This is a genomic window from Streptomyces beijiangensis (assembly GCF_017315755.1).
Taxonomy (GTDB): Bacteria; Actinomycetota; Actinomycetes; order Streptomycetales; family Streptomycetaceae; genus Streptomyces; species Streptomyces beijiangensis.
The window spans coordinates 1-57,511 of the sequence record NZ_JAFLRJ010000096.1; the positions used below are offsets into that span (position 1 = coordinate 1).

Below are 57,511 nucleotides of genomic sequence, written 5' to 3' on the forward strand. Positions count from 1 at the left end.
CCCGCGGCCCCACACACAGCCGTCCGCGATCTCCCCGGCGAAGGGGTGGTGCGTCCAGTCCTGCGCATTGGCCGGTACGACGTCGGTGTGCCCGTGGATCAGCAGCGCGGGCCGCGACGGGTCCTCGCCCTCGATCCGGGCCACGGTCGAGGCCCGCCCGGGATGGGACTCGAAGATCTGCGGCTCCAGGCCGACCTCGGCGAGCTTCTCCGCCACGTACTCGGCGGCGGCCCGCGCTGCTGATCCACGGGCACACCGACGTCGTACCGGCCAATGCGCAGGACTGGACGCACCACCCCTTCGCCGGGGAGATCGCGGACGGCTGTGTGTGGGGCCGCGGGGCCGTCGACATGAAGGACATGGACGCGATGACCCTCGCGGTCGTACGCGACAGGATGCGCAGCGGCCGCAAGCCCCCGCGCGACATCGTGCTCGCCTTCCTCGCCGACGAGGAGGCCGGCGGCACGTACGGGGCCCGGCATCTCGTCGACAAGCACCCGGACCTCTTCGAGGGCGTGACGGAGGCCATCGGCGAGGTGGGCGGCTTCTCCTTCACCGTCAACGAGAACCTGCGGCTGTATCTCGTGGAGACGGCCCAGAAGGGCATGCACTGGATGCGGCTCACCGTGGACGGCACCGCCGGGCACGGGTCGATGACCAACAACGACAACGCCATCACCGAGCTGTGCGAGGCCGTCGGACGCCTCGGCAACCACAAGTGGCCGGTGCGCGTGACCAAGACCGTGCGGTCCTTCCTCGACGAGCTCTCCGACGCACTGGGCACCCCGCTCGACCCGGAGGACATGGAGGCCACGCTCGCCAAGCTCGGCGGGATCGCCAAGATGATCGGCGCGACGCTGAAGAACTCGGCCGCACCGACCATGCTCGGCGCCGGGTACAAGGTGAACGTCATCCCCGGGCAGGCCACCGCCCATGTCGACGGGCGCTTCCTGCCGGGTTACGAGGAGGAGTTCCTCACCGACCTCGACAAGATCCTCGGCCCGCGGGTCAGGCGCGAGGACGTCCACGGCGACAAGGCGCTGGAGACCAGCTTCGACGGGGACCTGGTGGACGCCATGCAGGTGGCGCTGAAGGCGGAGGACCCGATCGCGCGCGCCGTGCCGTACATGCTCTCCGGCGGCACCGACGCCAAGTCCTTCGACGACCTCGGGATCCGCTGCTTCGGCTTCGCACCGCTGAAGCTGCCGCCGGAGCTGGACTTCGCCGGAATGTTCCACGGGGTCGACGAGCGGGTGCCCGTCGACGGGCTGAAGTTCGGCGTCCGTGTTCTGGACCGATTCCTGGACAAGTGCTGAAACGACACGCCAGGTAATCGGCCGCCCGTACTAATTGACTGGAAAGAGTGAAAGGGATCGTACGCTCGTAGCCGCATGGGTTCCGCCTCGTTACAGGTGGTGCAGTCCGCGGCTGGGACTGCATTTGCCTACTAGGAGGAACCATGATCAAGAAGGTCGTCGCTGCTGCGGCTGTCACTGGTGGTCTCGTGCTCGCTGGTGCGGGTATGGCCGTCGCCGATTCGGGCGCTCAGGGTGCCGCTGTGCACTCTCCCGGCGTCCTTTCGGGCAACGTCATCCAGGTGCCCGTTCACATCCCGGTGAACGCGTGCGGCAACACGGTCTCCGTGATCGGGCTGCTGAACCCCACCTTCGGCAACACCTGTGTCAACAACTGACGTTGAGCCCGAGCCTGTGAGGCTCTGAGCACCGGCGGCCCCGGAGTGCGCGCCATGCACTCCGGGGCCGCAGGGCATTCCGCCCGCCGGCAATCAGGCCTGCGGGCTTTCCGGAAGGCAGAAGGCAGGGAACCCACCTATGCGCCAGGTCACGAAAAAGGGCCTGATCACGATGGCGGCCGCGAGCGGTGTACTCGCCATGAGCGGCGGCTATGCGCACGCCGACTCGACGGCGAACGGAAACGCCTCGAATTCCCCCGGCGTGCTGTCGGGGAATTCCGTCGAGGTCCCGGTACACATCCCGGTCAATGCGTGCGGCAACACTGCCAATGTTGTCGGGCTGCTCAATCCGGCGGCCGGCAACAGCTGCTCCAACACCTCCGCCGCCTCCGCGAAGGGCGGCGGATCCACCGCCCGGGGCACGACCGGCAATTCGCCCGGCGTCGGCTCGGGCAACAAGATCCAGGTGCCGGTCGACGTCCCCGTGAACGCCTGCGGGAACAGCGTCACCATCGGCGGGCTCGGCAATGCCGCCCAGGGCAACGACTGCTCGAACGGCTCGCGCGCCGTCCCCCCGCCCGGGGTCGACAACCCGCCGAACCCCGGTACGCCGGGGACGCCGCAGCACCCGGGTACCCCCGGCACGCCGAGCACGCGTGCGATCCCCCCGAACGCCCCGGTGGCGCAGACCATCACCATGCCGAAGGCCACCGAGCAGCTGGCGGAGACCGGTGCCGGCTCGATCGAGCTGGCGGTCCCGGCCGCTGCGGGTCTGCTTCTCGCGGGCGCGGTTCTCTACCGCAGGGCGCGTTCAGCCGCCTAGCGGGCCGCTCGCGCAACACGGAATGACGGATCGGGCCCCGCTTCGGCGGGGCCCGATCCGTCTTCACCAGGTGGCGCGTACCTGACGAATGATCCGCCGGCGCAGCCGCACTCTGCGGCTGCCGTCCCGGTGCAGACTCAGTCGGTCCAACTCCCAGTGTCCGTACTCGGCGTGGTCGGTCAGCAGGCGGGTCGCATCCTTGCGGGAGACCCCGCGCGGGACGTACACGTCGACAAATTCGTATTCCGGCATCGCATCTATTGTGCAAGGAGAGGCCCGGTACGGATAGCGTCTGTCCCATGTCTGATGCTGCGCAGCTCACCGCTGCCGAGGTACGCGCCGCCGCCGAGTCGGTCAAAGCCGCGCTGGACCGTCACCTCGAGGCGGTCGAAGCCCGCACGGGTGAGGACGACCCGGCTGTCTACGACGCGTTCAACGCGCTCGCCGCGGCCGCGGAGGCCTACGACGAGAAGCTCTACGACCGCTACGACGAGGTCACGCCTTTCGAGATTCCCGGAGCCGACGACGCGCTTCCGCCGTACGGAGGGCCCGAGGAGCCTCATGCGCTCAGCGTCCTGATCCGCCGCGACTACGCGGTTGCCGAGCCGCAGCGGCTGCTCGCCCAGGCGCAGCGGATCGCCGATCTCGACCCCGATGCGGACTCGACGGCCGGCGGGGTGGTCGGCAGCAGCGTCCATGCCGCGGTCGGTGTGCTCTTCGGCGAGTACGAACCGGATGAAATCGCCTCCCGCCACAAGGAGTTCGGCCTTGAGGAGGGCGATTCGACGCTGTGGGTGTCGGCGGCGGACGAGCTGACGGAGCCGGGGGAGTGGCTCAACACCCCCTTCGACCAGGCCGATCCGACCCAGGTGGTGTGCCGCTTCGACGTCAGCTCCGTCTTCGACGAGGACGAGCTCCTCGACGACGAGGACGAGGACGTGCTGGAGGGCGAAGGGGTCTGACCGTCCGACCCCGCACGACATGATGGAGGGCTGGTACCGGGGCACCCGGTACCAGCCCTCCATCAGTTACTCGGCCGTCGGCCGCAGCAGCGTACGCAGCCGGGTCGTGCGTTCCTGTGCCGGTACGCCGGCCACCGCGTGCGGCAGCGCCTGCTCCACCCCGTGCACCACCGAAAGATGCCGCTCGCCGCGGCTGAAGGCGGTGTAGACCCACGGACGGCTGAGCGCCTGGGCGGCATCCCCGGGCAGGACGACGACCACGGCGGGCCAGCGCATGCCGGCCGCCTGGTGCGCGGTGAGCGCCCAGCCGTGCCGCAGCGCCGTCTCCACCTGCTCCTTCGGTACGACCACGGACGTGCCCGCGCAGTCCAGGTGCAGCCCCTGTGCGTCGGCCGAGACCACCGTCCCCGGCAACGTCCTGCCGGGCGCTGTCACATACGCGACGCGGTCGCCCGGGTCGAAACCGGCGAACCGGCCGGGCCCCGGGTTCAGCCGCTCCTTGAGCGCCGCGTTCAGGGCGCGGGTGCCGGCCGAACCGCCGTGGCCGGGGGTGATGACCTGGGTGTCGGACGACGGTACGCCGATGACCCTCGGCACGGAGTCCGCGACCAGCTGGACCGTACGGTGCACGGCCTCGCCCGCGTCGCGCACCGGGACGATGACGACTTCCCTGCCGGGTGCGTCGACCTGGTTCAGCTCGCCGATGCCGATGCCGGAGACCAGCTCGCCGATGGGTCCCGCGTCGGGCGTGCGCGAGGCGATCTGCGGGCACGCACGGGACGCCAGGAGATCGGCGAACACCTGGCCCGCACCGGCCGAACCGAGCAGGCCGGGGTCGCCGCTGAGGGTCAGCCGGCTGCCGTCGGGGAGCGACTCGACCAGCATCGCCGCTGTCTCGACGTCGAGTTGGGGGGAGTCCACGACCGCGAGCAGGTCCAGGGCGAACGCGCCGTCCCCGTCCCTGCCAGGGCCCTCGGCGCCGGAGAGCAGACCGGAGACGGTGACCGCGGCCGAGGCGTCGTCGAAGGCCGCGGCCAGGCGCTGCCTGCCGTCGGCACTGTGGGCGGCGGCGTATGCGCGCAGCCCGAGCGCACGGGCCGCGGCGACCAGCGCGGTCACCTCGGCGCGGGAGGCCTCGCCGCCTGTGTGGGCGACCAGTCCGTTCGCGGCGACCGCCCGGATCAGCTCTACGGCCGAAGGCGATGCGGAACCGCCGGTGACGGACTCCCAGTCCGGCCCGTCCTGCGGGGCGGGAGCGTTCGCGAGCCGGGCGAGTCCGTCGGCGAGGCTCTCCTCGGCCATCGCGTACCGCTCCAGGCCGAGCAGGATCCGTACCGGCTGCTCGGGCTCCTCCTCGCCCTCCTCCACGGGAGCGGGGGCGGGAGCGTCGTCAAGGGGGTCCTGGAAGACCAGCACGGTGCCGTCCTCGATCGCGCTCTGCAGGGCCTCGTCCGGGTCGGGTACGGATCGCTCGGCGAGCGCCGCCCGTACCGCCGACGACTCCAGTGCGGTGTGCCCCTGCAGGGCGGCCCGGTCGAGGAGCCAGCCGACCAGCGCGGCGGCCCGCCGCTCGTCACCGGGAGTGCATTCCGCGCCGAGCAGGGCCCGCGCGAAGGTGTCCGCCTGCTCGGGGCGCACGCCGGGGACGGAGAGGAGCTTCCAGGGGTCTTCGCGCAGCGCATCCGCCGCCTGTTCGCCGAGCGCCTCGGCGGCCTGCGCGGCAAGCGCCTCGGGCGCGCCGCCCTCGGCGAGCAGGGCGCTGACGGCGGAGACCGTGGACGGCGCGGCGGCGGCCGGGGCCATCGGTTCCTGCGTCCGCACGGGTGCGGGTGCGGACGCGGGCGCCTCGGGTTCGGGGCGGCGGGGCGCGGGTGCGGTCTGCGGGACGAAGGCGGGCTTCTCGCCGCTCTCCACGGCCCGTACGGCCGCGAGCAGATCGGCGGCCGTCCCGCTGAGCTTGGTGCCCGCGGCGACCGGCTCGGCCCGCTCGGCCTTGCGCTGCTCGATCTTGGCCCGCAACTCGCGCTGTGCGGCCAACTCGGCCTGCGCCTCGGACACCGCCGGGGCCGCGGCTGCAGCCCCGTCACCGGTATCGGTGGCGCTCTCGGTCCCGTCGGCCTCGGTCTCGGCCTCGGTCTCGGCGTCGGCCTCGGTCTCCGGTTCGGGATCCGTGGTGGCTCCGGTGTCCGGTGCGGATTCTGCTTCGGGGGTGGTGCCCGGGTCCGGCGCGGTGTCCGTTCCGGAGGGCTCGGTGTCCGGGCCGGCCTCGGCCTCGGTGCTGGCCTCGGTGGCGAGGCGGTCCGTACTCACAGCTCGGTCCAGTCCTGGTCGGGATAGCGGTGTATGGGCGCCGACACATCGTCGAGAGCCCGGCAGATCTCATCCGGAAGACTAAGCGCCTCCACTGACAATGCGGCCGTGAGCTGCTGCGCGTTGCGCGCGCCGACGATCGGGGCGACCACTCCGGGCCGGTCCCTGACCCAGGCGAGCGCGACCTCCAGCGGCGTGGTGGCGAGCCCGTCGGCGGCTATGGCGACGGCGTCCACGATCCGGCTGGCGGTCTCGTCGAGGTACGGCTCGACGAACGGCGCCAGCTGCTCCGAGCCGCCGCGCGAGTCCACGGGCGTGGCGTTGCGGTACTTGCCGGTCAGCACCCCGCGCCCCAGCGGCGACGAGGGCAGCAGGCCGACCCCCAGATCCAGCGCGGCAGGAAGCACCTCGCGCTCCACGCCGCGCTGCAGCAGCGAGTACTCCATCTGCGTGCTGGCGAGTCTGGTCCGTACACCCGGCGCGGCCAGCTGCCAGGTCGCCGCCTTCGCCAGCTGCCAGCCGGAGTAGTTCGAGACCCCCGCGTAGCGCGCCCGGCCGCTGCTCACCGCGATGTCCAGCGCCTGCAGCGTCTCGTCCAGCGGGGTCTCGGGGTCGAAGGCGTGCACCTGCCAGACATCGACGTAGTCGGTGCCAAGACGCTCCAGTGAGGCGTCGAGCGCGGACAGCAGGTGCCCGCGCGAGCCGTTGAAGCGGCGGTCCGGGTCCGGCACGCTGCCCGCCTTGGTCGCGATGACCAGGTCGCGCCGCGGAACCAGCCGCTCCACCAACTGTCCGAGCAGATACTCCGCTTCGCCGTCGCCGTACACATCGGCCGTGTCGACGAGGGTGCCGCCCGCCTCCCAGAACACCTTCATCAGTTCGGCGGCGTCGTGTTCGTCGGTGCCGCGCCCCCAGGTGAGGGTGCCGAGCCCTATCCGGGATACGCGCAGGCCCGTACGGCCGAGATGCCTCTGCTCCATGGGCGCTGAGATTACTGGCCAGGACCGCACTCGTTGGAAGCCTGTGGACAACTCGCCCCTGACGGATCGCACTTCTGCGCGTTAGAGTCCCCGTGACAGGGACGTTACTGATCGGTAAGGAGAGCGGCCATGCGGCTCGGAATCAACCTCGGGTACTGGGGCGCCGGGATGGACGGCGACAACCTCGCCGTGGCGCAGGAGGCAGACCGCCTCGGCTACGACGTCTGCTGGGCCGCCGAGGCCTACGGCTCCGACGTCCCCACCGTCCTGGCCTGGGTAGCAGCCCAGACGGAGCGCATCGACATCGGCTCCGCGATCATGCAGATCCCGGCCCGCCAGCCCGCGATGACCGCGATGACGGCCGCCACCCTCGACTCGCTCACCAAGGGCCGCTTCCGGCTCGGCCTCGGTGTGTCGGGACCCCAGGTCTCCGAGGGCTGGTACGGCGTCAAGTTCGACAAGCCGCTCTCCAGGACGCGCGAGTACGTGGAGATCGTCCGCAAGGCCATGTCCCGCGAGCGGCTCAGCTACGAGGGTCAGCACTGGACCCTTCCGCTGCCGGAAGGACCGGGCAAGCCGATCAAGCTGACCGTCCACCCCGAGCGTGAGCACATCCCGCTCTACATCGCCGCGATCGGCCCCAAGAACCTTGAGCAGACCGGTGAGATCGCCGACGGCGCGCTGCTGATCTTCCCGTCCGCGGACCACCTCGAGGACACCGCGATCAAGCACATCCGCGCGGGCCGCGAGAAGGCCGGCAAGACCATGGAGGGCTTCGACGTCTGCCCGACGCTGCCGCTCGCGCTCGGCGACGACGTGCACGCGCTGGCCGACATGTTCCGTCCGTACACCGCGCTGTACGTGGGCGGCATGGGCAGCCGCAAGCAGAACTTCTACAACCAGCTCGCCCAGCGCATGGGGTACGAGAAGGAGGCCGCCGAGATCCAGGACAAGTACCTGACCGGCGACAAGACCGGCGCGGCCGCCGCCGTACCGCACCAGCTCATCGACTCGACCACGCTGCTCGGCACGGTGGACCGCATCGCCGAGCGGATGCAGGCGTACGCCGCGGCCGGGGTCACCACCCTGACGCTGGCTCCGGCCGGCTTCACCCTGGACGAGCGGGTGGCGGCGCTGCGGGCGGGCACCGAGGCGCTGGAGCGCGCGGGTCTCGCGTAACGCGAGAGACAAAGAAAAAGCTCTGCGGCCGTGGTGGGGGCTCGGGGGGTCTTCCCCGCCACGGCCGTCACGCAGCACAACGCCTCACGGGCGCGGGGGTTACGGCACTACAGCCATCCGCGCCGTTTGAACTGCCGGTAGAGGCCGAAGACGATCGTGGCCATCAGCAGGATCACCGCCGGGTACGACCACGTCCATGTCAGCTCCGGCATGTGGTCGAAGTTCATTCCGTAGATCCCCGCGACCATCGTCGGCACGGCCGCCATCGCCGCCCACGCCGAGATCTTCCGCATGTCGTCGTTCTGCCGCACACCCATCTGGGCCAGATGAGCGGAGAGGATGTCCGAGAGCAGCCGGTCGAGCCCGTCCACCTGCTCGTTGGCGCGGGTCAGATGGTCGCTGACGTCCCTGAAGAAGGGCTGCGCCCGCTCGTGCACGAACGGCACTCCCGCGCCCGAGAGCCGGTCCATGGGGGCGGCCAGCGGGCCGCTGGCGCGCCGGAATTCGAGCACCTGGCGCTTGAAGGTGTAGATCCGCGACGCGGTGTTCTTCGCATCGCCGCCGTTCGGGGCGAACACCTCCGCCTCCAGCTCCTCCAGGTCGGTCTGGAGCTCCGCCGCCACGTCGATGTAGTGGTCCACGACGGCGTCGCTCACCGCGTACAGCACGGCGGTCGGTCCGTGGACGAGCACCTTCGGGTCGTGCTCCAGACGCTTCCGTACGGCGGCCAGCGGTGCGCCCTCGCCGTGTCTGACCGTCACGACGAAGGAGTCGCCGACGAAGATCATCAGCTCCTCCGTCGTCACGGTGTCGCTCTCCGCCTCGTACACCACCGGCTTCAGCACCACGAAGAGTGAGTCGTCGTACACCTCCAGCTTGGGTCGCTGATGGGCGCTGAGCGCATCCTCGACAGCCAGCGGATGCAGCCCGAACTCGCTTGTGACCAGGGAGAACTCCTCCTCGGTCGGCTCGTGCATCCCGAGCCAGAGAAAGGAGTCCCCCTCCGCACGCGCCTTGTCGAGGGCTTCGGAGTAGTCCGTGGGCCCCTCGGTCCTGCGGCCGTTCCGGTAAATGGCGCTGTCGACAATCACGGCGCGCATTCTTCCCGCTCGGAGGCGTGTTCGCACCCGCGGCTAGGCTGACGCCCATGGCCACGCTGATCCTCGTCCGGCACGGACGCTCCACCGCCAACACCTCCGGGGTGCTCGCCGGACGCACCCCCGGCGTCCGACTCGACGAACGCGGACTCGCGCAGGCCGCAGGTCTGCCGGAGCGTCTCGCCGACGTGCCGCTGGCCGCCGTCGTCGCCAGCCCGCTGGAGCGCTGCCGGGAGACCGTGCAGCCGCTCCTGGACGCCAGGCCGGGCCTCGCCCTGCACACGGAAGAGCGGATCAGCGAGTGCGACTACGGCGACTGGTCGGGACGCAAACTCGCCGAGCTCTCCGAGGAGCCGCTGATGGGCGTGGTGCAGCAGCACCCGTCCGCGGCCACGTTCCCCGGCGGCGAGTCGATGCCGGCCATGCAGGCGCGCGCGGTGGCCGCCGTACGCGACTGGAACGCGCGGATCGAGGCCGAGCACGGCGAGGACGCGGTGTACGCCATGTGCTCGCACGGCGATGTCATCAAGTCGGTCGTCGCCGACGCCCTCGGCATGCATCTTGATCTCTTCCAGCGCATTCACGTCGACCCGTGTTCCCTCACCGCCATCCGCTACACCCGGCTGCGCCCTTTTCTCCTGCGCCTCGGCGACACCGGCGAGTTCGGTTCGCTGGCGCCGCGGGACAGTGGCACCGGCGCGGACGCCGCGGTGGGCGGTGGCGCGGGGGCGCCGTGATCGCTGGGCGCAGTAGGGTGGTCGGGCCGTTGACAGCCCCTTTCGAACCTCTGGAGACAGAACGTGTCCCGTCAGGTGTTCTTCTACGATCCGCCGGACCGCTTCGTGGCCGGTACGGTCGGGCTGCCTGGACGCCGGACGTTCTTCCTGCAGGCCTCGTCCGGCCCCCGCACCACCAGCGTCGCCCTGGAGAAGACCCAGGTCGCGGCCCTCGCCGAACGCATTGACGAGCTCCTGGACGAGGTGGTGCGCAGGACCGGCGGCAATTCCCCGGTGCCCGCTGTCGCCCCGGCCGACATCGGCGACACCGCGCCACTGGACGCCCCCGTCGAGGAGGAGTTCAGGGTCGGCACGATGGCGCTGGCCTGGGACGGCGACGAACAGCGCATGATCATCGAGGCGCAGGCGCTCGTCGAACTGGACGCGGAGTCCGACGAGGACCTCGCCGAGGCCGAGGAGCGCATGCTCCAGGACGACGAGAACGGCCCGCCGATGCTGCGGGTACGCCTCACCGGGGTCCAGGCCAGGGCCTTCGCCAAGCGTGCGCTCGACGTCGTCAACGCGGGCCGGCCGCCGTGCCCGTTGTGCAGCCTGCCGCTCGACCCGGAGGGACACGTATGCCCGCGTCAGAACGGATACCGCCGCTCCTCCTGAAGGGTGAGCTGACGGTACGCGGCCGGATCCGCGAGGCATCGAACGCGGTGCTGTACTGCATGGTCTCGTACGAGGGCGCCGAGGCGGCCTGCGTATACAAACCGGTGGCAGGCGAGCGCCCGCTCTGGGATTTCCCGGACGGGAACCTCGCCCAGCGCGAGGTGGCCGCGTACGAGATCTCCGAGGCGACGGGGTGGGGCCTGATCCCGCCCACGGTGCTGCGCGACGGGCCGTACGGCGAAGGCATGGTCCAGCTCTGGATCGAGACGGACGAGTCGCCCGCCGAGCCGCTCCTCGCCCTGGTCGACGAGGAGGAGCCGGCGGAGGGCTGGAAGGCGGTCGCCCTGGCGGAGGTCGGGGAGGGCCGTACGGCCCTGCTGGTCCACGCGGACGACGCCAGGCTGCGCCGGCTCGCGGTCCTGGACGCCGTGATCAACAACGGTGACCGTAAGGGCGGCCATCTGCTGACCGGCACGGACGGGCGGCTCCTCGGCATCGATCACGGAGTGACCTTCAACACCGAGGACAAGCTGCGGACGCTGCTGTGGGGGTGGGCGGGGGAGGCGCTGACGGCTGAAGCCGTCGGGGTCCTGGAGCGGCTGGGTGCCGATCTGGCGCCCGGTGAGGCGCTTGCCGCCCGGATGGGCGAGCTGATCACTTCTGCGGAGGTGGAGGCGCTCAGGGGGCGGGTCTCGGAGCTTCTGCGCACCGGGCTGCACCCGGCCCCGTCCGGGGAGTGGCCCTCGATCCCCTGGCCTCCGGTCTGAGGGGTCCTGCGAAGCCTGGGGTGGATGGGGTACGCAAGAAGGCGTAATCGGCCATGGTCCTGGATCCGGTTCGTATCCGGAACACACGTCCGGTTACGCTCATGACATGCATGCCTGGCCCGCTTCTGAGGTCCCCGCCCTGCCTGGCAAGGGCCGCGACCTCCGGATCCACGACACCGCGACCGGCGGACGGATCACTCTTGACCCCGGTCCCGTAGCCCGCATTTATGTCTGCGGCATTACGCCGTACGACGCGACCCACATGGGTCATGCGGCGACCTACAACGCGTTCGACCTCGTTCAGCGCGTGTGGCTCGACACCAAGCGGCAGGTTCACTACGTCCAGAACGTCACCGACGTCGACGACCCGCTCCTGGAGCGCGCCATCCGCGACGGCATCGATTGGACCGGCCTCGCCGAGCGCGAGACCGCTCTCTTCCGCGAGGACATGACAGCCCTCCGGATGCTCCCCCCGAAGCACTACATCGGAGCCGTGGAGGCCATACCGGGGATCGTGCCGCTCGTCGAGCGGCTGCGGGACTCGGGGGCCGCCTACGAGCTCGAAGGCGACGTCTACTTCTCCGTCGAGAGCGACGCCCACTTCGGTGAGGTGTCCAACCTGGACGCCGAAGCGATGCGGATCCTCTCCGCCGAGCGCGGCGGAGACCCGGACCGTCCGGGCAAGAAGAACCCGCTCGACCCGATGCTCTGGATGGCCGCCCGCGAGGGCGAGCCGAGCTGGGACGGCGGCTCCCTCGGCGCCGGCCGGCCCGGCTGGCACATCGAGTGCGTGGCCATCGCCCTGGATCACCTGGGGATGGGCTTCGACGTGCAGGGCGGCGGCTCCGACCTCGCCTTCCCGCACCACGAGATGGGTGCGTCGCACGCCCAGGCGCTGACCGGGGAACACCCGTTCGCCCAGGCGTACGTACACGCCGGGATGGTCGCCCTCGACGGCGCGAAGATGTCCAAGTCCAAGGGCAACCTGGTCTTCGTCTCCACGCTCCGCAGGGACGGCGTCGACCCCGCCGCCATCCGCCTCGCGCTGCTCTCGCACCACTACCGGTCCGACTGGGAGTGGACCGACCAGGTACTCGCCGACGCCGTCGAGCGGCTCGCTCGCTGGCGTGCCGCCGTCTCGCGCCCGGACGGACGGTCCGCCGACGCGCTGGTCGAGGAGATCCGCGCGGCTCTCGCCGACGATCTGGACGCCCCGGCCGCACTGGCTGCCGTGGACCGCTGGGCCGAACTCCAGAACGCCGAAGGCGGCAGTGACGAGGGCGCGCCCGGCCTCGTCTCGCGCTCGGTCGACGCGCTGCTCGGAGTGGCGCTGTAACGGCTCGTTCATACGCTGGGAACGGCAGGCCCCCGACTTCTTCACGAAGTCTGGGGCCTGCCCTGTTTTGTCCATGGTCAAGTGCTCGTTACTGCGCTAAAAGCGCTCTATGCAATCATCAACGCGCATCAGAGCGGCGGCAGTTGCAGCCCTGCTCGGTCTGCTGGCGGTCTTCGCCGGACCGGGCAGCGCAACTGCCGACACGACCGCCGCAGCCGATACGGCCGTGGGAGACGTCACCGGCTTCTCCGCGGACGGCTCCGTCTTCCATCTGAAGGCAGGCGCGGCGGAAGCCCGCGTCAGCTTCGTCTCCGACGAGACCTTCCGCCTCGAACTCGCCCCCGACGGTACGTTCACCGACCCCACCGGCACGGACATCGTCCTGCCGCAGGGCAAGCCGCCACGCACCCACTGGAAGGACAGGGGTGACCGTTACGAACTGAGCACCGACCGGGTCACCCTGCGCGCCTACAAGTCCCCGCTCCGCTTCGCGCTGTTCCGCGCCGACGGCACCCAGGTCTGGGCCGAGTCCAAGCCGCTCAGCTGGAGCGCGGACACCACCACCCAGACCCTGGCCCGAGGCGCCGATGAGCAGTTCTACGGCGCGGGGATGCAGAACGGCCGGGGCAACACCTCGCACCGCGGCCAGACGGTCGAGGTCGGCGTCGACTACAACTGGGACGACGGCGGGCACCCCAACTCGGTCCCGTTCTACCTCTCCACGGCCGGCTACGGGGTCTACCGGAACACGTACGCCCCGAACACATACGCCTTCAACGACCCGGTCACCGCGAGCGCCAAGGAGCAGCGCTTCGACGCGTACTACTTCGCCGGCGCGAGCTCCAAGGACGTCATCGGCCAGTACACCAAGCTCACCGGCAAGCCCTTCATGCCGCCGATCTACGGCCTGGAGAACGGCGACGCCGACTGCTACCTGCACAATGCCAACCGCGGCGAGCGCCACACCCTGGACGCCCTGGACATCGCCGACGGCTTCGTCGGCAACGACATGCCCAACGGCTGGATGCTCGTCAACGACGGCTACGGCTGCGGTTACGAGAACCTCGCCGAGACCTCCAAGGGCCTGGGCGAGCGCAAGACGAAGCTCGGCCTGTGGACCCAGGACGGCATCGACAACCTCGCCCAGCAGGTGAAGGACGGCCAGCGCGTCGCCAAGCTCGACGTGGCATGGGTCGGCAGCGGCTACAAGTTCGCGCTCGACGGCTGCAAGGCCGCGTACCAGGGCATCGAGGACAACAGCGACGCACGCGGCCTCACCTGGGCCCCCGAGAGCTGGGCGGGCGCGCAGCGCTGCGGAGTGCAGTGGTCCGGCGACCAGACCGGCAGCTGGGACTTCATCAGGTGGCAGATCCCCACGTACGCCGGTTCGACCATGTCAGGACTCGCCTACACGACGAGCGACGTGGACGGGATCTTCGGCGGCAGTCCCAAGACGTACACCCGTGATCTGCAGTGGAAGTCCTTCCTGCCCGCGATGATCACGATGGACGGCTGGGCGGCGAGCGACAAGCAGCCCTACCGGCAGGGCGAGCCGTACGTCTCCATCAACCGCAAGTACCTCAAGCTCAAGGAGTCGCTGCTGCCGTACATGTACTCCTACGCGCACGAGGCGAACACCACCGGCGTCGGCCCGGTCCGCCCGCTCGCCCTGGAGTACCCGGACGACCCGACGGCGGCCACGGACGCGGCCAAGTACGAGTTCCTGACCGGCGAGGACTTCCTGGTCGCGCCCGTCTACGAGGACACCGACACCCGCGACGGGATCTACCTCCCCAAGGGCACCTGGATCGACTACTGGTCGGGACGCACCTACCAGGGCCCGACAACCGTCAACGGCTACAGCGCCCCGCTCGACACCCTGCCGCTCTTCGTCAAGGCCGGGGCGAACGTGCCGATGTGGCCCGGCATCAGGTCGTACGCCGACCGCACCGCGAACTCCCCGCTCGCCTGGGACATCTACCCGCAGGGCAAGACGTCCTTCGACCTGTACGAGGACGACGGCGTGACCCGGCAGAACCGTGAAGGGAAGTACGCCACCCAGCGCGCCGAGGTCGACGCGCCGCGCTCGGGGGCCGGGGACGTGACCGTCCGGATCGGCGCCAGCAAGGGGAACTTCCAGGGCAAGCAGACCACGCGGCCCTACCAGTTCACCGTGCACACAGGCGACGCCCCGAGCAAGGTAGAGCTCGGCCACCGCAAGCTGCCGCGGCTCACCTCGCAGGCGGCGTACGACAAGGCCTCGCAGGGCTGGTTCTACGACCGGGACGACCGGGGCGGCGTCGTCAAGGTCAAGACCGCTTCGCTGCGTACGGACAAGGCCTTCGAGCTGGAGCTGAAGGACGCTGCCGCGGTCGGCGGCGCACGGCCCGGCGCGGCCGCGACCCTCGCTGTCGCTCCCGGCCAGGAGCTCGGCGCGGGCGTGGCGGGCAAGGTCGCGGTCGACGTGACCGCGGGCAACAGCGACGCCACCGGCGCGGATGTCACCCTTCAGGCCCCCGAGGGCTGGAGTGTCGCGCCTGCGGCGACCGTCGCACGGATCCCGGCCGGCACCACCCGGCGCGTCGAGGTGGCCGTCACCCCGGCCAAGGACGCGACACCGGGGGACACCACGCTCACCGCGGTCGCCCGCTACAGGGCCGCGGGCCAGGACCGTACGTCCACCCAGCGGTTCGGGGCCTCCGTCATGCCGGAGCCGCCGACCGCCGACACCTGGGCGAGCGATCTGACCTGGCTGAAGTCCACCAACGGGTACGGTCCCGCCGAACGGGACCGCTCCAACGGGGAGTCGGGCGCGGCCGACGGCCACCCCCTGACGCTCGCGGGGACGACGTACCCCAAGGGGATCGGCACCCACGCCGACTCCGACATCGAGGTCTACCTCGGCGGGCGCTGCACCTCGCTCACCGCCGACGTAGGCATCGACGACGAGATCAACGGCTATGGGGAGGTGGCCTTCTCCGTCGAGGCGGACGGAAAGGTGCTGTGGACCTCGCCGAAGGTGACCGGGGCCTCGGCGGCCGTACCGGTGGATGTGCCGCTGGACGGTGCGCGGCATGTGCATCTGAAGGTGACCGACACCAACGGGTCGAAGACCGGTGACCACGGCGACTGGGCCGGCGCGAAGTTCAGCTGCGCCTGACATGGTGCGGGCGCCGGCCGGGTCCTGCCCGGTCGGCGCCCTCTGTGCGGGAGCTGGCGCTACTGCTTGTTCACCACGACGGCGGTGACGACGCTGGTGACGTTGTCGTAGAAGCCGATGACCTGCTGCCCGAAGGCGAAGGCTTCCTGGACCTCGTCATGGGTGACCTGGTTGGGGTTGGTCAGCGGACGCCAGGCGTTGTCGATGAACAAGTACAGGATCGAGGGCTGACCCGGGAGCGGGGTCACGACGTCCCAGAACTTCGTGGCGATGCCACTGGTGAGGGCCTGGCTGTCGACCGCACTCGGGAGGATCAGGGGCTGGCCCATCTGCTGCATGCCGGACTGCTGTCCGGACTGCTGTCCGGACTGCGGCTGCTGGAACTGCTGTTGCTGACCCTGCTGCTGTCCGAGCTGCTGGAGCAGCTGCTGGAAGGGCTGCTGCTGGCCGAGGTGGGAGAGCTGCTGCTGGATCTGCGGCGGCAGTTGCTGCTGCCCATAACCCTGCTGGCCCTGCCCGTACCCCTGCTGGCCCTGCCCGTACTGCTGCTGGCCGGAGGACTGCGGCGGCGAGGTGCTGGGGCCCTGCTGCTGGCCCTGCTGGCCCTGCTGCTGTCCGTAGCTCTGCTGACTCATCTGCGGGGTGGTGCTCATGCGGGTGTCACCTTCCCTTGTGATTCGGTGCATTGACGGTTCAGCCGGAGACGACCAGGCCGACGACCTCGTCGTCCGAGAACCAGACACGTACGTCGGGCCGTCCCCCCGCGAAGGCGGTGTGCACCGCCTGGCGGATGTCGGGGGCGGGGTTGTTCAGATTCCGCCAGGATCCGGCCACGAACAGCCGTAGACGCGGCGGAAGTTCATGCGGATACGGCAGGAGCTCGTCCCAGTAGCGCTCTGCCTGGCCCGAGCCGATCGCCGAGGGGAGCAGCCGGGTCACGGCCGCCTTGATGTCGGGGCGGTTGCCGATCCGCTGGGATGCCGGCCGTCCCTGGGCGTCCTGCTGAGGGGATCCGGTCGTACGGAGAATCTCGCGGGCCCGGTCGGGGGCCATCGGGGCGAGCCCCGCGGCCTTGAGCATGCCCTGCAGCGAGGCCAGGGCGCCGACCACCACCGGCGATGCCGACGATGTGCCCGAGAAGGTGTCCGTGTACCAGGCGATCTCCTCCGCACCGCCCTGGAGGTCACCGGGCTGGTCCCAGAAACCTCCCGTCGTGGTGGTCTCGCGTCCCCAGCCCTGGGCGTCGAACCGTGCCCCGTAGTTGGAGAAGGAGAGCCGGGAGCGGTCGGGGCCGTGGTCGCGGCCGTGGGTGCCGGGCGGGGGAGCGCCCGCGCCGACCAGGACGGCGCCCGAGCCCTGGTTGGAGGGGTTGAAGGGGTTGCGCCAGCCCTCCGGGAACTCGTCGGGCCTGCGCTCGTAGATCGCGTCGTCGAGACTCTCGCCGCCGTTGCCGCCGGCCTCCACCACCAGGACGCCCTTGGCCGTCGCCCAGCGGATCGCCGCGAAGTCGTCCGGCCACCACTCCAGCGGGATGTAGCCGCGCTGGTCGTCGCGGTCCGCGTAGTCGAACCGCGGTCCGGGACGGTGGAGTTCGACGAGGACGACGTCGCCGGCGGAGAGCCGGTCGGCCGCCGCGTGGATGGCCACCGCCGTGCCGATGCCCTGGAAGGACGCGGCCGCGGTGACCGCCTCGGGGGCGATCCCCGTGATGCCCTTCTCGTCGCGGTCGCCGCCGATGACGCCGAGCACGGCGGTGCCGTGGTTGCGCCAGGCGACGTCCTGGATCGGTGAGCCGATGACGATGCCCGCGAGCTTCTCCGCGAGATCCTCGTGGCCCAGCTGCCAGGCGCCCTCGACATCGACGATCGTGATGCCGTCGCCGGAGCCGCCCGGACGCTGCCACGCCCAGTACGCGTCGACGCCTTCGGGTGCGGCGTTCAGATATCCCTGACGGCCGGTGAAGTCGGGTGTCGCGGGCGTGCCTTCCTTGAGCCGCTTGTCGCCTTCGAGACGCTGCTGCGGCATGGATGCGGGTACGGCGCCGGGCTTCACGTACGCCGTCTCGATCTCCGGGAGCGCCGCGAGCCTGGCGGTCAGTTCCTGGCCGCGCTCGCCGCCGCCGCGTACCCGGTAGAAGAGCGAGAGGTCCGGCATGGTGCCCATGAGGCCGGCCTCGGCCTGCAGGGGCACGGCCGACCGCAGCCGCTCCTCGTGTCCGAACAGCGGTTCCAGTGCGAGCTGCTCGTCGCTCAGGAACATGCTGAGAGCCGAGATGTCCGACCCCGCCGCCGACCGGATGCCTTCGGCGCCGGCGCGCAGCCGGGCTTCGGCCCGGGCAACGACGATCAGTTCCGGCGCGGCTCCTTGATAGGTGAATCCTGTTCCGTGGGGTCCGGGGCCCGCCGTTCCGGGTCCGTCGCCCGGGAGTGCCTGATCGGTCATCGCTTTCGCCGCTCCCTTCGAGTCTTCGGGGTGCTGTGCTCCGCGTGCCTTCGGCGCTCACCCTGCTACGGCGACGGCGGCTCGTCCACCCCCGTGGCGTCAACTTGGTTTGAAAACAAGTTGAATGGGCAACCCGTGCAATCTGTCCCGAAAACGATGTCACGTAGCAATTCGGCCAAACACTGCGGAGACGACTGCCGTGTGGTGGGGTGAGCGAGTCCGTAGAACATTCGTCGGAAGGGCGATTCATGCACCGTTCCTTCGCACGTCGAAGACTTCTCCAGGGGGCTGCGGCCTTAGGGGGAGCGGCACTTCTCACTCCGCTCGGCACCGCGGTCGCAGCGGCACGAACAGCCGGAACAGGCGAGACGGCCGAGGCAGCCGGAGGGCGATGGCCCTCCGGCTTTCCGCTGCCCGACGGCTTCCAGCCCGAGGGCATCACGATCGGCGGCAGCCCGTACGCCTACGTGGGCTCGATCGCGCACGGTTCCGTCCACCGGGCGAGCCTGGCCACGGGCCGGGGCCGGACCGTCGTCGAGGGGGCGGGCCCCGACCACCCGGTGATCGGGCTCAAGCTCGACGAGCGGTACGGGCGGCTGTTCCTCTGCGGTGGGGCGAGCAGGGAGATCCGGGTGGCCGACCTGCGCTCGGGCCGGGTCGTGACGTCGTACACCGTCGGCTCGGAACGCACGTTCATCAACGATGTGGTGCTGACGCCGGGCGCCGCCTGGTTCACCGACACGTACAAGGCGCAGCTCTACCGCCTTCCGTTCGGACGGCGCGGCGCACTCGGTGAGATCGCGACCGTCCCGCTGAGCGGCGACTGGGTGCAGGGCCCCGACTTCACGGCCAACGGGATCGAGCGGACGCCGGACGGCAGCGCGCTGATCGTGGCCGACACGGCGGCGGACGGCGGCTCGCTGATGCGGGTCGACCCGCGGACCGGACGGGCCCGCAGGGTCGATATCGGCGCGCTGCGACTGCCGAACGCGGACGGTCTGCTGCTGCTCGGGCGGACGCTCTATGTCGTACAGCAGCAGCAGAACGCGATCGACGTGGTGGAACTGAACGCGGCGGGTACACGGGGCAGGGCGGTCACCAGGATCACCGATCCCGCGCGCTTCAGGATTCCCACCACGGCGGCGGCCTGGGGCAACCGCGTCTATCTGCCGAACGCACGTTTCGATGTGCCGCCGACACCGGACACCGACTACGACGTGGTCTCGGTCAGACAGGTCTGACGGATCTGACGGATCTGACGGATCTGACGGATCTGACGGATCTGACGGGGCCGACGGCCCGGGGCGGGGTGCACGCACCCCGCCCCGGGATCGACCGCGGTACGGCTATTGGTCGGAGGATTCGGGGCCCTCGGGCCCGTCCTCGTCGTTCCCGGACTCGGATCCCGGGTCCGGATCAGGGCGCTGCGGCCTGGGCGGCCTGGTCCGGCCGCCGGAGGCGTCGCGGAGGTACGAGCCCGATTCGCCGTCCGTGGCGTGCGAGCCGGGGCCGGGGCCAGGGCCGCCGTCCCGCCGGCGCAGATACCGCTCGAACTCGCGGGCGATGGCCTCGCCGGACGCCTCGGGGAGCTCCGCGGTGTCGCGGGCCTCCTCCAGCGACTGCACGTACTCCGCCACTTCGCTGTCCTCGGCGGCCAGTTGGTCAACGCCCACCTGCCAGGCCCGCGCGTCCTCGGGCAGTTCGCCCAGCGGAATGCGCAGGTCGATCAGGTCCTCAAGGCGGTTGAGGAGGGCGAGCGTCGCCTTCGGGTTCGGCGGCTGCGACACATAGTGCGGCACCGCGGCCCACAGGCTCACCGCGGGAACACCCGCGTGCGTGCACGCCTCCTGGAGGATGCCGACGATGCCGGTCGGGCCCTCGTACCTGGTCTCCTCCAGGTCCATCGTCCTGGCCAGATCCGCGTCGGAGGTGACACCGCTGACCGGTACCGGACGGGTGTGCGGGGTGTCGCCGAGCAGTGCGCCCAGGATCACCACCATCTCGACGCCCAGTTCATGGGCGAAGCCGAGGATCTCGTTGCAGAACGAGCGCCAGCGCATGGACGGTTCGATCCCGCGGACCAGAACGAGGTCACGCGGCTTGTCGCCGCCGATCCGGACCACCGAGAGCCGTGTGGTGGGCCAGGTGACCTTGCGGACACCGCCGTCCAGGAACACCGTCGGCCTGTTGACCTGGAAGTCGTAGTAGTCCTCGGCGTCCAGAGCCGCGAAGACCTCGCCCTTCCACTCCCGGTCCAGGTGGGCGACCGCGGCGGAGGCGGCGTCACCGGCGTCGTTCCAGCCCTCGAACGCGGCCACCATGACCGGGTCGATCAGCTCGGGAACTCCCTCGAGCTCGATCACCCAGGCCTCCTTCCGAAGTTCTTCACGTCATCACCAACCTTACGGCTTCCCCGGTGCCCCTCCGCAGCCCCGTGCGCGGGGGGACTGAACTTCTCCACGTATGGGCAGCAGTGCAGGCAAGCTGCCCAAATGGAACCGATTCATCCGAGCTGTGACCGGATTTTTTCGTCCTGCCCCTGGACGTTGCGGCATGCGCGGCGCTATACATCGGATGACCGCTAAAGGTCCGATGTTCTACCGCACATCTCTGCCGCACTTTCTCTGCCGTACTTCTCTGTACCTGCCATGGGGGCATGAATGAGTCCGACCGTCACGGAGTTCGAGGTTTTCGACATCCGTTTTCCCACCTCGGACCAACTCGACGGTTCGGACGCGATGAACCCCGACCCCGACTACTCCGCGGCCTACGTGGTGCTCCGCACCGACGCCGGGGACGGCGTCGAGGGACACGGCTTCTGCTTCACCATCGGGCGGGGCAACGATGTCACCGCGGCGGCCATCGAGGCGCTCCGCCCCTATGTGATGGGCCGCCCGGTCCCGCGCGGAGCCGCCGAGCTCGCAGCGCTCTACTTCGACCTCACCCATGACTCGCAGCTGCGCTGGCTCGGCCCTGAGAAGGGCGTGATGCACATGGCGGCGGGCGCGCTCGTCAACGCCGCCTGGGACCTGGCCGCGACCGCGGCGGGCAAGCCGGTCTGGCAGTTCCTCGCCGACATGACGCCCGAAGAGCTCGTCTCGCTCGTCGACTTCCGCTACCTCACCGATGTCCTCACCCCCGATGACGCCCTCGCGATCCTGCGGACCGCCGAACCCGGCCGCGCCGGGCGGGCCGAGCTGCTGCGGGCCAACGGCTACCCGGCGTACACCACATCGCCCGGCTGGCTCGGTTACGACGACGAGAAGCTGGTCCGTCTCTCCAAGGAGGCGGTCGCCGAGGGCTTCGCGCAGATCAAGCTGAAGGTCGGCGCCGATCTCCAGGACGACGTACGGAGAATGAAGCTCGCCCGCGCCGCCGTCGGCCCCTCGATCCGTATCGCCGTCGACGCCAACCAGCGCTGGGACGTGCCCGACGCGGTCCGCTGGATGGAGGCGCTCGCGCCCTTCGACCCGCACTGGATCGAGGAGCCGACGAGCCCCGACGACATCCTCGGCCACGCCGCCGTACGTGCGGGACAGCCCGTCAAGGTCGCCACCGGCGAACACGTCGCCAACCGCGTCGTCTTCAAGCAGCTCCTCCAGGCGGGCGCCGTCGACTTCGTCCAGATCGACGCCGCCCGCGTCGCCGGCGTCAACGAGAACATCGCGATCCTGCTGCTCGCCGCCAAGTACGGCGTCCCGGTCTGCCCGCACGCCGGCGGAGTGGGCCTGTGCGAACTGGTCCAGCACCTCTCGATGTTCGACTACGTCGCGGTCTCCGGCACCGACGAGGACCGTGTCATCGAGTACGTCGACCACCTCCACGAGCACTTCGTCGCCCCCGTCGTCATCGACCACGGCCGCTACCGCACCCCCGTCGCCCCGGGCTTCTCGGCCAGGATGCACCCCGAATCGATCACCGCACACCGCTATCCCGACGGGCCCGTATGGCAGGCCCGACGCACCACCCTGGAGGTCAACTCATGAGTGCAGTACGCGACTTCGAAGGGCTCGCAGCCCTGGTGACCGGCGGTGCCTCCGGCATCGGCGCGGCCATCGCGACCCAGCTGCTGGCCCGGGGCGCACGCGTCGCCGTACTCGACCGGGAGACCAAGGGTGCACCGGACGGCGTCCTGGCGCTGACCGCCGACGTCACGGACGACGCCGCCGTACGGGAAGCGGTCGATGCCGCCGCCGCCGAGTTCGGGGCCCTGCACACGGTCGTCTCCAACGCGGGCATCGGCGCGATCGGCACTGTCGCCGACAACGCCGACGACGAGTGGCGGCGTGTCATGGACATCAACGTCCTGGGCATGGTCCGCACCGCCCGGCACGCGCTGCCGCACCTGCGGGCCGCGGCCGTCGACCGCCCCGGCTGCGTCTCCATCACCCAGACCTGCTCGATCGCGGCCACCGCCGGCCTCCCGCAGCGCGCCCTCTACAGCGCCAGCAAGGGCGCTGTCCTCTCGCTGACGCTCGCCATGGCCGCCGACCATGTCCGGGAAGGGATCCGGGTCAACTGCGTCAACCCCGGCACCGCCGACACTCCCTGGGTCGGCCGCCTCCTCGACCAGTCCGACGACCCGGCGGCGGAGCGAGCCGCGCTCAACGCACGACAGCCGTCAGGACGTCTGGTCTCCGCCGACGAGGTGGCGGCAGCCGTGCTCTACCTCGCCAGCCCTGCGGCAGCCGCCGTGACCGGAACCGCACTCGCAGTCGACGGCGGGATGCAGGGCTTGCGCCTGCGCCCCGCCGAGTAACCCAGCAGTGCAACAGCTCACCCTCAGCGTCATCACACTCACCAAGGACGGGACCCCATGAGAGTGCGTAACTCAGCCGCCGCGGCCTGCGTCGTACTGCTGGCCGTGACAGCCCTCGCCGGATGCAACCGGGACTCGGGCAGCGGATCGGCCGACAAGAAGGTCGGCATCGACCTGCCCCGCAGCGACAGCGACTTCTGGAACTCCTACCAGCAGTACATCGCGAAGGGCGTCAAGGCCGGCGACGTCAAGGCACTGCCGCTGACCAACTCGCAGAACGACATAGGCAAGCTGGTCGCCAACGTGCAGACGTTCAGCGACCAGGGCGCCAAGGCCGTGGTGATGGCGCCCCAGGACACCGGGGCGATCGCCTCGACGCTGGAAAACCTCAACAAAAAGAAGATTCCGGTCATCAGTGTCGACACCCGCCCCGACAAGGGCAACGTCTACATGGTGGTGCGCGCCGACAACAAGGCGTACGGGACCAACGCCTGCAAGTTCCTCGGCGAGCAGCTGAAGGGCAAGGGCAAGGTCGCCGAGTTCCAGGGCGACCTCTCCTCCATCAACGGCCGCGACCGCTCCGAGGCCTTCAAGTCCTGCATGACCGCGAACTACCCGGACATCAAGGTCTTCGAGCTGGCCACCGACTGGAAGGGCGACGTCGCCTCCGCGAAGCTCCAGTCGACGCTCGCCGCCAACCCCGACCTCAACGGCATCTACATGCAGGCGGGCGGCGTCTTCCTGCAGCCCACGCTCGCGCTCCTGCAGCAGAAGAACCTGCTGAAGCCGGCGGGGACCAAGGGCCACATCACGATCATCTCCAACGACGGGATCCCGGAGGAGTTCGACGCCATCAAGTCCGGGAAGATCGACGCCACGATCTCCCAGCCCGCCGACCTGTACGCCAAGTACGCGCTGTACTACGCCAAGGCGGCCCTGGACGGCAAGACCTTCAAGCCGGGCAAGACCGACCACGACTCCACGATCATCCAGCTCCCGAACGGCCTCGAGGACCAGCTCCCCGCGCCGCTCGTGACCAAGGCGAACGTGGACGACCCGAAGCTGTGGGCGAACCAGCTGGGGAAGAACTAGCCATGTCACAGGCAGTACCAGCTGTTCACGCAGAGGGCATCGTCAAGCGCTTCGGTCCCACCGTCGCGCTCGACGACGTCCGGCTGACCGTTCAGCCCGGCGAGTCGCACGCACTCGTCGGGCGCAACGGCGCGGGCAAGTCCACGCTCGTCAGCGTCATCACCGGACTCCACAGGGCGGACGCGGGGCAGGTCACCTTCAGCGGGGAGCCCGCGCCCGCCTTCGGGGACACGGCGGCCTGGCAGTCGAAGGTCGCCTGCGTCTACCAGAAGTCCATGGTCGTCCCCGACCTCACGGTCGCGGAGAACCTCTTCCTCAACCGCTTCGACTCCGGGGGCCGTTGGATCAACTGGAAGGGTCTGCGCCGGCGCGCGGCCGACCTGCTCGCCGAGTACGGCGTGGAGGTGGACCCCAACACCCGGGCCAAGGACCTCACCGTCGAGCAGGTCCAGTTCGTCGAGATCGCCCGCGCCCTCTCGTTCGGCGCGAAGCTGATCATCCTCGACGAGCCGACCGCCCAGCTCGACGCCCGGGGCATCCAGAGCCTCTTCGCGAAGCTCCACGACCTGCAGAGCCAGGGGGTGGCGTTCCTCTTCATCTCCCACCATCTGCAGGAGGTGTACGAACTGTGCACCGCGGTCACCGTCTACCGCGACGCCCGCCATGTCCTCACCGCGCCCGTCGCGGAACTGAACAAGGCGGACCTCGTGTCGGCGATGACCGGCGAGAAGGCGGCCGGGGCCTCGGCCTGGCACGCGGCCCCGCGCCCCGCTTCCGAGGGGACCGAGCCCGTGCTCCGTACCGAAGCACTGGCCCTTGAGGGGGAGTTCGACCCCCTGGACATCGAGGTGCGGCCCGGCGAGGTCCTCGGCATCGCCGGGGCGGCGGCCAGCGGCAACACCGCGCTGGGCGAGACCCTGGTCGGGATGCGGAAGGCCACGGCGGGGCGCGTCGTCGTACGCGGCGTCACGGTGAAGCCGGGCAGCGTCCCGCACTCGCTGGACGCCGGGATCGGGTACATCCCCGAGGACCGGCACCGCCAGGGACTGGTCCTGGAGCGCAGCGTCGCGGAGAACGCGACGCTGACGGTGGCCGACCAGCTCGGGCCGTGGGGGACCGTACTGCCCTCCCGTACAAGGGAGTTCGCGCAGGCCATGATCTCCTCGCTCGACATCAAGACCACAGGTCCCGAGCAGAAGGTGTCCGGCCTCTCGGGCGGAAACCAGCAGAAGGTGGTGGTGGCCCGCGCCCTCGCCCGTAAGCCGAGCGCACTGGTTGCGGTACGGCCGACGGCAGGTGTGGACGTGAAGTCCAAGGACTCGCTGCTCGGGGTGGTCCGCAGGGTCGCCGACGAAGGCAGCGCCGCAGTGATCATCTCGGACGAACTCGATGATCTGCGGGTGTGCGACCGCGTGATCGCCCTCTTCCACGGGCGAGTGGTCGCGGAATACGACAGTGGGTGGACGGACGGGGAACTGGTCGCCGCCATGGAAGGCGTAGGGGAGCGGGCATGACCGACACGATCGGGCCGATTGCGGCCAACGAGACCAAGGGGGAGGCCAGTCCGCTGCGAGGCAGGCTGGCACTGATCCGCTGGAGCGACTTCTCGCTCGTGCCGGTGATCCTGGTGCTGATGGTGATCGGCTTCATCGTCTCGCCGGTCTTCCTGACCTCGGACAACCTGATCAGCGTGATCCAGCAGTGCTCCGAGCTGAGCCTGCTGGTGCTGGGACAGGCGCTGATCCTGATCTGCGGGCGCATGGACCTGTCACTGGAGTCGACGATCGGTATCGCACCGGTCGTCGCGATGTGGCTGGTGATGCCCACGGAAGGCGGCCGCTTCACCGGGCTCGGGTTCCTGCCGACCTGGACGGCGATCCCGCTCTGTCTGCTGGTCGGACTGGCGATCGGCGCGATCAACGGCTTCCTGATGCTGAAGCTCAACGTCAATGGCTTCATCGCCACGCTCGGCATGCTCACCATGCTGCGCGGACTCCAGATCGGCATCACCGAGGGCAAGTCGATCATCGACGTGCCGGAGTCCTTCAGCTACCTGGGCATGACCTCGTGGCTCGGCGCACCGGCCGCGGTCTGGATCTGCCTGGCGCTCTTCGCCGTCGGCGGCGCCGCACTGGCGTGGACCAGGCACGGGCGTTCGCTGTACGCGATCGGCGGCAACCCCGAGGCGGCACGGGCGGCCGGCATCAGGGTGGACCGGATCACCTGGATCGTCCTGGCGGTCGGCGGGCTGCTCGCCGCCTTCGCGGGCATCCTCTACACAGGGCACTACGGTTCCATCGCGGCCAATCAGGGCAACGGCTGGATCTTCCAGGTGTTCGCGGCCGCCGTCATCGGCGGGATCAGCCTGAAGGGGGGCCGTGGCACGCTCTTCGGCGCGCTCACCGGCGTCCTCACCCTTCAGCTGGTCCTCAATGTGATGACGCTGGGCGGTGTCCCCGCCCTGTGGAACCAGTTCCTCAACGGCGCCATCATCATCGTCGCCCTGATCGTCTCCCGCTACGCCAGCGGCGAGAAGCAGGACTGACCCGCCTCACCTCAGAGCGTCGAGCGCAGCCACTGCTCGACGCTGGCGATGTGCACCGTCGCCCAGGACCGGGCCGCTTCGGCGTCCCGGTCCTTCAGTGCGGCCAGGATCGCCCGGTGCTCCAGGAGGGTGCGGCTGACCGCGTCCTCCTGGGTCAGCCCGCGCCACACCCGCGCCCTGGTCGTCGGCCCCGAGAGGCCGTCGAGCAGCGAGCAGAGCACCGAGTTGCCCGAGCCCTGCACGATGCCCCGGTGGAACTCCAGGTCGCTGGCGACGAGTTCCTCCACCGACGGCTGCGGGCCCAGCGCGTCGAGCTGGGCGGTGAGCCGGTCCAGTTCTGCCTCGCCGATCTTGGTGGCGGCCATCGCCGTGGCGGCCGGCTCCAGGATTCTCCGTACGGCAAGGAACTCCAGGACCGTGTCGTCCCGGTGGAAGTCCACGACAAAACTCATCGCTTCGAGCAGCAGCTGCGGATCGAGGCTGGTGACGTACGTGCCGTCGCCCTGACGCACGTCGAGGATGCGGATCAGCGACAGCGCGCGTACCGCCTCACGCAGAGAATTACGGGAAAGCCCCAGCTCAGCGGCGAGTTCGCTCTCCTTGGGCAGCCGGTCGCCCGGCCGCAGTGCACCGGAGACGATCATTTCTTTGATCTTCTCGATGGCCTCGTCGGTCACAGCCATGGGAACCTCGCCTCATCAGACATCCGATCTATCTGGTGATTATGGCTCCTGAAGGGCCCGTCGCGCACGGGGGTCCCGCGATCCGGTCCTTTCCCGGCCGCTCGACCGACCTATTTCAGCGGATTCTTGCGAGGATCCCGGGCGTTCATGCAGGGGAGGAACCACATCCATGGTGGTGCGACGCGGAGCGTTGCGGCCTTCTGCCGGCGGAGCTGGATCCCGCGAGATCCTGCGGAGCAGGACAAGATCGCCTTGCTGACGGAGTCGGCCACAGCAGACCACGACTGGGGTGCGGTCACTCGATCGGGTGACCTTCGGTGAGGTGGGTGCGGGGTGCGTGGCGTGTAGTTATGTTCGGTGCCCATGAAGCTGGTGGTGCAGGTCAAGCTCCAGCCGGATGCCGTGCAGGCACCGGCATTTGAGCGCACCCTGCCCGCGATCAACGACGCCGCGCACTGGGTGTCCACCATCGCGTTCGAGGGCTTCGGACTCAAGGCCGACGTCCGCGAGCTTCGGAAGCTGTGCTACGGCGAACTCAAGGCGCGAGGGTTCGGGGCGCAGGCCTCACAGCACATCATCAAGCGCGTCGCCGATGCCTACACCACGTTGAGGGCGAACATCCGGGCCGGGAACCTGGGGTCGCAGACGTCGAAGCGTCGTCGTAAGGCGGAGTCCAAGCCCATAGTGTTCCGGAAGCACGCTGCGCACACGTACGACGACCGGTGCCTGTCGTGGACCTACGACGCGCGAACGGCCTCGATCTGGACCCTGGACGGCCGCGTTAAGAATGTCCCTTTCGCCTGCCCCCCTGAAGTGCTCAAGGAACTGGTCGAGCATCGGCGGGGCGAATCTGATCTGGTGTTCCGCGATGGCAAGTGGTTCCTGATCGCCACTATCGATGTGTCCGAGCCCGAGGTGTACGAGCCGGTCGACTTCATCGGTGTGGACCGGGGCATCGTCAACCTCGCCACCACCAGCGACGGGGACAACCACCAGGGCCGACGCCTGGGCCGTTACCGGCGCTGGCAGACCCGCAAGCGGGCCGAACTCCAGGCCAAGCAGACCCGGTCCGCCAAGCAGCGCCTCAAGAAGCGGGCGAAGAAGGAAGCCCGCCACGCCACGCACATCAACCACAAGATTTCCCAAGCAGTTGTTGCTGTCGCCCAACGCACCGAGCGCGGTATCGCCCTGGAAGAACTCCGGGGCATCCGCGCGCGGGTTACGGTTTCTCGCGACCGGCGAGCACGACTGTCCTCCTGGCCCTTCCACCAACTCGGCGAATTCATCGCCTACAAGTGCCGCCAAGCCGGAGTGCCCTTCGTCGAGGTGGACCCGGCCTACACCTCGCAACGCTGTCCGCGCTGCGGGCACACCGAGCGCGCCAACCGGCGTACCCGGGACCTCTTCTCCTGTCGTCGGTGTGGCCTCGCTGGGCCCGCCGACCACGTCGCCGGGGTCAACGTGCGCAACCGTGCACGCTCGGCGTGGGTATTCGTCAACATGCCCGATCCGGCCCCGGCATAGCCGAGGCAGGTAGATGTGACCCGTGACCGTCCTGTCGTAGGGGCAGTCGGGAGCATAAGCAGAGCCGTCCGACCGAGCCCGCAAGCCCGGTTGTTAACGGCCGAGTAGTTGACGGCTAAGACTTCGCGGTATGCACCGTAGAGAGTGCGACAGGGAGGCTGCAGGGCGTGACGGGGGAGAGGCCGGCGCAGCGCTCAACCTGGACTGCGCCGACCGCAGGCGCATCACCACCGAATGCCTCGCCCTGATGTAGCCCGCCACTGCTCACCCCCAGAGCGTGGAAGGCGCCTCGCTGCGTACCACCGGGGCGATCTCCTCGGCGAACCGCTGCAGCGTTTCGAGCTGTTCGCCGTGTGCCAGGCCGAATCCGTCGACGGTGATGGACTGCAGATCGTGCCGGTAGACCTCGTGGTACCCGAGGATCTTGTCGATGATCTGCTGCGGGGAGCCGATCAACTGAGGACCGCTCTCGATGGCGTCCTCGATCGTGCGGAACGGGGTGTTGTAGCCCGCCTTGCCCGCCAGGTGCGGCTTGAAGGTCTGGGCCACCTTCGCCTCGTACAGCCCCTTGAAGCGCGACACCGCCTGCTGCGAGCTGTCCGCGATCAGCAGCCCGCCCGAGCCCGCCGCCACATGGGCGCGGGCGGGATCGTGTCCGTACGCCTCGAACCGCTCGCGGTAGTGGTCGATCAGCTTCGCGTACGCCTCGCGCGGCTGGACGGCGTTGGCGGTGAAGAGCGGGTCGCCGTGCTTGGCGGCCAGCTCGGGGGAGTTGAGGCTGGTGGCCGAGCCGTGCCAGATGCGCGGGAGGCCGTCGAAGGGGCGGGGGACGGTCGTCACGTTCTTCAGCGGCGGCCGGAACTCGCCCTCCCAGTCCACGCCCTCCTCGCTCCACAGCCGCCGCAGCAGCTCGTACTTCTCCTTCTGCAGATCCCACTGGCGCTCTTCGTCGAGGCCGAAGAGATCGAAGTGCCCTGCCTCGGCGCCCTTGCCGACAACGAGTTCGATACGGCCGCGCGAGAGCAGGTCGAGCGTCGCGTAGTCCTCGGCGACCCGGACCGGGTCGAGGATCGCGACGACCGTGACACCGGTGAGGAGCCTGATCGTGGTCGTACGGGAGGCGAGCGCGCCGAGGACCACGGTCGGGCTCGACGACAGGAAAGGACCCGCGTGCCGCTCACCGACCGCGTACGCGTCGAAGCCGAGCCGCTCGGCCTCGACACCCGTCTCGACGACCTCCGCCAACCGGTCGGCGGAGGAGGGGAGTTCACCGGTCAGCGGGTGCGGGGCATGTCCGATGAGGGAGAGTACGGAGAATTTCATGGTGTTCCGGGTGTCCTTCCTGCGGTCAGGCGAGTCCGAGACGGGAGCGCAGACTGCCGTCCGGGTACGAGGTGCGGAACAGACCGCGTAGCTGGAGCTCGGGCACGACCTCGGCGACCAGGGTCTCCACGTCGCGCGCCGCGTCGGCGGGCCGCAGCCGGAAGCCGTCGGCGCCGCCCTCCTCGAACCACTCCTGGAGCCGGTCGGCGAGCGCGTCCGGAGTGCCGATGAACACCGCGGCGTCCGAGTCGAAGGTTTCGCCCTCGCCCAGCAGCACATTCAGGTCGGCGAGGACCCGCAGCGAGCCCGGCGGCCGGCCTGCCTCCTCGGCCAGTGTGTCGACCTCCTTGCGGATGGCGACGAGCTGCCCGGTGTCGGTGGGCGTCACGAGCACGACATCGGCGTGCGCGGCGCTGAACCGGTAGACCGCCGTGGCATGGGCGAGCGCGACGACGGGCGGTCGGACCGCACCCCAGCTGCGGTCCGCCCGCGCCAGGAACTCGCCCGCCTGCTCGAAGAGTCCGTCCAGCAGCAGGTCTCCCTCGGGGGTCCCCAACAGACCGACGAGCCGGTCGTGGTCGGCGGCGCTGGTCGCCACGCGCGGCCGTACCCCTGCCCGCCCCGCGCTCAGCCGGTCGAGCGTGGTGATCCGCCGGGCGAAGACCGAGGGGTCGCCCGCCGTCGTCTCCAGCGGCACCAGGCCGATCCGGTCCGTGCCGGCGGCGGCGAGCCCGGTGAGCAGCGTGGGATCCAGCTGCCCGGGGCCGTCCTGCGCGGTGACGAAGTCGAGCAGGCCCTCCTCGGCGCGCTGCGCCAGGCGGAGGAACTCCTGCGGGTCGGAGCCGTCGAGCGCGACGGCCAGATGAGCGTGTTCGCGTAGGGGCATGAACTCCACTGTCGCCGCCGGATGTTGCGGCACTGTGGACGGCGCATGGCATGAGTAAGGGGCGACCCCCCTGCGAGTCGCCCCTTACCGATGTGGGGTTACTTCTTGCCGAGCACGTCCTCGACCCTGGCCCGGATGTCGTCCGTCGCCAGACCCCGGATCGTCAGCGTCGTACGGCGGCGCAGCACGTCGTCCGCCGTCTCGGCCCACTCGTGGTCACGGGCGTAGACGACCTGCGCCCAGATCTCCGGTGCGTCGGGGTGGATCCGCTCGGCCAGCGACGGGTCCTCGTTGGCGAGGCGCGCGATGTCGAAGGAGAGCGAACCGTAGTGCGTCGCCAGATGGCGGGCGGTGTCGGCGGCCATCCGCGGACCGGGCGCGGGAGCGTCCACCAGGAGCCGGTGCGCGACCGCGTTCGGGTTGGCGATGCCGGGCAGCGGGAGCCTCCTGGGCAGATGCGAGATCGGCTCCATGTCCTCGCCGAGCGGGTGGCCGGGCAGCGCGGCCAGCTTGTTCATCACCGTACGGCCGATGTGGCGGAAGGTCGTCCACTTGCCGCCCGCCACCGAGAGCATCCCGCCGCGCCCCTCGGTGACGACCGTCTCGCGCTTGGCCTTCGAGGTGTCGCCGGGACCGCCGGGAAGCACCCGCAGACCCGCGAAGGAGTAGGTGATCAGGTCGCGGGAGAGCTGCTGGTCGCGTACGGAGTAGGCCGCCTCGTCCAGGATCTGCGCGGTGTCCTTCTCGGTGACCCGCACATCCGCCGGGTCGCCCTCGTACTCCTCGTCGGTCGTCCCCAGGAGCAGCTGGTCCTCCCACGGCAGCGCGAAGGTGATCCGGTACTTGTCGATCGGGGTGGCCAGCGCGGCCTTCCACGGCGAGGTCCGCTTCAGGACCAGGTGCGCGCCCTTGGAGAGCCTGATGGAGGGAGCCGAGTCCGGATCCTCCAGCTTGCGCAGGTGGTCCACCCACGGGCCCGTCGCATTGAGCACCAGCCGTGCGGTGACCCCGAATTCCTCCCCGCTCATACGGTCCTTGAGCTCGGCGCCCGTCACCCGGCCCTGGGTGAAGCGCAGCCCGGTGACCTCGGCGTGGTTGAGGGCGGTGGCGCCCGCCTCGGCCGCCGCGCGGACCGTCATCAGCGCCATGCGGGAGTCGTTCATCTGGTCGTCGCCGTACACCGCGACGGCCTTGAGGTTCTGCGTACGGAGCTCCGGCACGTCACGCTGCGCCCGTGAGGGCGATATGACATGGCCGACGCCGTCACCGAACGCGGAGAGCGCCGAGTAGGCGAAGACACCCGCGCCGAGCTTGGCCGCGCCGTGCGGTCCGCCCTTGTAGACGGGCAGGTAGAAGGTGAGCGGATTGGCGAGGTGCGGTGCCACGTCCCTGGAGACCGCACGCCGCTCGAAGTGGTTCTCCGCGACCAGCTTCACCGCGCCGGTCTGCAGGTAGCGCAGTCCGCCGTGGAGAAGCTTGGAGGAGGCGGAGGAGGTGGCGCCGGCGAAGTCGCCGGCGTCCACCAGGGCCACCCGCAGCCCGGACTGAGCGGCGTGCCAGGCGGTGGAGATGCCCAGGATGCCGCCGCCGATCACCAGGAGGTCGTACGTCGCCTTGGAAAGCTGCTCCCGAGTCTCGGCCCGGCTCGCTGTGGAGCCGGAGGCCGGGTGCGTCCCGAGGGCCGGGACGCTGTGCAGGGTGGTCATGTCGATTACTCCTCGCCGGTGTTCTCGTCGAGCCAGCCCATGGAACGTTCCACTGCCTTGAGCCAGCTCTTGTACTCGCGTTCCCGCTGGTCCGCGTCCATACGGGGGGTCCACTCGGCGGCCCGGCGCCAGTTGGCGCGCAGTTCGTCGGTGCTGGACCAGAAGCCGACGGCCAGGCCGGCGGCATAGGCGGCGCCGAGGCAGGTCGTCTCGGCGACCATGGGGCGCACCACAGGCGCGTCCGTGAAGTCCGAGATGGTCTGCATCAGCAGGTTGTTGGAGGTCATTCCGCCGTCGACCTTGAGCGCGGCGAGCTCGACACCGGAGTCCTTCGTCATGGCGTCGGTGATCTCGCGGGTCTGCCAGGCGGTGGCCTCGAGCACGGCGCGCGCGATGTGCGCCTTGGTGACGTACCGGGTGAGGCCGGTGATCACACCGCGGGCGTCGGAGCGCCAGTACGGGGCGAAGAGACCGGAGAAGGCCGGCACGAAGTAGGCGCCGCCGTTGTCCTCGACCGAGGACGCCAGGGTCTCGATCTCGGCCGCGGACTTGATGAGGCCCATCTGGTCGCGCATCCACTGCACCAGCGAGCCGGTGACGGCGATGGAGCCTTCCAGCGCGTAGACGGGCTTCTGGTCGCCGATCTGGTAACCGACCGTCGTCAGCAGTCCGTTGTACGAGTTGACCGGCTTGTCACCGGTGTTCATCAGCATGAAGGTGCCGGTGCCGTACGTGGACTTGGCCTCGCCCTCGGAGAAGCAGGTCTGGCCGAACAGGGCCGCCTGCTGGTCGCCGAGCGCGGAGGCGACCGGGACGCCGTCCAGGACGCCGCCCTTGGCGTGTCCGTACACCTCGGCGGACGAGCGGATCTCGGGCAGCATGGCCGCCGGGAGCTTCATGGAGGAGAGGATCTTCTCGTCCCACGCCATGGTGTGCAGGTTCATCAGCATCGTGCGCGAGGCGTTGGTGACGTCGGTGACGTGGACGCCGCCGTTCACCCCGCCCGTCAGGTTCCAGATGACCCAGGAGTCCATGGTGCCGAAGAGGATGTCCCCGGCCTCGGCACGCTCGCGCAGCCCCTCGACGTTGTCGATCAGCCAGCGGGCCTTGGGCCCGGCGAAGTACGAGGCGAGGGGGAGGCCGGTCTCGCGGCGGAAGCGGTCCTGGCCGACGTTGCGGCCGAGCTCCCTGCAGAGCGCGTCGGTGCGGGTGTCCTGCCAGACGAGGGCGTTGTGGACGGGCTCACCGGTGTTCTTGTCCCAGAGCAGCGTGGTCTCGCGCTGGTTGGTGATGCCGATCGCCTTGACGTCGGCGGAGGTGATGCCGGCCTTCTCGATGGCGCCCGCCACGACTTCCTGGACGTTGGTCCAGATCTCGGCGGCGTCGTGCTCGACCCAGCCCGGCTTGGGGAAGATCTGCTCGTGTTCCTTCTGGTCGACGGCGACGATCCGGCCGTCCTTGTCGAACACGATGCAGCGGCTGGACGTGGTGCCCTGGTCGATGGCCGCGATGAACGGCCCCGTGGTGTGAGCGTCGGTGGTCACGATGTGCTCCAGAGAAGTCTGTGAAGGGTGGGGAGTCGGGCTCAGGCGAAGGCGACGTTGTAGAGGCCGCCCGCTATGGCGCCGCCGATCAGCGGTCCCGCGATCGGGATCCATGCGTAGCTCCAGTCCGAACCGCCCTTGTTGGGCAGCGGGAGCAGGGCGTGCACGATGCGCGGACCGAGGTCGCGGACCGGGTTGATGGCGTACCCGGTCGGGCCGCCGAGCGAGAGTCCGATCGACACCACGACCAGCGCGGTGATCAGTGCGCCGAGCGTGCCGAGACCGTGACCGCCGTCATTGAGGCCCTGGGTGAGGATCGCCAGGACGAGCACGACGGTCGCGATGATCTCGGTGACCAGGTTCTGCACCACGTTGCGGATCTCGGGCCCGGTGGAGAAGACACCGAGGACAGGACCCGCAGGGCTGTCGTCCTTGGTCTTCGCGATCTCGGGATCGGTGAGGTGCGCGTGGAACTGTCCGTAGTAGACGGCCCAGACCAGCACCGCGCCGATCATCGCGCCGAGGAGCTGCGAGGCCAGGTAGAGCGGTACGTCGCTCCACTTGGTGCCGCCCTCGATCGCGAGGCCGATGGTCACCGCGGGGTTGAGGTGGGCGCCGGAGACGCCGCCCGCGAGGTAGGCGCCGGTCAGTACGGCGAATCCCCAGCCGAACGTGATCGCGAGCCAGCCCGCGTCCTTTGCCTTTGAGCGCTTCAGCGTGACGGCGGCACAGACGCCACCGCCGAGCAGGATGAGTACGGCGGTACCGATGGTCTCGCCGATGAAGATGTCGGAGCTGGACACCCGCGACTCCTTTGTCCTTCGTCCAGGGGAACGTTGCCGGCCCTTGGCGTTGCCACACTCTAACTCGTATTACCGGTAGGTGTTCGACAATGCCGACCGTTGAACGAGAGTGTTACTCGCCGGTTAACACAACGTCAAGGGTTCTGTGACCAGGAACTCGATGCCGGGAAACGCCGGAGCCCGAAGTTCTGCCGTAAGGGTTAAGGCTGCGGCCTAGAAGCGGCTGGCGCCCAGATCGCGGGAGACGGACCGCGCGCAGTCCCGTACCGCGGCGATCAGCTCGGGGCGCAGCTGCCCGTCCCCGGTGCACACCCGCTCCACCGCGCCGGTGATGCCGACCGCCCCGACCGGCATCCGACGGCGGTCCTGGATCGGGGCCGCCACCGAGGCCACGCCTTCCCAGGTCTCCTCCACGTCGGCGGCCCAGCCGCGCGCCCTGGTCAGGTCGAGGACGGACTCGAAATCCTGCAGGCCGGTGACCGTGCGCGGGGTGAAGGACTTGAAATCGGTCTCGACGACCTCGCTGTGCGCCACCGGGTCGTACGCGGAGAGGACCTTGCCCAGCGCGCTGGAGTGCAGCGGCTGCATGGCCCCGACCTCCAGGACCTGCCGGCTGTCGTCCGGGCGGAAGACATGGTGGATGATCAGCACGCCCCGCTGGTGGAGCACGCCCAGATAGACGCTCTCGCCGCTGGAGCGGGCCAGGTCGTCCGTCCAGACCAGCGCGCGGGCGCGCAGCTCGTGCACGTCCAGATAGCTGTTGCCCAGGCGGAGCAGTTCCGCCCCCAGCTGGTAGCGGCCGGACGCCGGGTCCTGCTCCACGAACCCCTCGTGCGCCAGGGTGCGCAGAATGCCGTGCGCCGTGCCCTTGGCCAGACCGAGGGAGGAGGCGATGTCGGACAGGCCGAGCCGCCGCTCGCCGCCCGCGAGGAGCCGCAGCATGGCCGCAGCCCGCTCGAGCGACTGGATGTTCTTGGCCATGGACCCGTCCTCCTTCGCAGTGTTCGACAATGCTGAACAATATCGGCCGATGCCGACCGAGTGCCAGCGCGTGTCAGCGAGCGGCAGAGCGTCCGCCCCGTGGGACACCTTCACGGCCCGCGGGGCGCCCCCGCTAGGCTGACCCGGTGCGCCGTCCTGCCGGGGGGCGCAAAGCCGACAGCCGTCGCATCCCAGGGAGCACTTTCCATGGCCTCGTTGCCGACCCCTTCCGCTGACAGCCGGACCCGAGTTGACGCCCTCCGCGAGGCGCTCGCCACGCGAGTGGTGGTGGCCGACGGCGCGATGGGCACCATGCTGCAGGCGCAGGATCCCACTCTTGAGGACTTCCAGGATCTCGAGGGGTGCAACGAGATCCTCAACGTCACCCGGCCGGACATCGTCCGCTCGGTGCACGAGGAGTACTTCGCGGTCGGCGTCGACTGCGTGGAGACCAACACCTTCGGCGCGAACCAATCGGCAGCGAACGAGTACGAGATCGCCGACCGGATCGTAGAGCTCTCCGAGTCGGGCGCCCGCATCGCCCGCGAGGTCGCGGACGAGTTCGCAGCCAAGGACGGCCGCCAGCGCTGGGTCCTCGGCTCGATCGGCCCCGGCACCAAGCTCCCCTCGCTCGGCCACATCGCGTACGACGTGCTGCGCGACGGCTACCAGAAGAACGCCGAGGGTCTGCTCGCCGGCGGTGCGGACGCCCTGATCGTGGAGACCACGCAGGACCTGCTGCAGACCAAGTCGAGCCTCATCGGCGCACGCCGGGCGATGGAGGCCCTGGGCGTCGACGTACCGCTGATCTGCTCCCTCGCCTTCGAGACGACCGGCGTGATGCTGCTGGGCTCCGAGATCGGCGCCGCGCTGACCGCCCTGGAGCCGCTCGGCATCGACCTCATCGGTCTCAACTGCTCGACGGGCCCTGCCGAGATGAGCGAGCACCTGCGCTATCTCGCCCGCCACTCGCGTACGCCGCTGATGTGCATGCCCAACGCCGGCCTGCCCGTGCTGACCAAGGACGGCGCGCACTTCCCGCTCGGCCCCGAGGGCCTGGCGGACGCGCAGGAAACCTTCGTCACCGACTACGGCCTGTCCCTGATCGGCGGCTGCTGCGGTACGACGCCCGAGCACCTGCGCCAGGTGGTCGACCGGGCCCGCGGTCTCACCCCCGCCGTCCGCGACCCGCGCCCCGAGCCGGGCGCCGCCTCGCTCTACCAGACGATCCCGTTCCGCCAGGACACCGCGTACATGGCGATCGGCGAGCGCACCAACGCCAACGGCTCCAAGAAGTTCCGCGAGGCCATGCTGGAAGGCCGCTGGGACGACTGCGTCGAGATGGTCCGCGACCAGATCCGCGAGGGCGCGCACATGCTCGACCTCTGCGTCGACTACGTGGGCCGCGACGGCGTCGCCGACATGGACAAGCTGGCCGGGCTCTTCGCCACCGCCTCCACCCTCCCCATTGTCCTCGACTCCACCGAACTGCCCGTCCTGCAGGCCGGTCTGGAGAAGCTCGGCGGGCGCGCCGTCATCAACTCCGTCAACTACGAGGACGGCGACGGCCCCGAGTCCCGCTTCACCAAGGTCACCCAGCTGGCCGTCGAGCACGGCGCCGCGCTGATCGCGCTGACCATCGACGAGGTGGGCCAGGCCCGTACCGTCGAGAACAAGGTCGCCATCGCCGAGCGGCTCATCGCCGACCTCACCGGGAACTGGGGCGTCCATGAGTCCGACATCCTCATCGACTGCCTGACCTTCACCATCTGTACCGGCCAGGAGGAGTCCCGCAAGGACGGCGTGGCCACCATCGAGGCGATCCGCGAACTCAAGCGCCGGCGCCCCGACGTCCAGACCACGCTCGGCCTCTCCAACATCTCCTTCGGCCTCAACCCGGCCGCCCGCGTCATCCTCAACTCCGTCTTCCTCGACGAGTGCGTCAAGGCGGGCCTCGACTCGGCCATCGTCCACGCCTCGAAGATCCTGCCCATCGCCCAGCTGACGGAGGAGCAGGTCAAGGTCGCCCTCGACCTGATCTACGACCGCAGGGCGGAGGGCTACGACCCCCTGCAGAAGCTCATGGAGCTCTTCGAGGGCGTCAACATGAAGTCGATGAAGGCGGGCCGCGCCGAGGAACTCCTCGCCCTCCCGCTCGACGAGCGCCTCCAGCGCCGCATCATCGACGGCGAGAAGAACGGCCTGGAGAAGGACCTCGACGAGGCCCTGCAGACCCGCCCGGCCCTCGACATCGTCAACGACACCCTCCTGGAGGGCATGAAGGTCGTCGGCGAGCTCTTCGGCTCCGGTCAGATGCAGCTGCCGTTCGTGCTCCAGTCCGCCGAGGTCATGAAGACCGCGGTGGCCCACCTGGAACCGCACATGGAGAAGTCCGACGCCGATGGCAAGGGCACCATCGTGCTGGCCACGGTCCGCGGCGACGTCCACGACATCGGCAAGAACCTCGTGGACATCATCCTCTCCAACAACGGCTACAACGTGGTCAATCTGGGCATCAAGCAGCCCGTCTCCGCGATCCTGGAAGCCGCCGAGGAGCACCGTGCCGATGTGATCGGCATGTCGGGACTCCTGGTGAAGTCGACCGTGATCATGAAGGAGAACCTGCAGGAGCTCAACCAGCGCAAGATGGCCGCGGACTTCCCCGTCATCCTGGGCGGAGCCGCCCTCACCCGCGCCTATGTCGAGCAGGACCTCCACGAGATCTACGAGGGCGAGGTCCGCTACGCCCGCGACGCGTTCGAGGGCCTGCGCCTGATGGACGCCCTGATCGGCGTCAAGCGCGGTGTCCCCGGCGCGGTCCTCCCCGAGCTCAAGCAGCGCCGCGTACCCAAGCGCGCTGTGACATCAGCGGCTGGCGCCGTACTGGACGTGGTGGAGGAGCCCGAGGGCTCGGTGCGCTCGGACGTCTCCACCACCAACCCCATCCCCACCCCGCCGTTCTGGGGCACCCGCGTCGTCAAGGGCATCCAGCTCAAGGAGTACGCCTCCTGGCTGGACGAGGGCGCGCTCTTCAAGGGCCAGTGGGGGCTGAAGGAAGCCCGTAAGGGCGGTCCCACCTACGAGGAGCTCGTGGCCACCGAAGGCCGCCCCCACCTGCGCGGATGGCTGGACAAGCTGCACACGGGCAACCTCCTGGAGGCGGCCGTCGTGTACGGCTACTTCCCCTGCGTCTCCAAGGGCGAGGACCTGATCCTCCTCAACGACGACGGCAGCGAGCGCACCCGCTTCACCTTCCCCCGCCAGCGCCGCGGCCGCCGGCTGTGCCTCGCCGACTTCTTCCGCCCCGAGGAGTCGGGCGAGACCGACGTCATCGGCCTGCAGATCGTCACCGTCGGCTCGCGGATCGGCGAGGAGACGGCCAAGCTCTTCGAGGCCAACTCCTACCGCGACTACCTCGAACTGCACGGCCTCTCCGTGCAGCTGGCCGAGGCCATGGCCGAGTACTGGCACGCCCGGGTCCGCTCCGAGCTCGGCTTCGCCGGCGAGGACCCCGCCGAGGTGAAGGACATGTTCGACCTGAAGTACCGCGGTGCCCGCTTCTCGCTCGGTTACGGCGCCTGCCCCGACCTCGAGGACCGGGCGAAGATCGCCGACCTCCTCCAGCCGGAGCGCATCGGGGTGCACCTCTCCGAGGAGTTCCAGCTGCACCCGGAGCAGTCCACGGACGCGATCGTCATCCACCACCCCGAGGCGAAATACTTCAACGCGCGGTAACGGATCGGGACGTACACTGGTCGGTCCAGTGCAGGCCGGCTGCCTCTCCCACCTGGGAGGCGGCCGGCCTTCTCGTCCCTCCAGGAGGTGTGCCCGGATGACAAGTACAGTCCCCGCGCTCAGTACACGAACGGCCGAAGGCTCCGCTCTCCAGGCTGTCCTCCTGGACATGGACGGGACCCTGGTCGACACCGAGGGCTTCTGGTGGGACGCCGAGGTGGCCGTCTTCGCCGACCTCGGGCACCGGCTCGACGCGACTTGGAAGCACATCGTGGTCGGCGGGCCCATGACCCGCAGCGCCGGATACCTCATCGAGGCCACGGGCGCGGACATCACACTCGCCGAGCTGAGCGTGCTGCTCAACGACAAGTTCGAGGAGCGCATCGGCGGCGGGGTGCCGATGATGCCCGGAGCCGCCAGGCTGCTCGCCGAGCTGGCGGCGCACCAGGTGCCCACCGCCCTGGTCTCCGCCTCGCACCGGCGCATCATCGACAAGATCGTCGCCTCGATCGGCCCTTCCCACTTCCGTCTCACCGTCGCCGGGGACGAGGTGGAGCGCACCAAGCCGCACCCTGACCCCTACCTGCTCGCCGCGGCCGGTCTCGGAGCCGATCCGGCCCGCTGTGCGGTCATCGAGGACACAGCAACCGGAGTGGCCGCGGCCGAGGCCGCGGGGTGCCGCGTGGTGGCCGTACCGTCGGTCGCACCGATAGCGCCCGCGTCCGGCCGGGTGGTCGTCGGATCGCTCGAAGAAGTCGACCTTGCTTTTCTGTCCACCCTGATCACGGGAATGCACTGAACCGCGCACCGAGCGTGTTTCCCCGAATGCAGAGGGAAACTCTCGGCAGCGAAGTGTGTATTTTCCGTGAGCGTCCGGCCGTGTAATTCACGCCCCGCCAATGCCGGCCGGGGCGTGACCTTTCTCACCCGACACGCCGTCGACAGTGGCGAGTTGACGTGCTGGAGTCCCCGGTGGGACCCCCCTCCGGGCGCCCATGTGTCCCGTTTGGTGGGCGGGTGTACGAAACATGAAGCCGCCCCCAAAACAGAGCGGCGGTATTGGTGTTCACGCGAGCATTAGCCCGCAACTCGCCACAGTTCCAGCTTTCCTGACGAGGCCCACTAATCTCATCGCGAGAACTTCGCCGCACTCCACTCGTGGCCCAGCGCCCACCAAGTCGCTGAGAACACAGAACTGATCGCTCTGTACCGGCCCCGATCGCGCCGCTCCGAACGAGCGGCGGCGGCGGAGTGTCACGTAGACCGCTGTATCCCAGCGCGGGATGAGGGAGAACGTCCAGGATGAACCGCAAGACCTTGGCGCTGTCGGCCGTCGTGGGGCTGCTGGCCCCCGTACTCGCCGGCTGCGGCGGATCCGACGGCGGCAGTGGCGGCAAGGCCATCGTCGTGGGCACCACGGACACCTTCGAGACCTCGAAGGACGCTCCCGCGCCTTTCGACCCGGCCTTCGCCTACGACGCGAGCGCCTGGAACATCCTGCGGCAGACCGTGCAGACCCTGGTCCATGTGCCGCGCGGCGGCGGCGTGCCGGTGCCGGACGCGGCCAGCGACTGCCACTTCACCGACCACGAGAACGAGAGCTACCGCTGCAAGCTCCGCAGCGGGCTGAAGTTCGCCAACGGCAAGGCCATCACCTCGGCCGATGTGAAGTACTCCATCGACCGGGTGCTGGCCATCAATGACGAGGCGGGCCCGGTCTCCCTGCTGGAGAACATCGACACGATCGAGCCGGCGGGCGACCAGGAGGTCGTCTTCCACCTGAAGAAGCCGGACGCCACCTTCCCGTACAAGCTCTCCACACCGGCGGCGGCCATTGTCGACAAGGACGTCTACGCGCCGAAGAAGCTGCGCGACGGCTTCCACGCCGACGGGTCGGGTCCGTACACCCTCAAGACGGAGACCAAGGGCAAGCAGGTCGTCAAGGCGGTCTTCACCAAGAACCCGAACTACAACGGCGACTTGAAGATCCAGAACGACAAGGTGGAAATCCGCTCGTTCCCCGACGCCGACGCGATGGGCAAGGCCCTCACGGCCGGCGACATCGACATGATGACCCGCACCATGTCGCCCGAGCAGATCCAGAAGATGTCCGCCTCCCCGCAGGAGGGCATCAACCTCGTCGAGATGCCGGGCCTGGAGATCCGCTACCTGGGCTTCAACACCAATGACCCCTCGGTGAAGAACAAGGCGGTCCGCCAGGCGATGGCGCAGGTCATCGACCGCGGTCAGATCGCCAGCCAGGTGTACGGGGCGGCGGCCGAGCCGCTGTACTCCCTCATCCCCACCAGTATCTCCGGGCACAGCAACTCCTTCTTCAACAAGTACGGCGACCCGAGCAGGGCCAAGGCCGCCGCGCTCCTGCAGACCGCCGGCATCCACACCCCGGTGAAGCTGACGCTGCACTACACGACCGACCACTACGGATCCGGTACGGCGAAGGAGTTCACGGCGCTCCAGGCCCAGTTGAACGCCTCCGGCCTCTTCGATATCACCGTCCAGGGCACCAAGTGGTCGGAGTACCGTCCGGCCCAGAAGAAGAACGAGTACGCGGTCTACGGCCTCGGCTGGTTCCCCGACTTCCCTGACCCGGACAACTACATCGCTCCGTTCCTGGACAAGGGGAACTTCCTCAACACCCCGTACGTCAACACGGCGATCCGTACCAGCTACATCCCCGACTCGCGGCGGGCAACCGACCGCAACGCGGTGTCCAAGACCTTCGAGAAGATTCAGGACATCGTGGCCAATGACGTGCCGGTCCTGCCCATCTGGCAGGGCACGCAGTATGTCGCCGCACGTGACGACATCACCGGCGTGGAATGGGCGGTCAACTCCTCCGCCGATCTCCAGCTCTGGGAGCTCGGCCGCGGAGTGGGCTGACGCCGGGCAGTACTCCGGACGCGAAGGCCGCGCGCCGGCGAGCACAACACCGAAACAGTGAGGCACCTGCGCGTGAGGATACGTAACCATTGGCTGTCGGCCCCGCTCGCCGCGGGGCTGGCGGCCGGGCTGCTCACCGGCTGCGGCAGCGGCACGGGCGGCTCCGGCGGCACGGGCCAGCCGATCGTCATGGGAATGTCGGACGAGATCCAGTCCACCGACCCGGCCGCGGGCTACGACCCCGGATCCTGGCTGCTGTTCAACAACGTGTTCCAGTCCCTGATGAGCTTCCCCAAGGGCAGCGCGACGCCCGAGCCCGAAGCCGCCAAGGAGTGTGCCTTCGACAAGGGCGGCTCGACGACGTACCGCTGCACCCTGCGCGACGGGCTCCAGTTCAGCAACGGCGACAGCCTCACCTCGGAGGACGTCAAGTACTCCTTCGACCGGGTCGCGAAGATCCACGACGACGCCGGCCCGATGCCGCTCCTCACCACGATCGACACGATCGAGACGCCGGACAAGAAGACCGTCGTCTTCCATCTCAACACCCCCGACGCCACCTTCCCCAGCAAGATCGCCTCGGGTGCCGGCTCGATCGTCGACCACCGCGAGTACCCGTTCGACAAGCTGCGCAAGGACGGCAAGGCCGTCGGCTCGGGCGTCTACAAGCTCGACTCGTACGCCAAGACCAAAGCGGTCTTCTCGGTCAACTCGAAGTACAAGGGCACGGCCGTGACCAAGAACACCGGCATGACGATGAAGCTCTACAACGGCGACCAGAAGGCACTGGGCGCGGCGCTCAAGAAGGGCGACGTCGATCTCGCCTACCGAGGCCTCACCGCCAAGGACATGGAGAGTCTCCAGCAGTCCACGGCCACCAGCGACAGCGGCATCCAGATCGTCGAGGGCACCAGCGCCGAGGTCCAGCACCTGGTCTTCAACGTGAAGGACCCGGTCGTCGGCAATCTCGGCATCCGCAAGGCGATGGCGTACCTCATCGACCGCAACGCCCTGGTCTCGGACGTCTACCGGTCCACCGCCGAGCCGCTCTACTCGATCGTGCCCGCCGGGATCGCCGCCCACAACACCGCCTTCTTCGACACCTACGGCGGCAACCCGCAGCCCGCGCTGGCCAGGCAGGCGCTGCACGCGGCGGGCGTCACCGCCAAGGTGAAGCTGACGCTCTGGTCCACGCCCAGCCGCTACGGACCCGCCACCGACGACGAGTTCAGGGCCATCGCGAAGCAGCTGAACGACAGCGGGCTGTTCGACGCCACGGTGAAGTCGGTCCCCCTCGACCAGTACGAGAAGGGCATCGAGGCCGGCAAGTACGGCGTGTACGTGAAGGGCTGGGTCCCCGACTACCCGGACCCCGACAACTTCACCTCGCCGTTCTTCGGCAAGGGCAACGTGCTCTCCAACAACTACGCCAACACGGCGATCACCGACCAGATCATCCCGTCGACGTCCGCCGCCGCCGACCGGGCGTCCACCACCTCGGAGTTCGGCAAGCTGCAGGACATCGTGGCCGCGCAGCTGCCCGTCATCCCGCTCTGGCAGGGCAAGCAGTACGCCGTCGCCCGCGACAACATCACGGGTCTGGAATGGACCCTGGACGCCTCGACGGTCTTCCGTTTCTGGGAGATCGCCAAGGGCTGACCAGGGTCACCGTCGCGGCGCCCCGCCAACTACTGCTGGGCGCCGGGACGGACCAGTCCGCTCTCGTACGCGTACACCGCGGCCTGCACCCGGTCGCGCAGGCTCAGCTTGGTGAGCACATGGCCCACATGGGTCTTGACCGTGGTCTCGCTCACGAACAGATCCGCGGCGATCTCCGCGTTGGACAGCCCGCGCGCGACGAGCTTCAGCACCTCGACCTCACGCTCGGTGAGGGTGTGCAGGGTGTCGGGGACCTGCTCCTCGCCGGACGGCAGATGGCCCGCGTACTTGTCGAGCAGCCTGCGCGTGATGCTCGGCGCCAGCATCGCCTCGCCCGATGCGACGACCCGGATCGCCTGGATCAGCTCCACGGCGGGCGCGTCCTTCAGCAGGAAACCACTCGCACCGGCGCGCAGCGCCTCCACCACGTACTCGTCGAGATCGAACGTCGTCAGCACGAGCACCTTGGCCGGGCCGTCCCGGCCGGGACCGGTGATCTGCCGGGTCGCCTCGACCCCGTCCATCCGGGGCATCCGGATGTCCATCAGCACCACATCGGGCTGCAGCGCCCGCACCTGGTCGAGCGCCTGGAGGCCGTCCCCGGCCTCGCCGACCACCGCGATGTCCTGCTCGGCCTCCAGGATCATCCGGAAACCGGTGCGCAGCAGCGGCTGGTCGTCGACCAGTAGGACGCGGATCGCCACGGGAACTCCTTCAGTAGACCGGGCCCATTCTGCCCTGACGGACCTAGGCGGACTCCACGGGGCGTACGACAGGAGTGACAGTCAGCGGATAGACCGGCGGCGTACCCCCGAATTCCGGGCACACCGCCCGGTGGTCGCACCAGCCGCACAGCTTCGTCTTCCGCGGACGCCACTCACCCGTCGCCGTGGCCTCGCTGATCGCTTCCCACAGCGCGTGCAGCTTGCGCTCCACCCGCTCCAGGTCGGCCTCCACCGGGTCGTACGTCAGCACCTCGCCATTGCCCAGATACACCAGCTGCAGCCGCCGCGGCACGATGCCCTTGAGCCGCCACACCACCAGCGCGTAGAACTTCATCTGGAACAGCGCGCCCTCCGCGTACTCCGGACGCGGGGCCTTGCCCGTCTTGTAGTCGACGATCCGCACCTCACCGGTGGGCGCCACATCGACCCGGTCGATGATGCCGCGCAGCCGCAGCCCCGACTCCAGCTCGGTCTCCACGAACAGCTCGCGCTCGGCCGGCTCCAGACGCGTCGGGTCCTCCAGCGTGAACCACCGCTCGACCAGCTGCTCGGCCTCCTGGAGCCAGGTCGCCAGATCCACGCCCGGTGTGACCACCTCACCCTCGGTGGAATCCCCGAAGAGGGTGGCCAGCTCCGGCTTGGACTCCAGCAGCCGGTCCCACTGGCCCGGGACGAGCCCCTTCGCACGCACCGCGGTGCGCTCCCCGGCCGGATCGTCGAAGAGCCGCTCAAGGACCGCGTGCACCAGCGTGCCGCGCGTCGCCGCCGCACTCGGCTTCTCGGGCAGCTTGTCGATCACCCGGAACCTGTAGAGGAGCGGACACTGCATGAAGTCGCTCGCCCGGGAAGGAGAGAGTGAGGAGGGCGGTTGAGCGGTAGTCATGACGAAGACCCTACGGCCCGCCACTGACAGTCGTCCGCATACCATCGACAAGAGCCCCCCTGTCACATGGGGACGCTTCACGCTTCAACAGGAAACGAAAGGACATCGTGGGCGAGAGCGGCAACAGCGGGCGTCCGCAGTCCGGCAAGTCCGGGACCGGGGAAGCGAATCCCGATCCCGCTCCCGACGGCGGCAAACCGCGGCGCCGCGACGAACCCGGCGGCGGCATTCTGATGGGACGCCCCTTCGGCGTCCCTGTCTATGTCGCGCCCAGCTGGTTCCTCGTGGCCGCGCTCATCACCTGGGTCTTCGGCGGCCAGCTCGACCGCGTCCTGCCCGAGCTCGGCAACGTCCGCTACCTGGTCTCGCTCTTCTTCGCCGTCGCCTTCTATGCCTCCGTACTCGTCCACGAACTCGCCCACACCGTCGCGGCTCTGCGCTTCAAGCTCCCGGTACGCCGGATCCAGCTGCAGTTCTTCGGCGGGGTCTCCGAGATCGAGAAGGAATCGGAGACCCCCGGCCGGGAATTCGTCCTGGCCTTCGTCGGGCCGCTGCTCTCCCTCGTCCTCTCCGGGATCTTCTACCTCGGTATGAAGACCGTCGAGCCCGGCACCGTTCCCGGGGTGCTCCTCGCCGGACTGATGATCTCCAACCTCCTCGTGGCGGCCTTCAACCTGCTGCCCGGACTGCCGCTGGACGGCGGACGGATGCTGCGCGCCGTCATCTGGAAGATCACCGGCAAGCCGATGAGCGGCACCATCGCCGCCGCCTGGTTCGGCCGGGCACTCGCCGTCATCGTCCTCATCGGCCTGCCCCTGCTCACCCACACCGGCGCCCTGGGGAACGACTCCGCGGACATCGGCGGGATGACCACCGTCACCGACGCGCTCCTCGCGGCGATCCTCGCCGCGATCATCTGGACCGGCGCGGGCAACAGCCTGCGCATGGCGCGGCTGCGCGAACACCTCCCCGAGCTCCGCGCCCGTACCCTCACCAGGCGTGCGGTCCCCGTCGAGACCAGCACCCCCCTTTCCGAGGCGCTGCGCCGTGCCAACGCGGCGGGCGCCCGCGCGCTCGTGATCGTCGACGGGCAGGGCGACCCCACGGGCCTGGTCAGAGAGGCGGCCATCGTCGGTGTGCCCGAGCACCGCCGCCCGTGGGTCGCCGTCAGCGGACTGGCCCAGGACCTCACCGAAGGGATGAAGGTCCCCGCCGAGCTGGCCGGCGAAGCGCTCCTCGACACCCTGCGCGCCAACCCCGCCACCGAGTACCTCGTGATCGAGGAGAACGGTTCGATCTACGGCGTACTGTCCACCGCAGACGTCGAACGTGCATTCGTAGCAGCGATGGCGCGACCCGGTTCATAGGGCCGGTAGGCTGGTCACATGTCCGAACCGACCGGTGCCGCCCGCCGACGTGGTCCCTTCAAAATCGGGGACCAGGTCCAGCTCACCGACCCCAAGGGACGCCACCACACCTTCACGCTGGAAGCCGGGAAGAACTTCCACACCCACAAGGGTTCTTTCCCGCACGACGAATTGATCGGTGCCCCTGAGGGCAGTGTTGTCCGAACCACGGGGAACGTCGCCTACCTCGCGCTGCGCCCCCTGCTCCCCGACTTCGTCCTCTCCATGCCCCGCGGCGCCGCCGTGGTCTACCCCAAGGACGCGGGGCAGATCATCGCCTTCGCCGACGTCTTCCCCGGCGCGCGCGTCGTCGAAGCGGGCGTCGGCTCCGGATCGCTCAGCAGCTTCCTGCTGCGCGCCGTCGGCGACCAGGGCATGCTGCACTCCTACGAGCGCCGCGAGGACTTCGCCGAGATCGCCACCCAGAACGTCGAGCGCTACTTCGGGGGACCCCACCCCGCCTGGCAGCTCACCGTCGGCGACCTCCAGGACAACCTCTCCGACACCGACGTCGACCGCGTGATCCTGGACATGCTGGCCCCCTGGGAATGCCTGGACGCCGTCTCCAAGGCGCTCGTCCCCGGCGGCATCCTCTGCTGCTACGTGGCCACCACGACCCAGCTGTCGCGCACCGTCGAGTCGATCCGGGAGATCGGCTGCTTCGCGGAGCCCCAGCCCTGGGAGTCGATGATCCGCAACTGGCACGTCGAGGGACTCGCGGTCCGCCCCGACCACCGGATGATCGGCCACACCGGCTTCCTCGTCACCGCCCGCCGCCTCGCGGACGGCGTCGAGCCGCCGATGCGCCGCCGCCGCCCCTCCAAGGGTGCGTACGGCGACGACTACACCGGCCCCGGCAGCGCGAGCGCCGCGGACACGGCAGCGACAGCGGCCACGGCTGCCACAGAAGACACGGCAGCCACAGAAGCCACCAGCGACTGACCCGCAGCGCAACGCACCTACGCCGCCGCCCAGTTCGTCCCGTACACGGGGGAACTGGGCGGCGGCGTCTTTACGTTGGCCTTAACAACCCCGCCGTTCCATGCTCCTGTGACGTGTGGCACCATTCACGCCACCCCCACCGGCATCTGCCCCACAGGAGACACACCGCGTGCAGCCCTCCGCGCTCCCGGATCTCGCGCACACCAGGACCCGCCCGGTCCACTGGCTCGCCACCGCCGCTGCCATGGCCGCGGTCGTCGCGGGCGCCGGCTTCCTCCAGCCCGACGCCGCCACCGCCTCACAGGCCGGCCCGCACACCGCCACGGCCCCCGGCACAACGGGAGCGGTCTTCCCGCTCAAGTGCGACGGCGCAAAAACGACGGTGGTGAAGAAGGCATCCGGCGACCTCGACGGCGACGGCAGCCCCGAGACCGTCGCCGTGGTCCGCTGCGCCGCCGGATCCGGCACGCCGCCCAGCGGTATCTACGTCCTCACGCGTCCGGCCTCCGAGGGCGGCGCGCCACGCATCGTGGCCACTCTGCTGGATCCGGAGATCGAGCAGAGCGTCACGGACTTCGCCGTCCTGGACGGCGAAGTGACAGCGACCCTGCTCGGCTACAGCACCGCTGCGGTCCCGCGCTGCTGCCCCGACGTGCAGGAGAAAGCCAAGTGGCGCTGGCAGGGCGGAAAGTTCCTGCGCTCGGCCCAGGCCGAGGCGCAAAGTATGTGAACCGTCACCCGGCGTCGGGTCCGAAGACCTCGACCCTGTCCGAAACGCGACGTACATGGATGCAGTCGCCCGGACACTCCTTCGCCGAGTCCGCCACGTCCTGCAGAAGCTTCAGCGGGACGGGGGTTGTGGCGCCGGCGGTCTGGAGCAGCTCGTCGTCGCCGCTCTTCACGTACGCCAGGCCGTCGATGTCCAGCTCGAAAACCTCCGGTGCGTACTGCACACAGATGCCGTCACCAGTGCAGAGGTCCTGATCGATCCAGACCTCGAGGGACTGGGTGCTGTCGTCGGTCACAGCCTCGTGCTGCACGGTCATTTCCCCTGCCGTTTCCTGCGCTGTCGAACCAAATGAAGCCAGCCCTGACGGGTGTTGAACACTTCGACGATACAACCGCCCGCTTTCCGATGTTGATGGGTGGGTATCCCCATGGCGTGAGGGAGTGCGCAAGGGTGAAGATCGGACACACTCCGATCGGTCTTTGTGATCTAGGTTTCAACGCCCACCTGCCCAGGTAGGGTCAGGAAGCGTCCAGCTCCCCTTGGAGGAGGTGAGGACCGTGGCAGCCCACGACGACGACATGAACCGCGGCATCCGGCCCGCGCGAGGGTCCGAGGACCCCGCCGGCCAGGTTGCCTATCTCGAGCAGGAAATCGCCGTCCTGCGCCGCAAGCTCGCCGACTCTCCGCGCCATACGAGGATTCTCGAAGAGCGGATCGTCGAGCTGCAGACCAACTTGGCAGGCGTGTCCGCACAGAACGAGCGGCTCGCCAATACACTCCGCGAGGCCCGCGACCAGATCGTGGCTCTCAAGGAGGAAGTCGACCGGCTCGCACAGCCGCCGGCCGGCTTCGGTGTCTTCCTGCAGGCCAATGAGGACGGCACATGCGACATCTTCACCGGGGGCCGCAAGCTCCGGGTGAACGTCAGTCCCAGCGTCGAGCTCGAAGGGCTCAGGCGTGGCCAGGAGGTCATGCTCAACGAAGCGCTCAATGTGGTCGAGGCCATGGAATACGAGCGCGCGGGCGACATCGTCACCCTCAAGGAGATCCTTGAGGACGGCGAACGCGCCCTGGTGGTCGGGCACACCGACGAGGAGCGGGTGGTGCGGCTCGCCGAGCCACTCCTGGACATCACCATCCGCCCCGGCGACGCCCTGCTGCTCGACTCCCGGTCCGGTTACGTCTATGAAGTAGTGCCCAAGAGCGAGGTCGAGGATCTTGTCCTCGAAGAGGTTCCGGACATCGACTACGACAAGATCGGCGGTCTGGGCGACCAGATCGAACTGATCCGCGACGCCGTCGAGCTCCCCTACCTCCACCCCGACCTCTTCAAGGAACATGAGCTGCGACCGCCGAAGGGCATCCTGCTCTACGGCCCGCCCGGCTGCGGCAAGACACTCATCGCCAAGGCCGTAGCCAACTCACTGGCCAAGAAGGTCGCCGAGGTGACCGGCCAGCCCACGGGGAAGAGCTACTTCCTCAACATCAAGGGACCCGAGCTCCTCAACAAGTACGTCGGCGAGACCGAGCGGCACATCCGCCTCGTCTTCCAGCGTGCGAGGGAGAAGGCGAGCGAGGGCACCCCCGTCATCGTCTTCTTCGACGAGATGGAATCCCTCTTCCGCACCCGCGGATCCGGTGTCAGCTCGGACGTCGAGAACACGATCGTCCCCCAGCTGCTCGCCGAGATCGACGGTGTGGAGGGCCTGGAGAACGTCATCGTCATCGGTGCCTCCAACCGTGAGGACATGATCGACCCCGCGATCCTGCGGCCAGGACGACTCGATGTGAAGATCAAGATCGAGCGTCCGGACGCAGAGGCCGCGAAGGACATCTTCGCCAAGTACCTCCGGTCCTCGCTGCCCCTGCACGCCGACGACCTGGCCGAGAACCGTGGCAGCCAGGACGCCGCGATCCAGGGCATGATCCAGTCCGTCGTCGAGCGTATGTACACCGAGTCCGAGGAGAACCGCTTCCTCGAGGTGACCTACGCCAACGGAGACAAGGAAGTCCTTTACTTCAAGGACTTCAACTCCGGCGCGATGATCCAGAACATCGTCGACCGGGCCAAGAAGATGGCCATCAAGGCCTTCCTCGAGCACGGCCAGAAGGGCATCCGCGTCTCCCATCTCCTCCAGGCTTGCGTGGACGAGTTCAAGGAGAACGAGGACCTGCCCAACACCACCAACCCGGACGACTGGGCCCGTATCTCCGGCAAGAAGGGTGAGCGGATCGTCTTCATCCGTACGCTCGTCACCGGAAAACAGGGCGCGGACACCGGACGTTCCATCGACACGGTGGCAAACACCGGTCAGTACCTGTAGAACGCAGACCGGCTGTGGGCGCCCCGCAGGGCACCCGCAGCCGGTTCGCATTTCCGCCCACCCACAACCACTCATGAGCAAACACGTAATTGATCTCCCCACCAGCGCAAAGGCGTTCTAGGCTCTTCGGTACCGCCGAGACGCGCCGTGCGGGGACGGGCACCGCACACGCACAGGAGCTACAGCGGTACTTGAGCGGCGCTCCCGCAGGGGAGCGCCGCCGGGCAAGGAGGGCCGCATGACCGTACGGCGAGTAATGGGCATCGAGACGGAGTACGGCATCTCCGTCCCTGGCCACCCCAACGCCAATGCCATGCTCACCTCGTCCCAGATCGTCAACGCCTACGCGGCGGCGATGCACCGGGCGCGCCGCGCCCGCTGGGACTTCGAGGAGGAGAACCCGCTGCGGGACGCACGAGGCTTCGACCTCGCCCGCGAAGCCGCCGACAACAGTCAGCTCACCGACGAGGACATCGGCCTCGCCAACGTGATCCTCACCAACGGGGCACGGCTCTACGTCGACCACGCGCACCCCGAGTTCAGCTCGCCCGAGGTCACCAACCCCCGCGACGCCGTCCTCTGGGACAAGGCCGGCGAGCGCATCATGGCCGAGGCCGCCGAACGCGCCGCCCAGCTCCCCGGCGCGCAGCCCATCCATCTCTACAAGAACAACACCGACAACAAGGGCGCCTCCTACGGCACGCACGAGAACTATCTGATGAAGCGGGAGACCCCCTTCTCGGACATCGTGCGCCACCTCACTCCGTTCTTCGTCTCGCGCCAGGTCGTGACCGGGGCCGGCCGTGTGGGCATCGGCCAGGACGGCCACGAGCACGGCTTCCAGATCAGCCAGCGCGCCGACTACTTCGAGGTCGAGGTCGGCCTGGAGACCACGCTCAAGCGCCCGATCATCAACACCCGGGACGAACCGCACTCCGACGCGGAGAAGTACCGGCGCCTGCACGTCATCATCGGCGACGCCAACCTTTCCGAGATCTCGACCTATCTCAAGCTCGGCACCACGTCCCTCGTCCTGTCGATGATCGAGGACGGGTTCATCAAGGTGGACCTCGCAGTCGACCAGCCGGTGCGCACGCTGCACCAGGTCTCCCACGACCCGACGCTCCAGCGCCTGATCACCCTGCGCAGCGGCCGCACGCTGACCGCCGTACAGCTCCAGATGGAGTACTTCGAGCTGGCGCACAAGTACGTCGAGGAGCGGTACGGCGCGGACGCGGACGAACAGACCGCCGACATCCTGGTCCGCTGGGAGGACACTCTCAACCGGCTCGAGAACGACCCGATGAGCCTGTCGGGCGAGCTGGACTGGATCACCAAGCGGGAAATCCTGGAGGGCTACCGGCGCCGCGACGGCATCGACTGGGACGCGGCGAGGCTGCATCTGGTGGACCTTCAGTACGCGGACGTACGGCCCGAGAAGGGGCTGTACAACCGTCTGGCGGCCCGCGGCAAGATGAAGCGGATCCTGGACGAGAGCGACGTCGTACGGGCGGAGACCAAGCCGCCCGAGGACACCAGGGCGTACTTCCGCGGCCGCTGCCTGGAGCAGTACGCGGACGACGTCGCGGCGGCCTCCTGGGACTCCGTGATCTTCGACCTGCCCGGCCGTGACTCGCTGCAGCGGGTGCCCACGCTGGAGCCGCTGCGCGGGACCCGTAACCACGTCAAGGAACTCCTCGACCGGTGCCGGACCGCGGAAGACCTGGTCCGGGTGCTGTCCGGGGGCTGAAAAGTCCGGCGGAGGGGAATCATCAGGGTGGGTCCCGGACGTTGAGAGAAGTACCGGGCCAATGTCGGACCCCGCTTGTAGGGTCTGATCAAGTGCATCGAACCGAGCGGGGTGAGGTAGATGGCGACCAAGGACACCGGCGGCGGACAGCAGAAGGCCACGCGTTCCACCGAGGAGACCGAAGAGGTTGCGCAGGATGCGCAGGGCTCCGAGGACCTCAAGGAACGGCAGGAGAAGCTGTCGGACGACGTGGATTCCGTACTTGACGAGATCGACGATGTGCTCGAGGAGAACGCCGAGGACTTCGTGCGTTCCTTCGTTCAGAAGGGTGGACAGTAGTCCACGGATGTGAACGAGTGTGGGATGCCTTCGCGCGCGTAAAGGCATCCCACAGCACTCTCAAGTTCATGTGGATCAACGCCGTCGGACGGGTAGGGTCCGTGGCGTACTGTGCTTCAACTGCAATTCAGGCATCGGCAAGTTGGGAGACGATCCCGACATCCTCGGTCGGGCCATCGCTTACCTGGAGGGAACCGCGTGGAAGCCAATACTCGTAGCACCGGGCGTCTACCAGCTGCCTTCCTGACGCCCGGGTCGTCCTCGTTCATGGACTTCCTGACCGACCACTCGCCCGCGATGCTCCCGGGCAACCGCCCCCTGCCGGTCGTGCAGGGCGCGATCCAGGCGCCGCACGGGACGACCATCGTCGCCGCCTCGTTCCCCGGCGGGGTCGTCCTCGCCGGTGACCGCCGGGCGACCATGGGGAACATGATCGCTCAGCGCGACATCGAAAAGGTCTTCCCGGCCGACGAGTACTCGGCAGTCGGGATCGCCGGCACCGCCGGCCTCGCCGTCGAGATGGTCAAGCTCTTCCAGCTGGAGCTCGAGCACTTCGAGAAGGTCGAGGGGACCACGCTCTCCCTGGAAGGCAAGGCCAACCGGCTCTCCACCATGATTCGCGGCAATCTCGGAATGGCCATGCAGGGGCTGGCCGTTGTGCCGCTCTTCGCCGGGTACGACGTCGACCGCGGGAGGGGCCGGATCTTCTCGTACGACGTCACGGGCGGCCGCTCCGAGGAACTGGGTTACGCGGCCACCGGCTCCGGGTCGATCTTTGCCAAGGGCTCCATGAAGAAGCTCTTCCGCAGCGATCTGACGGAGCAGGAGACCACCACGCTGGTCGTCCAGGCGCTGTACGACGCCGCCGACGACGACTCGGCGACCGGCGGCCCGGACGTGGCCCGCCGGATCTATCCGATCGTCACCGTCATCACTGATGAGGGTTTCCGCAGACTGAGCGACGCGGAGAGCTCCGAGCTTGCCCGCTCGATCATCGAGCGGCGCCTGGAACAGCCCGACGGGCCGCGCGCCCCGCTGCTCTGAGGATCCGGGACCTCTCCGATGTACACGTCACTGACAGAAAGGGACGGATAGCCGGTGTCGACGCCGTTTTATGTCTCACCTCAGCAGGCCATGGCCGACCGGGCGGAATACGCCCGGAAGGGCATCGCCCGTGGTCGCAGCCTGGTTGTGCTGCAGTACGCCGACGGCATTGTCTTCGTCGGCGAGAACCCGTCCCGTGCGCTGCACAAGTTCAGCGAGATCTATGACCGGATCGGCTTCGCGGCCGCCGGCAAGTACAACGAGTACGAGAATCTGCGGATCGGCGGTGTGCGCTACGCGGATCTGCGCGGATACACCTACGACCGTGACGATGTGACGGCCCGTGGGCTGGCGAACGTATACGCCCAGACACTGGGCACGATCTTCTCCAGTGCGGCCGAGAAGCCGTACGAGGTGGAGCTCGTCGTCGCCGAGGTGGGCAGCGAGGCCGAGGGCGATCAGATCTATCGCCTTCCGCACGACGGTTCGATCGTGGACGAGCACGGTTCGGTCGCGGTCGGTGGCAATGCCGAGCAGATCAGTACGTTCCTCGACCAGGAACACCGTGACGGCATGACCCTGGCGGAGGCGCTGAAGCTTGCCGTACAGGCGCTGTCGCGGGACACCAACGGCAGTGAGCGGGAGATTCCCGCGGAGCGTCTCGAGGTGGCCGTGCTGGACCGTACGCGGCCGCAGCAGCGGAAGTTCAAGCGGATCATCGGGCGTCAGCTGTCGCGGCTGCTCGCCGCGGACGATGCGGCGAGCGCGAAGACGGACGTTCCTTCCGACGAGGAAGAGGACGAGTAGTCCGCCCGGTTGTTCCGCGGTGCCCCGGATCGCCCGTGCGGTCCGGGGCACTGTGCTGTGTTCGGACTGTGTGTTCAGGCCTGTGGGCTCAGGCGGGCGGTGGTGGCGCCGTGGAGCCGCGGACGAGGAGCTGGACGGGAAGAGTGCCCGGCGCGGGCTGTGTGCCGTCCAGGACGGCCAGCAGGGCCGCCATGCCGCGCCGTCCGATCTGCTCGGCGGGGAGCGCCACGGTGGTCAGTTCGGGTTCGATGGCGGTGGCGAGGGCCAGATCGTCGAAGCCGGTGACGGAGAGGTCCTCCGGAACGCGCAGGCCCAGGCGGCGGGCGGCCTTGCAGGCGCCCGCGGCCATGATGTCGTCGTCGCACACGATGGCGGTGGGGTGCGGTACCGGGCCCGCGAGGGCTGCTTCGGCGGCCTGCCGGGCGGCGCCCACGTTCAGCGGGGCCCGGACGGTACGGACCCGGGCTCCGCGCAGGGCCCGGTGCAGGGCGTCGGCGCGTACATCGAAGGTCCAGGAGTCGACGGACGACGCCAGGTGGATGAAGTCGCGGTGGCCGAGCGCCAGGAGATGGTCCGTCACCTGGCGCATGCCGTCGGCGATGTCGAGATTGACGTGTGCCGCCGCGCTCGCTTCGGTCGGGTCGCTGTCGAGCATGACCAGCGGGAGGCCGGTGGAGCGGATCGAGGTGAGGGCGTCGACGGCGATGGAGGAGGCGATCACCCCGTCGAGGGTGGCGCGGGCGGAGGCGAAGGGGTCCCTGGCGGGTCCCACGCCGTCGGGGGAGGGGTACAGGACGAGTCCGAAGCCGTGTTCGCCGGCGGTCTCGGCCGCGCCGGTGTAGACGCGGGCGAAGAATTCGGTGGTGAGGGCGGGGACGACGAGCAGGGCGGTCCTGGTGGAGCCCAGGCGGAGGTTGCGGGCGGCCAGATTGGGGCGGTAACCGAGCTCGGCGGCGGCGTCGCGGACCAGGCCCGCCGTGCGCTCGGAGACCCTGCCGTGCCATTTCTCGCCGAGTACGAGCGAGACGGTGGCCTGCGAGACCCCGGCCGCGCGGGCGACGTCGCGGCTGGTGGGGCGCGAGGGGACACCGTGGTCGGTGCGGGTCACAGTGGCCTCCGGGCGTCTGGACTCCTGGTCTGGGCACATGGTACGTATAACCCCGGAAGTTATACGTAACACTTCGGCGGTGCGCCGGGGAGACAAGGGGCAGGACATGGCCGCGGGATACGCGGAACTCCTCGGGACCCGGCATGTGGCACGGCTGCTGACCGGCACGCTGGTGGGCCGGCTGCCGAATGCGACCGCCGCGATCGCCGTGGTGCTCTTCGTCCGTGCCGAGGGCGGGAGTTACTCCCTCGCCGGAGCCCTGTCCGCGGTCTACGGCGTGGCCACGGCCATCGGCCAGCCGCTGCTCGGACGGGCCGTGGATCTCTACGGGCAGCCGCGGGTGATGCTGCCCGCCGCGGTCGTCTCGGCGCTCGGGATGGGGCTCTTCGCCGCGGTCGGCATCGAGCCTGTGGCCCTCGCGTACCTCGCGATGCTGATCGCCGGTCTCTTCACGCCACCGCTGGAGGGCGGGCTGCGTGCGCTGTGGCCCGGCGTCCTGGGGCGTGAGGAGCGGGTGCACGCCGCCTACGCGATGGACGCGGTGGCCCAGGAAGTGATGTTCACCGTGGGCCCGTTGCTGGTGACCGTGGCCGTGGCGCTGTGGTCGGAGGCGGCCGCGGTGGTCGCCATCAACCTGATCGGCGTCCTGGGGGCGCTCTCCGTGGTCCTGTCCGAGCCGTCGAGGACCTGGCGTTCGGCACCCCGTGAGGCGCACTGGCTGGGGGCGCTGCGCTCGCGCGGACTGCTCGCTCTGCTGGGCGCGTTCTTCTTCGTCGGTCTCGCGCTGGGGTCCATCACGGTCGCCTCGGTCGCGTACGCGGACGAGCACGGCGGGGACGTCGTCTACGGGACGCTGATGGCCGCGATCGGGCTCGGCGCGCTCATCGGCGGTCTGGTGTACGGCGCCAGGCAGTGGGCGGGGGCGGCCGAAAAGCGACTGCGGATACTCGTCGGTTTCCTGGCGATGGGCTATCTGCCGCTGATGCTGGTGCCCGGAGTGGTGACCATGACGGTGCTCACGACGGTCGCCGGGGTCTTCCTCGCGCCCGCCATCGCGTGTGCCTTCATCGTGGTCGACCGGCACGCTCCGCGCGGCACGGTGACCGAGGCATTCTCCTGGCTGGTGACCACGTTCGGCGTGGGCGCGGCGCTGGGAACGGCCGCCGCGGGAC

49 protein-coding genes and 1 pseudogene (1 of these 50 cut by a window edge) are annotated in these 57,511 nt (G+C 69.1%); 31 read left to right on the forward strand and 19 right to left on the reverse strand.

Annotation, left to right across the window (positions count from 1 at the left end):
• Positions 1–216: M20/M25/M40 family metallo-hydrolase (locus tag J0695_RS10790; RefSeq protein ID WP_372445744.1), on the reverse strand; the 216-nt coding region annotated here is incomplete at its 3' end.
• A gap of 11 nt (positions 217–227) precedes the next feature.
• Between J0695_RS10790 and J0695_RS10795 the strand changes: the two are divergent.
• The 3 genes and pseudogenes from J0695_RS10795 to J0695_RS10805 all read left to right on the forward strand — a co-directional run.
• A pseudogene (locus J0695_RS10795) lies at positions 228–1,316 on the forward strand (M20/M25/M40 family metallo-hydrolase); the annotation flags it as partial.
• 143 nt (positions 1,317–1,459) lie between these two features.
• On the forward strand, positions 1,460–1,693 hold the full coding sequence (chpH, locus tag J0695_RS10800) for a chaplin ChpH (RefSeq protein ID WP_206961691.1): 234 nt from the start codon (positions 1,460–1,462) through the stop codon (positions 1,691–1,693).
• Positions 1,694–1,832: 139 nt separating this feature from the next.
• Positions 1,833–2,516, forward strand: a complete 684-nt coding sequence (locus J0695_RS10805; protein ID WP_206961692.1) for a chaplin — start codon at positions 1,833–1,835, stop codon at positions 2,514–2,516.
• A 63-nt stretch (positions 2,517–2,579) separates the two neighbouring features.
• On the opposite strand, the gene J0695_RS10810 is transcribed toward J0695_RS10805, so the two are convergent.
• Positions 2,580–2,768, reverse strand: a complete 189-nt coding sequence (locus tag J0695_RS10810) for a DUF5703 family protein (RefSeq protein ID WP_030907692.1) — start codon at positions 2,766–2,768, stop codon at positions 2,580–2,582.
• A gap of 47 nt (positions 2,769–2,815) precedes the next feature.
• Between J0695_RS10810 and J0695_RS10815 the strand changes: the two genes are divergently transcribed.
• On the forward strand, positions 2,816–3,478 hold the full coding sequence (locus tag J0695_RS10815) for a hypothetical protein (RefSeq protein WP_206961693.1): 663 nt from the start codon (positions 2,816–2,818) through the stop codon (positions 3,476–3,478).
• 66 nt (positions 3,479–3,544) lie between these two features.
• Here J0695_RS10815 and J0695_RS10820 read toward each other — a convergent pair whose 3' ends face one another.
• Positions 3,545–5,788 carry a helix-hairpin-helix domain-containing protein gene (locus J0695_RS10820; RefSeq protein WP_307798554.1) on the reverse strand — a complete coding sequence of 748 codons (2,244 nt, stop codon included), beginning with the start codon at positions 5,786–5,788 and terminating at the stop codon, positions 3,545–3,547.
• The gene (locus J0695_RS10825; protein WP_206961694.1) at positions 5,785–6,768 is read right to left on the reverse strand and encodes an aldo/keto reductase; all 984 of its coding nucleotides are present in this window, start codon (positions 6,766–6,768) and stop codon (positions 5,785–5,787) included. Before J0695_RS10825 ends, J0695_RS10820 begins: the two co-directional genes overlap by 4 nt.
• Before the next feature lie 129 nt (positions 6,769–6,897).
• Here J0695_RS10825 and J0695_RS10830 point away from each other — a divergent pair, with 129 nt between their 5' ends.
• The gene (locus tag J0695_RS10830) at positions 6,898–7,947 is read left to right on the forward strand and encodes an LLM class F420-dependent oxidoreductase (RefSeq protein ID WP_206961695.1); all 1,050 of its coding nucleotides are present in this window, start codon (positions 6,898–6,900) and stop codon (positions 7,945–7,947) included.
• 107 nt (positions 7,948–8,054) lie between these two features.
• On the opposite strand, the gene corA is transcribed toward J0695_RS10830, so the two are convergent.
• Positions 8,055–9,047: a magnesium/cobalt transporter CorA gene (gene corA / locus J0695_RS10835; RefSeq protein WP_206961696.1), complete on the reverse strand. Its 993-nt coding sequence runs from the start codon at positions 9,045–9,047 to the stop codon at positions 8,055–8,057.
• 47 nt (positions 9,048–9,094) lie between these two features.
• Here corA and J0695_RS10840 point away from each other — a divergent pair, with 47 nt between their 5' ends.
• The 5 genes from J0695_RS10840 to J0695_RS10860 all read left to right on the forward strand — a co-directional run bounded on the left by J0695_RS10840 (position 9,095) and on the right by J0695_RS10860 (position 15,698).
• On the forward strand, positions 9,095–9,781 hold the full coding sequence (locus tag J0695_RS10840) for a histidine phosphatase family protein (protein WP_206961697.1): 687 nt from the start codon (positions 9,095–9,097) through the stop codon (positions 9,779–9,781).
• A gap of 63 nt (positions 9,782–9,844) precedes the next feature.
• Positions 9,845–10,435 carry a DUF3090 domain-containing protein gene (locus J0695_RS10845; protein ID WP_206961698.1) on the forward strand — a complete coding sequence of 197 codons (591 nt, stop codon included), beginning with the start codon at positions 9,845–9,847 and terminating at the stop codon, positions 10,433–10,435.
• Positions 10,399–11,202 carry an SCO1664 family protein gene (locus J0695_RS10850; RefSeq protein WP_206961699.1) on the forward strand — a complete coding sequence of 268 codons (804 nt, stop codon included), beginning with the start codon at positions 10,399–10,401 and terminating at the stop codon, positions 11,200–11,202. Before J0695_RS10845 ends, J0695_RS10850 begins: the two co-directional genes overlap by 37 nt.
• A 106-nt stretch (positions 11,203–11,308) precedes the next feature.
• Entirely contained in the window at positions 11,309–12,538 is a 1,230-nt protein-coding gene (gene mshC, locus J0695_RS10855; protein ID WP_206961700.1) for a cysteine--1-D-myo-inosityl 2-amino-2-deoxy-alpha-D-glucopyranoside ligase, read from the forward strand.
• 109 nt (positions 12,539–12,647) lie between these two features.
• Entirely contained in the window at positions 12,648–15,698 is a 3,051-nt protein-coding gene (locus J0695_RS10860; protein WP_206961701.1) for an NPCBM/NEW2 domain-containing protein, read from the forward strand.
• A gap of 59 nt (positions 15,699–15,757) precedes the next feature.
• Here J0695_RS10860 and J0695_RS10865 read toward each other — a convergent pair whose 3' ends face one another.
• Both J0695_RS10865 and J0695_RS10870 read right to left on the reverse strand, forming a co-directional pair.
• Complete coding sequence (locus J0695_RS10865) at positions 15,758–16,351, reverse strand: hypothetical protein (protein ID WP_206961702.1); 594 nt, start codon at positions 16,349–16,351, stop codon at positions 15,758–15,760.
• A gap of 40 nt (positions 16,352–16,391) precedes the next feature.
• Complete coding sequence (locus J0695_RS10870) at positions 16,392–18,140, reverse strand: S8 family peptidase (protein ID WP_206961703.1); 1,749 nt, start codon at positions 18,138–18,140, stop codon at positions 16,392–16,394.
• Positions 18,141–18,388: 248 nt separating this feature from the next.
• Between J0695_RS10870 and J0695_RS10875 the strand changes: the two genes are divergently transcribed.
• On the forward strand, positions 18,389–19,381 hold the full coding sequence (locus J0695_RS10875) for an SMP-30/gluconolactonase/LRE family protein (RefSeq protein WP_206961704.1): 993 nt from the start codon (positions 18,389–18,391) through the stop codon (positions 19,379–19,381).
• 105 nt (positions 19,382–19,486) lie between these two features.
• Here the strand turns inward: J0695_RS10875 and J0695_RS10880 are convergent, their stop codons facing one another.
• Positions 19,487–20,503 (reverse strand): PAC2 family protein, encoded by a 1,017-nt coding sequence (locus tag J0695_RS10880; RefSeq protein ID WP_206961705.1) that lies wholly within the window; start codon positions 20,501–20,503, stop codon positions 19,487–19,489.
• Between the two features lie 297 nt (positions 20,504–20,800).
• Here J0695_RS10880 and J0695_RS10885 point away from each other — a divergent pair, with 297 nt between their 5' ends.
• From J0695_RS10885 to J0695_RS10905, 5 genes are read left to right on the forward strand one after another with little or no spacing between them, the layout of a single operon-like run.
• On the forward strand, positions 20,801–22,126 hold the full coding sequence (locus J0695_RS10885; RefSeq protein WP_206961706.1) for an enolase C-terminal domain-like protein: 1,326 nt from the start codon (positions 20,801–20,803) through the stop codon (positions 22,124–22,126).
• On the forward strand, positions 22,123–22,899 hold the full coding sequence (locus J0695_RS10890; RefSeq protein WP_206961707.1) for an SDR family NAD(P)-dependent oxidoreductase: 777 nt from the start codon (positions 22,123–22,125) through the stop codon (positions 22,897–22,899). The genes J0695_RS10885 and J0695_RS10890 overlap by 4 nt, the downstream gene beginning before the upstream one ends.
• A gap of 57 nt (positions 22,900–22,956) precedes the next feature.
• Entirely contained in the window at positions 22,957–23,991 is a 1,035-nt protein-coding gene (locus J0695_RS10895) for a sugar ABC transporter substrate-binding protein (protein WP_206961708.1), read from the forward strand.
• Between the two features lie 2 nt (positions 23,992–23,993).
• Positions 23,994–25,505, forward strand: coding sequence for a sugar ABC transporter ATP-binding protein (locus tag J0695_RS10900; protein ID WP_206961709.1), 1,512 nt, complete (start codon positions 23,994–23,996; stop codon positions 25,503–25,505).
• Positions 25,502–26,536, forward strand: a complete 1,035-nt coding sequence (locus J0695_RS10905) for an ABC transporter permease (RefSeq protein ID WP_206961710.1) — start codon at positions 25,502–25,504, stop codon at positions 26,534–26,536. Before J0695_RS10900 ends, J0695_RS10905 begins: the two co-directional genes overlap by 4 nt.
• Before the next feature lie 11 nt (positions 26,537–26,547).
• Here the strand turns inward: J0695_RS10905 and J0695_RS10910 are convergent, their stop codons facing one another.
• Entirely contained in the window at positions 26,548–27,219 is a 672-nt protein-coding gene (locus tag J0695_RS10910; protein ID WP_206961711.1) for a FadR/GntR family transcriptional regulator, read from the reverse strand.
• A gap of 363 nt (positions 27,220–27,582) precedes the next feature.
• On the opposite strand from J0695_RS10910, the gene J0695_RS10915 reads away from it, so the two are divergent.
• A complete protein-coding gene (locus J0695_RS10915) occupies positions 27,583–28,743 on the forward strand; it encodes an RNA-guided endonuclease InsQ/TnpB family protein (RefSeq protein WP_242552490.1) in 1,161 nt (386 codons plus the stop codon).
• A gap of 264 nt (positions 28,744–29,007) precedes the next feature.
• On the opposite strand, the gene J0695_RS10920 is transcribed toward J0695_RS10915, so the two are convergent.
• From J0695_RS10920 to J0695_RS10945, 6 genes are all read right to left on the reverse strand, one after another.
• Complete coding sequence (locus tag J0695_RS10920) at positions 29,008–30,066, reverse strand: LLM class flavin-dependent oxidoreductase (RefSeq protein ID WP_206961712.1); 1,059 nt, start codon at positions 30,064–30,066, stop codon at positions 29,008–29,010.
• A 25-nt stretch (positions 30,067–30,091) separates the two neighbouring features.
• Complete coding sequence (locus tag J0695_RS10925) at positions 30,092–30,952, reverse strand: LLM class flavin-dependent oxidoreductase (RefSeq protein ID WP_206961713.1); 861 nt, start codon at positions 30,950–30,952, stop codon at positions 30,092–30,094.
• Positions 30,953–31,050: 98 nt separating this feature from the next.
• The gene (locus J0695_RS10930) at positions 31,051–32,658 is read right to left on the reverse strand and encodes a glycerol-3-phosphate dehydrogenase/oxidase (protein ID WP_206961714.1); all 1,608 of its coding nucleotides are present in this window, start codon (positions 32,656–32,658) and stop codon (positions 31,051–31,053) included.
• A 5-nt stretch (positions 32,659–32,663) separates the two neighbouring features.
• Positions 32,664–34,202, reverse strand: coding sequence for a glycerol kinase GlpK (gene glpK / locus J0695_RS10935; protein ID WP_307798555.1), 1,539 nt, complete (start codon positions 34,200–34,202; stop codon positions 32,664–32,666).
• Between the two features lie 41 nt (positions 34,203–34,243).
• Positions 34,244–35,005, reverse strand: coding sequence for an MIP/aquaporin family protein (locus J0695_RS10940; RefSeq protein ID WP_206961715.1), 762 nt, complete (start codon positions 35,003–35,005; stop codon positions 34,244–34,246).
• A 213-nt stretch (positions 35,006–35,218) separates the two neighbouring features.
• Complete coding sequence (locus J0695_RS10945) at positions 35,219–35,986, reverse strand: IclR family transcriptional regulator (protein ID WP_206961716.1); 768 nt, start codon at positions 35,984–35,986, stop codon at positions 35,219–35,221.
• A gap of 207 nt (positions 35,987–36,193) precedes the next feature.
• Here J0695_RS10945 and metH point away from each other — a divergent pair, with 207 nt between their 5' ends.
• From metH to J0695_RS10965, 4 genes are all read left to right on the forward strand, one after another.
• Positions 36,194–39,721 carry a methionine synthase gene (metH, locus tag J0695_RS10950; protein WP_206961717.1) on the forward strand — a complete coding sequence of 1,176 codons (3,528 nt, stop codon included), beginning with the start codon at positions 36,194–36,196 and terminating at the stop codon, positions 39,719–39,721.
• Between the two features lie 97 nt (positions 39,722–39,818).
• Positions 39,819–40,520 (forward strand): HAD family hydrolase, encoded by a 702-nt coding sequence (locus J0695_RS10955; RefSeq protein ID WP_206961718.1) that lies wholly within the window; start codon positions 39,819–39,821, stop codon positions 40,518–40,520.
• A gap of 503 nt (positions 40,521–41,023) precedes the next feature.
• Positions 41,024–42,622 carry an ABC transporter substrate-binding protein gene (locus J0695_RS10960; protein ID WP_206961719.1) on the forward strand — a complete coding sequence of 533 codons (1,599 nt, stop codon included), beginning with the start codon at positions 41,024–41,026 and terminating at the stop codon, positions 42,620–42,622.
• 72 nt (positions 42,623–42,694) lie between these two features.
• Positions 42,695–44,281, forward strand: coding sequence for an ABC transporter substrate-binding protein (locus J0695_RS10965; RefSeq protein WP_206961720.1), 1,587 nt, complete (start codon positions 42,695–42,697; stop codon positions 44,279–44,281).
• Positions 44,282–44,310: 29 nt separating this feature from the next.
• On the opposite strand, the gene J0695_RS10970 is transcribed toward J0695_RS10965, so the two are convergent.
• On the reverse strand, positions 44,311–44,985 hold the full coding sequence (locus tag J0695_RS10970; RefSeq protein ID WP_206961721.1) for a response regulator: 675 nt from the start codon (positions 44,983–44,985) through the stop codon (positions 44,311–44,313).
• Between the two features lie 43 nt (positions 44,986–45,028).
• Positions 45,029–45,934, reverse strand: a complete 906-nt coding sequence (locus J0695_RS10975; protein ID WP_206961747.1) for a RecB family exonuclease — start codon at positions 45,932–45,934, stop codon at positions 45,029–45,031.
• A gap of 62 nt (positions 45,935–45,996) precedes the next feature.
• Between J0695_RS10975 and J0695_RS10980 the strand changes: the two genes are divergently transcribed.
• The 3 genes from J0695_RS10980 (at position 45,997) to J0695_RS10990 (ending at position 48,967) form a co-directional block, all read left to right on the forward strand.
• Positions 45,997–47,256, forward strand: a complete 1,260-nt coding sequence (locus tag J0695_RS10980; RefSeq protein ID WP_206961722.1) for a site-2 protease family protein — start codon at positions 45,997–45,999, stop codon at positions 47,254–47,256.
• Positions 47,257–47,274: 18 nt separating this feature from the next.
• Positions 47,275–48,237 carry a tRNA (adenine-N1)-methyltransferase gene (locus J0695_RS10985; protein WP_242552492.1) on the forward strand — a complete coding sequence of 321 codons (963 nt, stop codon included), beginning with the start codon at positions 47,275–47,277 and terminating at the stop codon, positions 48,235–48,237.
• A gap of 169 nt (positions 48,238–48,406) precedes the next feature.
• Positions 48,407–48,967: a hypothetical protein gene (locus J0695_RS10990; RefSeq protein WP_206961723.1), complete on the forward strand. Its 561-nt coding sequence runs from the start codon at positions 48,407–48,409 to the stop codon at positions 48,965–48,967.
• Positions 48,968–48,971: 4 nt separating this feature from the next.
• Here J0695_RS10990 and J0695_RS10995 read toward each other — a convergent pair whose 3' ends face one another.
• Positions 48,972–49,283: a ferredoxin gene (locus J0695_RS10995; protein ID WP_206961724.1), complete on the reverse strand. Its 312-nt coding sequence runs from the start codon at positions 49,281–49,283 to the stop codon at positions 48,972–48,974.
• Between the two features lie 241 nt (positions 49,284–49,524).
• On the opposite strand from J0695_RS10995, the gene arc reads away from it, so the two are divergent.
• The 6 genes from arc (at position 49,525) to prcA (ending at position 55,231) form a co-directional block, all read left to right on the forward strand.
• A complete protein-coding gene (gene arc, locus J0695_RS11000) occupies positions 49,525–51,291 on the forward strand; it encodes a proteasome ATPase (protein WP_206961725.1) in 1,767 nt (588 codons plus the stop codon).
• A gap of 238 nt (positions 51,292–51,529) precedes the next feature.
• The gene (gene dop / locus J0695_RS11005) at positions 51,530–53,041 is read left to right on the forward strand and encodes a depupylase/deamidase Dop (RefSeq protein ID WP_206961726.1); all 1,512 of its coding nucleotides are present in this window, start codon (positions 51,530–51,532) and stop codon (positions 53,039–53,041) included.
• A gap of 120 nt (positions 53,042–53,161) precedes the next feature.
• On the forward strand, positions 53,162–53,380 hold the full coding sequence (locus J0695_RS11010) for a ubiquitin-like protein Pup (protein ID WP_206961727.1): 219 nt from the start codon (positions 53,162–53,164) through the stop codon (positions 53,378–53,380).
• Positions 53,381–53,399: 19 nt separating this feature from the next.
• Positions 53,400–53,627, forward strand: a complete 228-nt coding sequence (locus J0695_RS11015; protein ID WP_372445742.1) for an endonuclease domain-containing protein — start codon at positions 53,400–53,402, stop codon at positions 53,625–53,627.
• A complete protein-coding gene (gene prcB, locus J0695_RS11020) occupies positions 53,579–54,424 on the forward strand; it encodes a proteasome subunit beta (protein WP_206961728.1) in 846 nt (281 codons plus the stop codon). Before J0695_RS11015 ends, prcB begins: the two co-directional genes overlap by 49 nt.
• 54 nt (positions 54,425–54,478) lie before the next feature.
• Positions 54,479–55,231 carry a proteasome subunit alpha gene (prcA, locus tag J0695_RS11025; protein WP_206961729.1) on the forward strand — a complete coding sequence of 251 codons (753 nt, stop codon included), beginning with the start codon at positions 54,479–54,481 and terminating at the stop codon, positions 55,229–55,231.
• Positions 55,232–55,319: 88 nt separating this feature from the next.
• On the opposite strand, the gene J0695_RS11030 is transcribed toward prcA, so the two are convergent.
• Positions 55,320–56,378 carry a LacI family DNA-binding transcriptional regulator gene (locus J0695_RS11030; RefSeq protein ID WP_206961730.1) on the reverse strand — a complete coding sequence of 353 codons (1,059 nt, stop codon included), beginning with the start codon at positions 56,376–56,378 and terminating at the stop codon, positions 55,320–55,322.
• A gap of 67 nt (positions 56,379–56,445) precedes the next feature.
• Here J0695_RS11030 and J0695_RS11035 point away from each other — a divergent pair, with 67 nt between their 5' ends.
• A protein-coding gene (locus tag J0695_RS11035) for an MFS transporter (RefSeq protein ID WP_206961731.1) crosses the window boundary here: on the forward strand, positions 56,446–57,511 show its 5' portion. It continues 194 nt past the right edge of the window; only the first 1,066 of its 1,260 coding nucleotides appear in the window; its start codon is at positions 56,446–56,448; its stop codon lies beyond the right edge, outside the window.

Coding starts and splice junctions, on each gene's coding strand:
- chpH (WP_206961691.1), top strand. CDS start 1,460: ATGATCAAGAAGGTCGTCGCTGCTGCGGCTGTCACTGGTGGTCTCGTG.
- J0695_RS10805 (WP_206961692.1), top strand. CDS start 1,833: ATGCGCCAGGTCACGAAAAAGGGCCTGATCACGATGGCGGCCGCGAGC.
- J0695_RS10810 (WP_030907692.1), bottom strand. CDS start 2,768: ATGCCGGAATACGAATTTGTCGACGTGTACGTCCCGCGCGGGGTCTCC.
- J0695_RS10815 (WP_206961693.1), top strand. CDS start 2,816: ATGTCTGATGCTGCGCAGCTCACCGCTGCCGAGGTACGCGCCGCCGCC.
- J0695_RS10825 (WP_206961694.1), bottom strand. CDS start 6,768: ATGGAGCAGAGGCATCTCGGCCGTACGGGCCTGCGCGTATCCCGGATA.
- J0695_RS10830 (WP_206961695.1), top strand. CDS start 6,898: ATGCGGCTCGGAATCAACCTCGGGTACTGGGGCGCCGGGATGGACGGC.
- corA (WP_206961696.1), bottom strand. CDS start 9,047: ATGCGCGCCGTGATTGTCGACAGCGCCATTTACCGGAACGGCCGCAGG.
- J0695_RS10840 (WP_206961697.1), top strand. CDS start 9,095: ATGGCCACGCTGATCCTCGTCCGGCACGGACGCTCCACCGCCAACACC.
- J0695_RS10850 (WP_206961699.1), top strand. CDS start 10,399: ATGCCCGCGTCAGAACGGATACCGCCGCTCCTCCTGAAGGGTGAGCTG.
- mshC (WP_206961700.1), top strand. CDS start 11,309: ATGCATGCCTGGCCCGCTTCTGAGGTCCCCGCCCTGCCTGGCAAGGGC.
- J0695_RS10860 (WP_206961701.1), top strand. CDS start 12,648: ATGCAATCATCAACGCGCATCAGAGCGGCGGCAGTTGCAGCCCTGCTC.
- J0695_RS10865 (WP_206961702.1), bottom strand. CDS start 16,351: ATGAGCACCACCCCGCAGATGAGTCAGCAGAGCTACGGACAGCAGCAG.
- J0695_RS10870 (WP_206961703.1), bottom strand. CDS start 18,140: ATGACCGATCAGGCACTCCCGGGCGACGGACCCGGAACGGCGGGCCCC.
- J0695_RS10875 (WP_206961704.1), top strand. CDS start 18,389: ATGCACCGTTCCTTCGCACGTCGAAGACTTCTCCAGGGGGCTGCGGCC.
- J0695_RS10885 (WP_206961706.1), top strand. CDS start 20,801: ATGAGTCCGACCGTCACGGAGTTCGAGGTTTTCGACATCCGTTTTCCC.
- J0695_RS10890 (WP_206961707.1), top strand. CDS start 22,123: ATGAGTGCAGTACGCGACTTCGAAGGGCTCGCAGCCCTGGTGACCGGC.
- J0695_RS10895 (WP_206961708.1), top strand. CDS start 22,957: ATGAGAGTGCGTAACTCAGCCGCCGCGGCCTGCGTCGTACTGCTGGCC.
- J0695_RS10900 (WP_206961709.1), top strand. CDS start 23,994: ATGTCACAGGCAGTACCAGCTGTTCACGCAGAGGGCATCGTCAAGCGC.
- J0695_RS10905 (WP_206961710.1), top strand. CDS start 25,502: ATGACCGACACGATCGGGCCGATTGCGGCCAACGAGACCAAGGGGGAG.
- J0695_RS10910 (WP_206961711.1), bottom strand. CDS start 27,219: ATGGCTGTGACCGACGAGGCCATCGAGAAGATCAAAGAAATGATCGTC.
- J0695_RS10915 (WP_242552490.1), top strand. CDS start 27,583: ATGAAGCTGGTGGTGCAGGTCAAGCTCCAGCCGGATGCCGTGCAGGCA.
- J0695_RS10920 (WP_206961712.1), bottom strand. CDS start 30,066: ATGAAATTCTCCGTACTCTCCCTCATCGGACATGCCCCGCACCCGCTG.
- J0695_RS10925 (WP_206961713.1), bottom strand. CDS start 30,952: ATGCCCCTACGCGAACACGCTCATCTGGCCGTCGCGCTCGACGGCTCC.
- J0695_RS10930 (WP_206961714.1), bottom strand. CDS start 32,658: ATGACCACCCTGCACAGCGTCCCGGCCCTCGGGACGCACCCGGCCTCC.
- J0695_RS10945 (WP_206961716.1), bottom strand. CDS start 35,986: ATGGCCAAGAACATCCAGTCGCTCGAGCGGGCTGCGGCCATGCTGCGG.
- metH (WP_206961717.1), top strand. CDS start 36,194: ATGGCCTCGTTGCCGACCCCTTCCGCTGACAGCCGGACCCGAGTTGAC.
- J0695_RS10955 (WP_206961718.1), top strand. CDS start 39,819: ATGACAAGTACAGTCCCCGCGCTCAGTACACGAACGGCCGAAGGCTCC.
- J0695_RS10960 (WP_206961719.1), top strand. CDS start 41,024: ATGAACCGCAAGACCTTGGCGCTGTCGGCCGTCGTGGGGCTGCTGGCC.
- J0695_RS10975 (WP_206961747.1), bottom strand. CDS start 45,934: ATGGTATGCGGACGACTGTCAGTGGCGGGCCGTAGGGTCTTCGTCATG.
- J0695_RS10985 (WP_242552492.1), top strand. CDS start 47,275: ATGTCCGAACCGACCGGTGCCGCCCGCCGACGTGGTCCCTTCAAAATC.
- J0695_RS10995 (WP_206961724.1), bottom strand. CDS start 49,283: ATGACCGTGCAGCACGAGGCTGTGACCGACGACAGCACCCAGTCCCTC.
- dop (WP_206961726.1), top strand. CDS start 51,530: ATGACCGTACGGCGAGTAATGGGCATCGAGACGGAGTACGGCATCTCC.
- J0695_RS11010 (WP_206961727.1), top strand. CDS start 53,162: ATGGCGACCAAGGACACCGGCGGCGGACAGCAGAAGGCCACGCGTTCC.
- J0695_RS11030 (WP_206961730.1), bottom strand. CDS start 56,378: ATGTGCCCAGACCAGGAGTCCAGACGCCCGGAGGCCACTGTGACCCGC.